Source organism: Labrys neptuniae, assembly GCF_040797145.1.
Taxonomy (GTDB): domain Bacteria; phylum Pseudomonadota; class Alphaproteobacteria; order Rhizobiales; family Labraceae; genus Labrys; species Labrys neptuniae.
This window is the reverse complement of record NZ_JBFNQD010000007.1, coordinates 111,410-166,427: the sequence shown is the minus strand read 5'-3', so window position 1 is coordinate 166,427 and position 55,018 is coordinate 111,410. Positions and strand designations below refer to the sequence as shown.

Here is a 55,018-nt window from a genome sequence, read left to right as displayed (position 1 = left end):
GCGGCCGACGAGATCGGCGGTCGTGACCAGCATGGCGCCGAGGAGGATGGTGAGCGGTATCACGGCGCCGCCATGCCGGCCCGCCAGCATGCGGGCGAGATGCGGCACCACCAGGCCGACGAAGACCAGCGGCCCGACCGCGCCCACTGCACTGGCGGCGAGGCCGCAGGCCAGCATCAGCACCAGGGTGAAGTGGCGCCTGTAGTCGAGGCCGAAGGAACGCGCCACCGGCGCCTCGAACCGTAGCATGCCGATCGAGCGCTGCAGGAAGGGCAGGGCGGCCAGGCCGACGATGGTGAAGGGCAACAGGAACAGCACATGCTCCCAGCTGCGGGCGTAGAGGCTGCCCGTGAGCCATTCCAGCAGGATCTCGATACGGGCGGAGCCCCAGCCGGTGATCAGGCCGATGGCCATGGCATGCAGCACGGCCCCGACGGCAATGCCGCAGAGCGTGATGCGCAGGGGTCCGAGATCGTGGCGCAGTGCCAGCAGATAGATGATGCCGCCGGCGACGAGGCCGCCGATCAGGCCGGCGGCGGGAAGCCAGGCGATGGGGAGCTGGTAGAGCATGTTGCTGCCGCCGGCGGAGCCATAGACGGTGGCGAACAGGAAGAGGGTGACGGCGAGTGTGGCGCCCTGCGAGACGCCCATCAGCGTCGGATCGGCGAGGGGATTGCGGGTGATGGTCTGCAGGAGCAGGCCCGCCAGCGCGAAATGAATCCCTGCCAGGATTCCTGTGATCACCCGCGGCACGCGGAAATCGCCGATGATGAGATTCGCCTGCCGGGATCCCTGTCCCGTCAGGGCGGCCAGCACATCGGCAGGTGCGACATGGCTGACGCCGAGAAAGATGGCGGCGATGGCAACCAGCACGGGGGCACCGAAAAGCAGGATGGTGAGCCGGCTTCGCGAGGCAGCGGTTCTCGAGGGCAATGGCCTTGCCATCTCAGCGCTCCCTGCCTGCGCCGAAGTTCGGCCTTTGCGTCAGATAGACGAAATAGGGGCCGCCGATCAGCGCGGTGATGATGCCGACCGGAATCTCGCGCGGAGCGGCGAGGCTGCGGGCCAGCACGTCGGCGGCCACCAGCAGCATGCCGCCGGCCGCCACGTTGAGCATGATGGCTGTCGCCGGGCCGGAAGGGCGCAACAGGCGGACGATATGCGGGACGGCGAGGCCGATGAAGGCGATCGGCCCCGCGACCGGCGTGATGCCGGCCACCGGCAGCGTCGCCAACACGAGCAGGACCGGCTTCCACAAAGCGAGATTGAGACCCATGCCGGCGGCGGCCTGGTCGCTGAGGGACAGCAGGGCGACGATGCGGTGGCCAAGCAGCGCCCCGATCAGGCTCGCCCCGATCCAGGGCAGCATGAAGACGACATGGCTCCAGGATCTTCCCTGCAGGCCGCCGGAGAGCCAGAACAGCACGGCCGGCGATTGCGGGCCGCCGAGCAGCAGCATGTAGGTGGTGAGGCCGCCCAGGAAGAGTGCGACGGTCACGCCGCCGAGAGCCAGGTGCAGCGGCGAGGTGCGGCCGCCGCGGGCGATCCAGAAGGTGGTTGCCGCCGCCCCGAGTCCGCCGACAAGGCCGATCGGCGCGTAATAGATCGAGGAGAGCCAGGGCAGGAAGACGAAGCAGCCGACGATCGACGCGACCGCGCCGGCAGTGACGCCGGTGAGATCGGGGGAGGCCAGGGGATTGCGGCTGAACGACTGCAGCAGATAGCCCGACAGGCCGAGGCCGCCGCCCGCCAGGAAGGCGGCGATGCTGCGCGGCAGGCGCAAGGTCCAGACGATGGTGCTGTCGATGTTCGCGGTAGGCGCAAAGATCGCGTTGAGCGCAGTGTCGAGGCGCATGGGCTTGGCACCAACCAGCAGCCCGCCGAAGCCGACCAGGATGGCGATCAGCAGGAACAGGCCGGCCAGGGCGACTGCGGACAGGTGCCCGCCGGCCGTCCCTGCTGCTTGCCTTGCCGCTATTCCTCTCATTTCGAGGCGGCGGGGATCAGTTTGGTTGCCTCCGCCGCGACGTCCGGCTTGGGGAAAACATCCGGATAGAGGTAATGCGCGGCCTCGCGCAGGACGATCTCGCGCGCGATCGGGCCATGCGCCTCCACCCATTGGTCGCCGACATAGTAGACCCGACCGTTCTTCACGGCGGACAGGCTGTTCCAGATCGGATTGTTCTCATTGGGACGATCGGGACCATAGTCATAGACGAAGATGACTTCGGGATCCTTCTCCAGCATGGTTTCGAGGCTCATCTCCACCCCGAAATTGTCGACCTTGTAGGTCGCGGGATTGTTGCCGGCAATGTTCTCGCCCCCCAGGGCCGTGAGGATCGCCGCGGTCATGTTCTCGTTGTAGAAGGTCCAGGGCGCATCGCCGGCCCACATCACCTGGAAGCGTGGATGCATGCCCTTGGGTGCCTTGGCGGCGAAGGCGGCCAGGTCCTGCTTGAACTGGGCATTGAGCTGTTCCGCCCGCTCCTTCTTTCCCAGAAGGGTGGCAAGCTGCGTGATGGTGCGGTCGCTATCGTCGTAGAGTTCGAGATTATAGGCAAGATAGGGGGCGATCTTCTGGTACTGCGCCGCATTGCCCTCGGTGTAGCGGCGCATGGCGACGATCAGGTCGGGCTTGGCCTCGGCAAGCAACTCCAGATTGGGCTTGGCGCGTTGGCCGATCTGGGGAATGTCCCTGGTCCGTCCGAGCAGGAAGTCGGGCTCCCGGCCCTTGACCATATAGGTGGTGGCTATCGGCTCGAGGCCGAGAGCGAGCATCAGGTCCACGCCGAAATAGGAGATCGCTGCCACGCGCTTCGGCGTGGCCGGCACATCGACCTTGATGCCGCGATCATCGGTGATTGCCGTGGGCTTGGCTTCCTCGGCCAGGACTGCGCTGCCAAAAAGCAGGGACAGGAGACTTGCTTTCAGTAGTGTCGTGATCGCTCTGAACAAGATATGCCCCGATTTTAATTATTCTAATTAAAACTATGTCGTCTCGACGCCTCGTCGGGCCGATTTACAAGGCAATATCTTTGCCTTCAAGAAAATTTACTTGAGAGCAGTGGGCGAAATCGGGAGGAGCGGATCAAACAAAAGCCCGCACCGGCGAATGCCGGCGCGGGCTGAAAGCGGAACGGGGAAACTGTGGACTGTGCGTTATGGCGCTCAGCGCCGGATCAGCGTACCCGCGCCGTGATTGGTGAGGAGTTCCAGCAGCACGGCATGCGGCACCTTGCCGTCCATGATCACCACGGCCTCGACGCCCTTTTCGAGGGCATAGATGCAGGTTTCCACCTTGGGGATCATGCCGCCGGTGATGGTGCCGTCGGCGATCAGGCGGCGGATGCCTTCCACGTCGATTTCCTCGATCAGGTTCTTGTCCTTGTCGAGGATGCCCGGCACGTCCGTCATCAGCAGGAGACGGGTGGCGCCGAGCGCCCCGGCGATGGCGCCTGCGAAAGTATCGGCATTGACGTTGAAGGTGCCGCCGTCATCCGATGCCGCCACCGGCGCCAGCACCGGGATGATCTGCGAATGGATGATCTGGTCGAGCACGGTGGTGTCGACCTTGTCGGGCTCGCCCACGAAGCCGAGATCGACCACCTTCTCGATGGCGGAATCCGGATCGTAGATCGTCCGCGTCGCTTTCTTGGCGGTGAGCATGCGGCCATCCTTGCCGGAGAGCCCGACCGCGCGGCCGCCGGCGGCGTTGATGAAGCCGACGAGCTGCTTGTTGATCGAGCCGGCCAGCACCATTTCCACCACCTCGACGCTGGCAGCGTCGGTGATACGGTGTCCGGCGGCAAATTCGGACTGGATGCCGAGGCGCTTCAGCATTTCCGAGATCTGCGGGCCGCCCCCATGCACCACCACCGGATTGAGGCCGGCCTGTTCGAGCAGCACGATGTCGCGCGCGAAATCGCGGGCGACCTGCTCGCTGCCCATGGCATGGCCGCCATATTTGACGACGATGGTGGCATCGTCATGCTGCTGCATGTAGGGAAGGGCTTCGGAGAGGATTTCAGCCTTGTCGTGGACGCTCAAATTAGGGCTCATGGCTACGGGATCCGAAAGAGACTGGAAGCGCTTTTACAGCATGTTGCGGGCATGAAAAGAGGCGATTGCGCCAAATCGCAAGATGCCCGGGCGGTCACTCCATCGCTACCGAGGCCGGCTCGACCTTGGTCCTGAGCGGCCGCTCTTCCATGCGCAACAGGGCGCAAAGCGTGGCGAGCGATCCGAAGGCAGCGGCCAGGAACACCCAGCGGAACACCGAACCGATGTCGCTGCCGGCGGCAGCGATCGATTTCGCCAAGGTCTCGATGGTGACGTTGGCAGCGAGGTCGGCCGGCAGGCCGCCCATCACGATGGCGCCGAACACCGCAACGATCAGGGCGCCGCCGAGCGAGCGAAAGAAATTCATGGCGCCGGTGGCCGTGCCCATCTGGTGCTGCAGGACGGCGTTCTGGATCGCCACCGTGGTGACCGGCAGCATGGTGCCGATGCCCAGGGATGCGGCCGTCAGCAGGACTTCGAGCACCACCAGAGGCAGGGCCTGCGGGTTGATCGAGATCAGGGCGAAGGCGAGGGTCGAGACGGCAAGGCCGATCAGGGGTGGGCGCTTATAGTGCGTGATGCGCGCCATCAGGCGGCCCGACAGTGTCGCCCCCGTGACGGTGCCGACCATCATCGGGATCAAGGCGAGGCCCGATTGGCTTGCCGTCAGGCCATAGACGCCTTCCAGCAGGATCGGCATGTAGATCGTCATGCCGATGAAGACGCCCATGCCGAAACAGGCGGCGATGGTGCCCGCCGCCACCACCGGATTGGCCAGGATCTCGGTGGGGATCAGCGGTTCGGGCGCGGTGCGCAGGCGGACGACGAAGCCGATCCAGAACAGGACGGACAGGCCGAACAGGCCGAGGATCGGTGCCGAGGTCCAGGCATAATGCGGCCCGCCCAGGCTGAGGGCGAGCAGCAGGGCGATGGTAGCCACGGCCATCAGCGCCGAGCCGAGAAAATCGAGCTTGTGCGGCCTTTCGTGGCGCGGCAGCTTCTTGAGCACCGAATTCGTCATCCAGAAGGCGAGCAGGCCGAGCGGCAGGTTGATCCAGAAGATCACCGACCAGTGGAGCTTCTCGGCCATGAAGCCGCCGAGTACCGGGCCGGCGATGCTGGAGGAGACGAAGACGGTGGCGAAATAGGCCTGATAGCGAGCACGTTCGCGTGGCGGAATGATATCGGCGATGATGGTCTGCGCCAGCGAGATCAACCCGCCGCCGCCGAGGCCCTGCAGAGCCCGCGCCAGGATCAGGGTCAGCATGGTCGGCGCGAGGGCGCACAGGATCGAGCCGGCCACGAAAGTGCCGATCGCCACCAGCAGCGTCACGCGCCGGCCGGCGATATCCGCCATCTTGCCATAGAGCGGCGTCACCGCCGTCGAGGTCAGCAGGTAGATGGTGACGACCCAGGGCAGATTCTCGAAATCGCCAAGCACGCGGCCGATCGTCGGCATTGCCGTGGCCACGATGGTCTGGTCGAGCGCCGCAAGGAACATCGCCACCAGCACGCCGATGATGATCGAGCGTATCTCCTGAGGGCTCAGCGCGGAACTGGCCGGTTCGGACTGGGTCATAACTGCTTTCCGGAAGCTCGGTCGCGGCTTCCTATTCTATGCAAAATATCTTGCACATTCCTCCGGATCGCGGCCTTGGACGACAAAGAGGGATGTGCCTGGAGCGGAAAGAAGAGGCGGGCCCGAAGACCCGCCTCTTCTTGGAAATGGCCGGAATGGCGTCCTTCAATGACCCGCCATCGATAATCGGCAAGCGCCTATTCGGCTGCCTCGCGGTTTGGCGCGGGGACCGGCTGCAGGTCGAGAGGCAGGCGCCGCTCGGCCTCGCCGATATAGTCGCGGGTCAGCGGTACGGCGTTGACCGACTTTGCCACCTGGATCTGGAAGACCATGTGGCCGCCCCAGCGGAAAGTGGCCTCGGAAGCGGCCAGATACATATCCCACATCCGGCAGAAGCGCTCGTCATAGAAGGAACGGATCTGGTCGCGATGATGATTGAAGCGCTCGCGCCAGTGCTTGAGTGTCTCCGCATAATGGATCCGGAGGATCTCGATGTCGGTGACGACCAACCCGGCCCGTTCGATCGCCGGCAGCACTTCCGAAAGCGCCGGCGAATAGCCACCGGGGAAGATATATTTCTGGATCCATGGATTGGTGGCGCCGGGCCCGTCGGAACGGCCAATGGCATGCACGAGGCCCACGCCGTCCTCGTTCAAAAGGGTGGCGATCTTGCGGAAATAGGCATCGTAGTGGTTGACGCCGACATGTTCGAACATGCCGACGGAGACGATGCGATCGAATTTCCGATCGAGGGCGCGGTAGTCGACCAGCTCGAAGCGCACGCGGTCGGCGATGCCGGCGGCCTGGGCCCGGGCATTGGAAACCCGGTGCTGCTCTTCCGACAGGGTGATGCCGGTGACATCCGCCTTGGTCACGTCGGAAATGTAGAGACCCATGCCGCCCCAGCCCGAGCCGATGTCGAGGACCTTCACGCCCGGCTTCAGCAGCAGTTTGGCGGCGATATGCCGCTTCTTATAGGCCTGCGCTTCTTCCAGCGTGACGTCGAGGCTGGGAAAATAGGCGCAGCTATACTGCCGGTCCGCATCCAGGAAGAGGTCGAACAATTCGTCCTTCAGGTCATAGTGATGGGCGACGTTGTTCTTCGACTTTCTGGCCGGATTGTACTGGGCGATGCGCCGGCTGATCTTGCGAGCCGTGGAAGCGATGTTGCTCAGCGGGCCGATCGAGGTAGACCAGCCGATATTCTGCATGAACACGGCGAGCATGTCGTAGACATCACCCTTTTCGATGACGAGGCGCCCGTCCATGAAGGCTTCGCCCACTTCCAGTTCCGGATTGGTGAGAAGCTTCCAGGCTGTTGCCTTGTCTACAATTCGAATGGTGCTCGAAAAACCCTGGCCGGATCCGTAGGTATGAACGTGGCCTTCGGGATCAATAACCGTAAGTGCACCCTTTTTAATCAGGCGCTTCAACATAGTATCGAGAATAAACATCTGCAAAAACCCCAGCGGTTTCGCATCGCGGGAGCCCTTTCGGTCGCCTGCCGCTCTCATCACGCAGGGAGGACCGCCACTTGCCGGCTGGCAGATTCGACACGAACCGTTCCCAAATTGAACGCAATTTGAGCAGGGATGCAATTGTTTTTCTGCCCACTCTAAACAAAATCAAAAAGCGCGACACGATGCCGCCTTCGAATATTTTCCCGGAATCAGAATTCGGCCTGTCGCCGCGGGCCGGCAATTGATGGCGGAGCGCATTTTACCGTTGCGCTCTGTCGAATGCTTTCTATGATGCGCGTCTGCTAATTTGTCTGAGGAATGCGCCGCGTGTCTCCTACTCCCCTCCGCCTAGCCCAATTGCGCCATCAGGGTCGGCGCGCCGTCGTCGCCACCAGCGAGGGCGTCTCGCGCCTCATTCGCGACACCGCGACGGTGCTGGACCTCGCCAATGCCGCGATCGTTTCAGGTCACAGCCTGAGGGCCGAGATCGAGAAGCGGGGCCTGGGTGAGACCGTCGACCTTGCGGCCGCGCTTGCCGCCGGCGAGGTGCTGGCGCCGATCGACCATCCGGACCCAAGCCATGTCATGGTTGCCGGCACCGGGCTGACCCATCTCGGCAGCGCCGAAGGGCGCGACAAGATGCATCAGGACCTTGCCGATCTGTCGAAGGCCACCGATTCCATGAAGATGTTCCGCATGGGGCTCGATGGCGGCCGGCCGGCGCCGGGCCGGGAGGGCGTGCAGCCCGAATGGTTCTACAAGGGCGATGGCTCGACGCTGATTGCTCCGCAGGGCGCCTTGCCGTCGCCATCCTTCGCCCTCGACGCCGGTGAGGAGCCGGAACTGGCCGGCATCTATGTCAACGGGCCCGACGGCACGCCCTGGCGTATTGGTTTTGCGCTCGGCAACGAGTTTTCCGATCACGTCACCGAACGGCAGAACTATCTCTATCTCGCCCATTCCAAGCTGCGCGTCTCAGCCATCGGGCCGGAGCTCCTGGTCGGCGAGGCGCCCGCCGATATCCGCGGCACCTCGCGCATCCTGCGCCAGGGCAAGGTAATCTGGGAAAAGCCCTTCCTCACTGGCGAGGCGAACATGTCGCACACCATCGCCAATCTCGAAGGCCATCACTTCAAGTACCAGCTGTTCCGCCAGCCGGGGCAGGTGAATGTGCACTATTACGGCACGGCGACGCTGAGCGTCTCCGACGGCGTGGTGACCGAGCCCGGCGACGTCTTCGAGATCTCGGCCGAGCCTTTCGGGCTGCCGCTCGCCAATCCGATCGGGCGCGTGGACGCGCCATGGCCGACGGTGAAGGCGCTGTGATCCTAGGACCGCCGGCCTCCTGGCCGGCTCTTGGGAACTTCTGTCGTGCGAAAGACAGGATGCCGGCCAGGAGGCCGGCGGTCCCAGGATCATCCGAAATACTGCCCGAGAATGCGCTGGTAGATCCGGGTCAGGCTTTCCAGGTCGAGGATGTCGACGCGCTCGTCGATCTGGTGCATCGTCTTGCCGACTAGGCCGAACTCCACCACCGGACAGACATTCTTGATGAAGCGGGCGTCCGAGGTGCCGCCCGAAGTCGACAGCACCGGGCGGCGGCCGGTTTCCGCCTCGATCGAGGAGACGATCGCATCGACGAAAGCGCCGGGCGGCGTGAAGAAGGATTCGGAAGCCGAGCGCTCGAAGACGAGGTCGTAGGCGACCTCGTTGCCGGCGGCGCCGTCGAGCTTGCCGCGCACCCATTCTTCCAGGCTTTGCCGGGTCCAGCGGTCGTTGAAGCGGATGTTGAAGGTCGCGCTGATGTCGGCGGGAATGACGTTGAAGGCCGGGTTGCCGACATCCACCGACACCACTTCGAGATTGGAAGCATCGAAGTGATCGCTGCCCTGGTCGAGTTCGCTCTGGGTGAGGGCGGCGAGCAGGCGCACCATCTGCGGCACGGGGTTCATGGCCAGGTGCGGATAGGCGACATGTCCCTGCTTGCCATGCACGGTGATGATGCCTGACAGCGAACCGCGCCGGCCGATCTTGACCATGTCGCCGAGGGCGTCGGGGTTGGTCGGCTCGCCGAGGATGCAATGGCCGATGCGGTCGCCCTTGGCCACGGCCCAGTCCAGCAGTTTCACGGTGCCATTGATGGCCGGGCCTTCCTCGTCGCCGGTGATCAGGAAGGCGATCGGCGCCTCGGGATTGGCATCGAGATGACGCAGGCTCGCCGCGACACTGGCGGCGACGCCGCCCTTCATGTCCACCGCGCCGCGTCCGTAGAGCTGTCCGTTGACGATGTCGCCGGAGAAGGGCTGATGGCGCCAGCGCGCCTCGTCGCCCGGCGGCACAACGTCGGTATGGCCGGCGAACATCAGGGCCGGCTTGTCCGGCGGCCCGATGCGCGCATAGAGATTGACGATATCCGGCGTGTCCTCGTCGCTGAACGGCACCAGATGGGCAGTGAAGCCGTTCGCCTGCAGCACCTCGGCCAGCAGCGTCAGGGCACCGCCTTCGGCCGGCGTGACGGAGGGGCAGCGGATCAGGGCCTGGGTGAGGGCGACGGGATCGCGGGGATCGAAGCTGAGATCAGTCATGGGGCGTTTGGGGGGGCGGGTCTTCAGACCCGCCTCTTTCTTGACAAATGATGCAGTTCCAGGCGGGTCTGAAGACCCGCCCCCCGATGCGGCTCAGTGGTTTCCGTCGCGCAGCAATTCGTTGATGCTGGTCTTGGAACGCGTCTGCGCATCGACCGTCTTGACGATCACGGCACAATAGAGCGAGGGGCCGGGACGACCGTCCGGCAGGGGCTTGCCGGGCAGGTTGCCGGAGACCACCACCGAATAGGGCGGCACATAGCCCTTGTAAGTCTGGCCGGTGGCCCGATCGATGATGGTGGTGGATGCGCCGATATAGACGCCCATCGAGATCACCGAACCTTCGCCGATGATGACGCCCTCGACCACTTCCGAACGGGCGCCGATGAAGCAGTCGTCCTCGATGATGGTCGGATTGGCCTGCAGCGGCTCGAGCACGCCGCCGATGCCGACGCCGCCGGACAGATGCACGTTCTTGCCGATCTGGGCGCAGGAGCCGACGGTCGACCAGGTGTCCACCATGGTGCCGGTGGAGACATAGGCGCCCAGATTGACGAAGGACGGCATCAGCACCACGCCGGGCGCGATATAGGCCGAATGGCGCACCACGCAATTCGGAACGGCGCGGAAGCCGGCCAGGCGGAATTCCGTCGTGCTCCAGCCCTCGAACTTGGAGGGAACCTTGTCCCACCACAGGGTGCCGCCCGGGCCGCCGGCAATGGTGGTCATGTCATTGAGGCGGAAGGACAGCAGCACCGCCTTCTTCAGCCATTGATGGGTGTGCCAAGATTCACGGCCGGTCGCGCCGGGCACCTTTTCGGCGACGCGCAGCTTGCCTTCGTCGAGCAGGCCGAGCGTATGGTTGACGGCTGCCCGGATCTCGCCCTTGGTCTCGAAATTGCACTGGGCCCGGTCTTCCCAGGCGGCGTCGATCACGGTCTGCAGGCGGGCGATTTCCATGGCGTCTCCTCACATAATCCCGCCGCAAATGCCGCGCGAAAGCCGGGCCTGTCAAGTTCCAGACCGTCCTGGACTGGCCTAATCTCCCTCTCTCGGCTGTTGTGCCGACAAAGGGCTTGACGGCGCAGGGCATCATTGCTGGTCTGCGCGCTCGATTGTTCCCTTTTGAGGTTTGCCATGTCCATTTCCTCCGAGAGCCATTCCAAACGTCTCGACAAGCTCGCCGAGACGGCCGTGAAGGTCGGCCTCGGCCTTGCGCCCGGCCAGGAATTGGTGATGACGGCCTCGATCGAGGCCTTGCCGCTGGTGCGCCGGATCACCGAGCATGCCTACAAGGCCGGAGCCAGCCTGGTCACCACGCTGTTTTCGGACGAGGAATCGACGCTGGCGCGCTATCGCTTCGCACCGGATGCCGCCTTCGACACCGCTTCGGGCTGGCTGTTCGACGGCATGGCCGCGGCCTTTGATCGCGGTGCCGCCCGCCTCGCCATCGCCGGCGAGGATCCCTCGCTGCTGGCTGGCCAGGACCCGGCCAGGATCGCGCGGGCCAATCAGGCGCGCTCGGCCGCCTACAAGCCGGCGCAGAAGCGCATCGTCGGCTTCGACATCAACTGGAACATCGTGTCCTACGCCTCCGCCGCCTGGGCCAAGGCCGTGTTCCCCAATGAGGCGGAGGAGGTTGCCGTCGCCAAGTTGTGGGATGCCATCTTCGCTGCTTCGCGCATCGATTCGAACGATCCGGTCGCGGCCTGGGCCGAGCATAACCGCAACCTGCATGCCCGTGCCGCCTACCTCAACGACAAGCGCTATGCCGCGCTGCATTACACCGGCCCGGGCACCGATCTCACCATCGGCCTCGCCGACGGGCATGAATGGCTCGGCGGCTCGTCCAAGGCCAGGAACGGCATCACCTGCAATCCCAACATCCCGACCGAGGAAGTCTTCACCACGCCGCATCGCGACCGGGTGAGCGGCTATGTCTCCGCCACCAAGCCCTTGTCCTATCAGGGCACGCTGATCGACAAGATCGCCGTGCGCTTCGAGGAGGGACGTATCGTCGAGGCCGATGCCGCTACCGGCAAGGACGTGCTCGCCAAGGTGCTGGATACCGATGCGGGGGCCCGGCATCTCGGCGAAGTCGCGCTGGTGCCGTTCTCCTCGCCGATCTCCCAGAGCGGCCTGCTGTTCTACAACACGCTGTTCGACGAAAATGCCGCCAGCCACATCGCGCTCGGCCAGTCCTACAGCCAGTGCTTCGTCAATGGCGGCTCGCTGAGCCCGGAAGAACTGGCGACGCGCGGCGCCAACAACAGCCTGATCCATATCGACTGGATGATCGGCTCGGGCGAGATCGACATCGACGGTATCGGCGCCGATGGCAAGGCCGAGCCGCTGATGCGCAAGGGCGAATGGGCGTAGCCGGTCTCGCCCTGGGTGGCCTCAGCTCTTGGTGTAGCCGAGGCTCGCCTCGAGGTTCTCGAACGTGTCGTCCATGGCGTAACTGCGCAGGAAGGGCAGCGAGAAATGGCCGAAGCGCAAGGACATCTGGCTTTCCGCCTGCGCTTCGCTCGTCTTGCTGATCGCCGCCAGATAGAGCGCGGCGGCAAGGCCACTGCGGTCCGCGCCGCCTTCGCAATGGATCAGGATGGGTTTTTCCGCATTGCGCAACAATTGTACCAGGGCGTCCGCCTGCAGGCCGCTCAGTTCACGTGACGCGGACATGGCGAAATCGACATGGGTGACGCCGAGCCGGGCCGCTTCGGCGATCTCGGCGTCGTACCAGGCGGCGCCGGTGTTCCTACCGCGCAGATTGATCACCGTGCGGATACCCGCCTCATGGACATAGTGCCTGAGCCGCCCGGGCGTGGGTTGGCCGGAGCGATAGAGTTCGCCGGCAACCACGGTGTGGAAATTGCCACCGAGATATTGCAGGCCCAGATAGGTTGCGCCGGCGGCCAGGACGGCGGCGCAGCCCAGGCCCGCCGCCAGGAGAACGCCCCTCAACCAGGCGGCAGTTCCTGCGCTGCGCCCGGTGGGGAATTTGTACGCTGAACCGCTACTCAACCTTCGCCTCCGACCACTTGTCGTCGGCGCGTTCTAGCCCAGCAGAATTAGGGCAGACTTAGAGGGGGCTGCCGAGCATGGCCGCCAGGGCCTGGTGCAGGCCGGTTTCGCCTCGCCGGACATTCCCGGTGACCTCCTCCACCTCGATGCGTCCGGCATTGTGGGCGTCGTACATCTCGGCGACGAGCTCGGCATAGCTCGCGCTCAGGCCGCCCTGAACCAAGGCGGGAAGCCACTGGGCGCGCGGCAGCTCCCGTGCCGCGATCTCCCGGCCGGTGAGGCTGGCCAGGGCCGAGGCGACATCCGCCGTGCTGTAGCGTTCCGGGCCTTCCGCGTGAAAGACGCGAAACCCGGCGCCGGAGCCGGTCGTCAGCAACTGGGCGGCAATTTCTCCGACGTCGGCAGCCGAAACCGTGGGAAACAGCTTGGTCACGGGATGATGCAGGCTGGGCAGGACACCGGTTTCGATCGCGCGCGGCAACAGCCGGGCCCAGTTCTGCATGTGCTCGGCCGACCTCAGCACCGACAGGGGCAGGCCAAGGCCGCGAAGGGCCTCCTCCAGATGGTGAAAGGTCAGGGCGATGCCGGTCTCGCTGGCATGGTGGGCGCCATAGTCCGAAATTGCCAGCACGGAAGCTGGTCGGGTTTCGGCCAAGGCGGTGACGATCGCCTCGATCGAGCTGCGCATTTGCGCGCCGGCGTCGTCGCTGCGCGGGCTGATGGGGCAGATGACCTGAACCGCCTGTGCGTCCCGCAGGGCGGGGCGCAGAGCCTGGCCGTCATGAATGTCGGCCATGGCAATGTCACAGCCAAGGATTTGCAAGGCCGCTGCATGGTCCGCGTTGCGGATGATGGCCCTCACAGGTGCGCCGAGCTGGCGGAGCGTTTGGATCGAATGGCGGCCGACTTTGCCGTTGGCGCCCAGAATGACGAACATCGTGTCTGTCCTCGCTTGCTGTCGAGGGCGATTGAAGACGTTCCGGCCGGCATCGTCGCACGCAAAAGGATGGCGCAAAGCAGAAAGGGATGAAAAAAAACGGGAGCTTTGGCGTCAGGCGGCCTGTTCCCGCCTCAGGCGGGCGAGACCGGCCGGCGTCATGCCCAGGATGCGCTTCATGGCATGGGCGAGATGGCTTTGGTGCGCAAAGCCCGCGCTCAAGGCAACCTGACTGATCGGCAGGTCGCCGTTCGCGAGCAGGCGCCTGGCATGTTCCACCCGGCGCCGGATGACATATTGGTGCACCGGCAGGTCGAACGAGCGCCGGAACAGGACCTTGAGATGCGGCACGCTGATGCCGGCAATCCGTGCCAGCACTGCAAGGGAAAGATCGTGATCGAGATGGCTTTCGATGAATTCGACCAGATCGTCGCGCTGTCTTGCCGAAAGGGTCTGCCTTGCCGAAATGGCGGCCAGCCTCGCATGTCCGTCGACGAGGCGCACAGCCAGGGCCGAACCGAGGCCTTCGGCAACCAGGCGGTCGGTCGGAGTCCGTCCCGCCGGCTCGGCCAGGGCTTTGGCGATATATTCGATCCTGGCGTCGCGGCATTGGAAACGCGGGATCAGCCTGACGCGGTCGGGGTCGATCTCTAGATCTTCGGCGGCCTTGCGCAGAAGGGCCGGGCTTACCCACAGGCGCAGGATGGTGCAATCGGCGTCGTCTTCCCATTCGCCATCCAACCCGGCCGGAACGATGTCGATGTCGCCATCGGACTGGATGCGGATGTAGCGTCGGCCGTCACAGCGGCAGGAGGCGTTGACAGGCCTGCCGACATGGACACCAAGCCGGTGGAAGGGCGAGGCGGGCACATGGGTAAGGCCGGCGGCAATGTCGCGTCGCTCGACCGCAACGCCGATGGTATCAAGCCAGTCTGCGCTCATGACCGCTCCAATTGCCCAACCGGATATAGCGACTATGTGGCCATGAAAATGGCGCGCGGCCAGCCCGGCCACGGCATTTTTCAGAATCCTGCCGGGGCATTCGCGATTTCGCCGTTCAAGCGAGCCGAAACCAGGAGTTCGGCTACCAGGCCGCTGCGATCCGCCCGATTGGCCAGGGTGAGGGCGATGCCGTGGCCGTCGGCGATGGACCTTGCGATCGCCAGCCCCAATCCGGTCCCCTCGACATGCTGCGGTGCGGCCCGGAAGAAGCGTTCGAAGACACGTTCGAGCAGGTCGGGATCGAGCCCCGGACCGCTATCCGTGATGCGGATGCCGTGCCTACCTTCCTCAAGGGTCTCGATCGTGATCTCGCCTCCGGAGGGGGTGTAGTGCAGCGCGTTTTCGATCAGATTGGTGAGCAGCGTCCGCAATTCCCTGGCGTCGCCGACAAGCGGAACCGCGCTGCGCCGCTGCATGCTCAGACGCAGTCCGCGGGCCTTGGCGATCGGTTCGAGTTCGGCAACGCAAGCCTGCGCCAGTACGCCGAGGTCCTGGGGCGTATGTTCCTGGCCACCGGTGCCGGCTTCCAGGCGGGCGAGCTGGAGCATCTGGTTGGTGAGGTGGGTGGCACGCCTGGCACCTGCCTCCAGGTCATCGAGCCTTGCATGCAGTGCCGCACCGCGGGAAAGGGGCCTGAGATTGCCGACCTGCAGGGTGAGCGCGGCGAGCGGGGTGCGTATCTCATGTGCGGCATCGGAGATGAAGCGGCGCTGGCGTTCCAGCGTCTGCTGCAAGCGGGACAACAGATGATTCATCGCAGCGACGAGTGGCAGGACCTCGGATGGCACTCCGGCAACGGGAATGGGCGTGGTGTCGGCGGCTGATCGCGCGGACAGGGTGGCGGCGATACGCCCAAGTGGCTTCATCACCAGATAGATGACCAGGCCAAGGAAAAGCCAGGCAACCGGGATGAGGATGATGATCGGCAGCACGGCGCCGAGGGCGGCATGCTCGGCCAGCTCCGTGCGCGCTTCGATCTGCTGGGCGATCTGGACGGTGCGTTCACCCTCGACCAGGGTGTAGACCCGCCAGTCGTGCCGGGCGACGGTCTCGTTCGAGAAGCCGGTACCGCTGCTGCGTGGAATGGCGATGGCGGGATTGGTCGAGCGCATCGGCGCGTCGGCGCTGTCCCAGACCTGAACGAGAAGATCGTCCTCTCGATTGCGCGTGCTTTTGATGGCGGGGCGCAGGCTGCGGGCATCGAGGGCGTAGACGGCGACCTGCTGCAGCTGCTTGTCGAGGAAGCGATGGGCCTCGCGCCGCACCGCGAAGTAGGAGACGAGGGCCGCGCCGATGCCGACCACCAGCAGCACGGCGGCGATGGCGATCAGGCTCGACCAGCGCAGCGACATCAGGGAGCGTCCTTTGCGACCATCCAGCCGGCTCCACGCGAATTGCGGATGATGTCCTTGCCGAATTTCTTGCGGATGGCGTGGATCAGCACCTCGACGGCGTTGCTTTCGACCTCCTCGCCCCAGCCATAGAGGCGTTCTTCCAGCTGGCTGCGCGAGACGATCGCGCCGGGTCGTTCCATCAGGACCAGCAGCAGGGAAAACACCCGTGCGGTCAGCACATGGCTTTGGCCGCGATAGGTGACGCGGTGGCTTTCGAGATCGAGCTCGAGGTCGCCATGGACCAGCGTGGAGACGGCCTGGCCGCCATGGCGGCGACGCAGCACGGCCCGGATCCGGGCCTGCAACTCGCGCATCTCGAAGGGCTTGACGATGTAGTCGTCGGCGCCGAGATCGAGGCCGTCGACGCGATGGTCGAGGTCGTCCCGGGCGGTGATGATCAGGACCGGCGTGGTGTCGCCGCCCCGCCTCAGATCGCGCAGCAGTTCAAAGCCGGTCTTGCCGGGCAGGCCGTTGTCGAGGAGCACGACGGAATAGCCGTGTTGCCACAAGGCCGCTTCACCGTCCGGGCCGTCGCGAACCCAGTCCACCGCCATGCCGGCATCGCCAAGCGCCTGCAGCAGCGCCTTTCCGATCATCGGGTCGTCCTCGATCAGAAGAATGCGCATGAGGCCGCCGCGGAAACAATGTGAACTCGGCGAGGATGGCAACCAATTAAGGGCTGATCAAGGAAGCGGCCCGCCTCACTTGGTTCCGTAGATGCGGTCACCGGCATCGCCCAGGCCTGGCACGATATAGCCGTGGTCGTTGAGGTGGCTGTCGATCGCCGCCGTCCAGATCGTCACGTCGGGATGGGCCTCGCGCAGATGCTTGATGCCTTCGGGCGCAGCGAGCAGGCAGACGAAGCGGATATCCTTGACGTCGCGCGCCTTCAGCCGCTCGATGGCGGCGACGGCGGAATTGGCCGTGGCCAGCATCGGGTCGAGTACGATCACCAGGCGCTCCGCCACATCGGGCGGTGCCTTGAAGTAGTACTCAACGGCCTTCAGTGTTTCGGGATCACGATAAAGCCCGATATGGGCGACACGAGCCGAGGGCACGAGGTCGAGCATGCCTTCGAGGAAGCCCTCGCCGGCGCGCAGGATCGGGGCCAGCACCAGCTTCTTGCCGGCCACGCGCGGCGCCTGCATCTTGGTCAGGGGCGTCTCGATCTCGACCATTTCCAGCGGCAGATCGCGGGTAACCTCGTAGCAGAGCAGGCGGCCGATCTCGTTGAGCAACTGCCGGAACCCCTTGGTCGAGCGATTCTTGTCGCGCATCAAAGTGAGCTTGTGCTGCACCAGCGGGTGATCGACGACGATGACGCCTTCCATCGGAGTTTCCCTTCTTCACATTCTCCCTTTACCTAGCCGATTTCTCGGCCGGGGTAAGGCATCATAGCGCGCCTTCCACGCCTTTCGTCGCGGCTTAGGCTTAAGGTTTTCCGTTTTTGCAAGCTTGCGCATCGAAAAATCTGGCGTGAAACTTGCTTCTGGCTGCGGTCCATGCAGGATGCTGCCCGCAACAAGACCAATAATCAGGATCGTGCGCGTTCATGGCGTTGTCGCAAAGGCTTGAGTTCCGCCAGACCCAGTCGCTGGTGATGACGCCGCAGCTGATGCAGGCGATCAAGCTTCTGCAACTATCCAACCTCGATCTCACCGCCTATGTCGAGGCGGAGCTGGAGCGCAATCCGATCCTGGACCGCGCCGATGGCGAGACCTCGCGTGAACCGGAGACACTTGCGCCAGCGCCCAGCGATCCTGCTGCGGGGGATTGGCTCAAGGACGACATGGCCCCCTCGCGCGAGGCGATGGAAGCGGGGCTCGGCACCGATCTCGACAACGTCTTTCCCGACGAGCGGCCCGCCGAAAGGCAGGAGGCGCCGGCGGCCATCGAGCAGTTGGCCGGCAGCGATCCTTATGTCTCGTCCTGGTCGAATGTCGGCGCGGGCGGGCATGGCGGCGATGAGGACGTCAATTACGAGGGCATGGCTGCGGCTGATCTTTCGCTGGCCGATCATCTGGAGACGCAGCTCAACCTGGCGACCCGCGATCCCGGGCGCCGGCTGATCGGCCATTTCATCATCGATATGATCGACGAGGCCGGCTATCTCGTCGGCGATCTCGCGGAACTCGCCGAACGCCTGGGGGCGCCGCTGCAGGAGGTGGAGGCCGTACTTGCCATCGTGCAGGGTTTCGAACCGAGCGGCATCGGCGCCCGTTCGCTGAAGGAGTGCCTGGCGCTCCAGCTCAAGGAGCGCAACCGGCTCGACCCGGCGATGGCGACGCTGCTCGACAATCTGGAATTGGTGGCCAAGCGCAACATTCCGGCCCTTCGGCGCCTGTGCGGTGTCGACGAGGACGACGTGGCGGAGATGATCGCCGAATTGCGCGGCCTCACGCCCAAGCCGGGCCTGGCCTTCGGCTCCACGCCGGTTCAGCCGGTGGTGCCCGACGTCCTCCTGCGCGCCGCGCCGGACGGGACTTGGATGGTGGAGCTCAACCCCGACACCTTGCCGCGCGTGCTGGTCAATCAGAACTACTATGCCCGGGTGGCGCGCACGGCCCGCAGCGAGGCAGACAAGACCTTCCTGACCGAGGCGCTGCAGACGGCGAACTGGCTGACCCGCAGTCTGGAGCAACGCGCGCGCACCATCCTCAAGGTCGCTACCGAGATCGTGCGCCAGCAGGACACCTTCTTTGCCCTCGGCGTGCAATATCTACGTCCGCTCAATCTCAAGACCGTGGCCGATGCCATCGGCATGCATGAATCCACAGTGTCGCGTGTTACCGCCAACAAGTTCATCGCCTCGGCCCGCGGGCTGTTCGAGCTCAAATATTTCTTCACCGCCTCGATCTCGAACGCGGAAGGGGGCGAAGCGCATTCGGCCGAGGCCGTCCGCCACCGCATCCGCCAGATGATCGACGCCGAAGCACCCGATGCCATCCTGTCCGACGACACCATCGTCGCGCTGCTGCGCAAGGACGGCATCGACATCGCCCGGCGCACCGTGGCCAAATATCGCGAATCCATGCGGATCGCCTCCTCGGTGGAAAGGCGGCGGGAGAAGGCGGGGCGATGACGAGCGGTTTGCCGGTCCTGCCCATTGATGGCCGCCAGTCCGCGATGGCCCTGACGATCCAGCGCGGCGCCAGCCGGCTGCTGCGCCAATACGGCCTGACGCCGGTGCCGGAGGTGACGCTGCCCAATGGCCGCCGTGCCGATCTCCTGGCGGTCGGGCGCAAGGGCGAGATCTGGATCGTGGAAATCAAGTCCTCGGTGACGGATTTCCAGGTCGATCAGAAATGGCCGGAGTATCTCGCCTATTGCGACCGGCTGTTCTTCGCCGTCGGCCCGGATTTTCCGCTGGCCCTGCTTCCCGAGGCAGCCGGCCACATCGTGGCCGACGCCTATGGCGGCACGCTGCTGCGGGACGCTCCCGAGCAGCGCCTTGCCGCGCCGACGCGCAAGATCCTCACCCTGCTGCTCGCCCGCCTCGCAGCGGGACGGCTGCACCAGGCCATGGATCCCGAAGGCGCCTTCGGCTTCGGCGAGTGATGCCCCGAAGGCGTTATTGCCCGGCGAATGAGGTGACGAGCGAGACCAGTTCCGCATCCTGGCCGTTGAAGCCGTGATGCGCGCGGGACCGGCAGGGATTGCCGGTTTGCAGGCCGCCCTCCAGCCATTTCACCGTGACCCGCTCCCCGGCCCAGGCCTGGAAGGGCGCGACGCCTGCCGGTTTGGTGAAGCGGCAGCCATCCTGGCGGTGATGCACGACGAGCGTGGGCGGCAGCAGCCTGGGGGAACCGAGCATCGCCATGACGCTCCTGGACGGCCCTGAGCCCTGGCTGAGGAAGCCGGAGGTCAGCACCAGCCGGTCGGGCCTGGCGCCCTTCAGGAGGCCCTCGGCCGCTCGCGGCGTGCCGGCGGAGGTGGCCACGATCGTGACGGGCCGCTTCAGGCCCGCCATGGTATCGACTGCGGTGGCGAGGCTGGTGCCCTTGTCGACCAGCAGGACGTTATAGCCCTTGGCGGCAAAAGCATCGCGGTTGCGGATGAGGACATTGTCGGCACCGCTGCGAAACTGGCCGTTGGGGCCGACATCGAGCCTGCCGTCACCGCCGGTGAGCAGGATGAGGCTGCCTTTGGCATGGGGATGCCGGATCAGGATGTTATCGATGCCGGCGACGGTTACGGTCTCGCCACCGCTGGCGATCGCAGCTGTCTGGGCGAGGGCTGGCCCGCTTAGGGGGAAAAGGCCGAGGAAACAGAGCGCGAAGGCCCCGCGTCTGCAAGGCGATGTGTTCCAGCTCATGATTCGAACGGCTCCTGTTTCCTCCCTCGATAGGAAGCAAGGGTTGCGGCTGGATTACGGGCAGGGCCTAGCGGCAGTGGACGGCATCAAATTTACATCCTTGTCTTGCTCCCCTGCGGCCGGTCATGATCTATGAAGCGAAAGGGCATATGGCCCGGGAGGAGCAGTTCCATGGATATGAGCGGTTCGCAGCGCATCGAGGCTTCGCGCGAGAAGGTCTGGGAAGGCCTGAACAATCCCGAAATCCTCAAGCAATGCATTCCGGGCTGCGAGTCGATCGAGCTGGTTTCGCCGACGGAGATGACCGCCAAGGCCGTGCTGAAGATCGGGCCGGTCAAGGCCTCCTTCAACGGCAAGGTCACGCTGTCCGACCTCGATCCGCCCAATGGCTACACGATTTCCGGCGAGGGGCAGGGCGGTGTCGCCGGCTTTGCCAAGGGCGGAGCGACGGTGCGCCTCGAGGCTGATGGCGAGGATGCCACCATCCTCCACTACGACGCCAAGGCCGATGTCGGCGGCAAGATCGCCCAGCTCGGGGCGCGCCTGATCGACGGCACCGCCAAGAAGCTGGCCGGCGACTTCTTCGAGAAGTTCGGGCAGGCGATCTCGCCCAGGCCGGAAGGCGAGGAGGCTCCGGCCGAGCCGGAAAAGAAGGGCTGGTTCGGCCGCAAGAAGTGAGCCGGTCGCCTGTCCTCACGCGGGTATGAAGGGAATGCCGCGCAAGGCCTGGATGAAGACGAAGAGGGTGGCCGCACCATAGGCGAACGCAACTGCGCTGACGATGAAGATGGCTGTGCGGCCGCTCACCCAGCGTTCCGCGGCCAGGCCCAGCACGGGCAGGATCTGCAGGACGTGCAGGCCCAGGAAATGGGCCACCCTGAGGTCACCGCCCGTGCGTGACCAGCCGAAGATCGGCACGCCCGCTGCATCGCTGCGAATGCCGCCGATCCAGTGGCCATTGCCGGCGGAAAGGACGCTGCCCGAGCCTGCGCCCAGCACGAAAGTAAGCGTCAGACCGAGCAGGACCGACAGCCAGAAGGCGGTCGACCAGGCCTGCGGGCGGTGTCGCAGCAGCAAGACCGCCAAGGCAGGGCTCAGGGCCGTGAGCGTCATCGCGCCGATGCCCATCAATGTGTACATCAGCCGATGGAACGGATCGGCCACGTTGTAATGCGAAGCAAGACCCCTGGCGGCCTGGAGGCTGATGTAGCCGATCTCGAAGGTGCTCGCGGCAAGGCCGAGGGTGACGAGGATCCTGATTGCCCGCCCGCGGCGCGTCTCTTCGGGCAAGGCGCCGATGAACCAGGCCAGCGTCAGGAGATAGAGGCCGACCGAGAGCTGGAACTTCAGCGGCTTCACCCAGACCGAGATGCCATTGAGCGTCCTGCCGTCGATCGCCAGGGCCATGAGGGTCGGGACCATCAGCGCCAGGATGATGAAGCCGCCTTGTGCCAGCAGGCGCTCGCGTCGCAGCAACTCATCCATCACTCGCCAGGCAAACGCATGCGGGCGGCAGGCAAGGCGAAGGCTGGGCGTGTTCGTCGTCATGCGGGTTCTCCTTGACGGCGCGAGAGGCCCCGCAGCCAGACGCTGCGCAGGGCCAGGAACGTCAGGAAGCCGATGGGGCCGAACAGGAAGGTGAGCGCGAGACAGGGCAGGACGGCCAGATGCGGCAATCCGGACCGTCTCGCCTCGCGCACCTCCCAGGCTCCGACCAACAGGTCGAAGGCGAGGTAATGCAGCCAGCCGGCCAGGAGCAGGCCGCGATGGCTGAACAACGCGCCGACATCGCCGAGAGAGCCGAAGCCGCCTGCGGCTTCGCCCCAGAAGCGAAAGAGCAGGGCGGCATAGGCAAGACCGAGCATGATCGGAACGAATCTGGCGGCGATCAGCTGGGCGAGGGCCGGACGCAAGGGAGACAGGGCAAGCGCGATCCAGCCGCAGAGAGCAAGCATCCCGGCACCGGAGAAGATCTGATCGAGCGTGAACGCCTGGTCGAGAGCCATGTCGGTATCCTCAACTTGACAGTGTCAAGATAAGGATGGCAGCTATTTTGACATTGTCAAGATCGTGGCGGATAGTGACGCTCGCGCCGCGCAATGGCGCGGTGGCACCGGTGGTATGGAGCGGGTAGGAAGTGGAGCAACAGGGATCGACGGCGCATAAGGCCGGCTATCATCACGGTGACCTGCGGGCCGCGCTGCTGGCGGCCGCTGAACTCGTCCTGGCCGAACGCGGTGTCGAGGGTTTCACGCTTCGGGAGTGTGCCCGCCGCGCGGGGGTCTCCCACGCCGCGCCCGCGCATCATTTCGGCGACGTAGCCGGCCTCCTGACCGCGGTGGCGGCGCTGGGATTCGAGACGCTCACGCTCTTCATGCGTCGAGCCCGCGCCGGCATCGACGAGCCGGAGGCCCGATTGCGGGCGATCGGGCGCGGCTATGTCACATTCGCTCGCCAATATCCGGAGAGATTCCGGCTCACTTTCAACCGGCATCGCCTCAATATCGCGGACCCGGCCCTGAGGGCTGCCGGGCAGGAGGCTTTCGCCGAGCTCGAGACCGCCATTCGCCTGGTGACCAAGGCCGGCGACGGCCCGCTCGAGCGTGACCAGCTCGACGTCTTGCTGCAGACTTGGTCGGTCGTGCACGGCTATGCCCATCTCCTGCTGGCGGGGCAGCTCGACGGGCCCCTCAAGGGCGGAGGCGAGGCTGCGGCGGATGCCGCCCTGGAAGGCGTGCTGGCCCGCCTCACAGCGCGATAGGCAGTCCGCCTGCGCGATCCCAGGAGAACCTAGATCCTCCTGAAAGTGAAATAGGCGCCCCGCCGACCTTCCCGGAGCGCCTTGGCTTCGTAGCGGGTGGAGCGCCAGCCCTCCCACGGCGTCAGCCAGTCGGCCTGGCGCTCGGCCGTCCATTCGAACTCGGACGAGCGCGCCACGCGCGCCAGGGCATAGGCGGCATAGTCGTCGATGTCGGTGGCAAAGCGCAGCTCTCCGCCCGGCTTGAGAATACGAGCCAGGCGCGTCAGCATCTCCTCGCCCAGGAAGCGGCGCTTGCGGTGGCGCCGCTTGGGCCAGGGGTCGGGATAGAGCAGATAGATGCGTGCGATCGAGCCGGCCGGCAGCCAGTCCACCACCGCCTTGGCGTCGTCGTCCCACAGGCGGATATTGGCGAGCCCGTTCTGCTCGATCTGCGCCAGCATCTTGGCGGTGCCGTTGACATAGGCCTCGCAGCCGATGAAGCCGATTTGCGGATTCTCGCCAGCGCGCTGGGTGAGGTGCTCGCCGCCGCCAAAGCCGATTTCGAGCCAGACCTCGCCGACAGGCTCCGGGAAGAGGCCAGCAAGATCGGCGGGAGGCGGCGCGGTCAGGTCGAGACGCAATTGCGGCAGCGAAGCGGACATCAGGTCGGCATGCCCCGGCCGCAGGGTCTTGCCCTTGCGGCGGCCGAAGAAGGCGCCGTGGCCGCGAGGCGGGGCATCCGTGCCCTCGCCGAATTTGTCCTTGTCGTCTTCAGTCACGGCCCACATCCACCAGAGGAAAGCGCGTTTGGACGCAATCTACTCCAACATTTTGGTCGGAAGCGTCATTGCGATTCCGGATGATGCCGTCAAATCGCAAAATGCTATGAAAAAAGCCTCTCCCGGCGGGCGGGAAAGGCTTTGCGTTGACGGCTCGCGGCAGATCAGGCGCGCACGGCCTTCTTGATCGCGTCGGCGAGATCGGTCTTCTCCCAGGAGAAACCGCCGTCGCGGGCCGACTTGCGGCCGAAATGGCCATAGGCGGAGGTGCGGGCGTAGATCGGCTTGTTGAGGTTGAGATGCTCGCGGATGCCGCGGGGCGTCAGGCTCATCACGTCACGCAGGGCCTTCTCGACCTTCTCCTCGGAGACGTTGCCGGTGCCGTGCAGGTCGACATAGATCGCCAGCGGCTCGGAAACGCCGATGGCGTAGGCGAGCTGGATGGTGCAGCGATCGGCCAGCTTGGCCGCTACCACGTTCTTGGCGAGGTAGCGCGCCGCATAGGCGGCCGAGCGGTCGACCTTGGTCGGGTCCTTGCCGGAGAAGGCGCCGCCACCATGGGGGGCCGCGCCGCCATAGGTGTCGACGATGATCTTGCGGCCGGTCAGGCCGCAATCGCCGTCCGGGCCGCCGACCACGAACTTGCCGGTGGGATTGACGTGCCAGACCGTGTCCTTGGTGACCCAGCCTTCCGGCAGAGTCTTGAGGATATGGGGCTCGACCAGCTTCTTGATGTCGCCGGAGGTGAGCTTCTCGTCGAGATGCTGGGTGGAGAGCACGATCTGCGTCACGCCGACCGGCTTGCCGTTCTCATACTTCACCGTGACCTGGCTCTTGGCGTCGGGGCCGAGCATGCCAAGTTCGCCCGATTTGCGGGCCTTGGTGATGTCCTCGAGGATCTTGTGGGCGTAATAGATCGGAGCCGGCATCAGCTCCGGCGTCTCGCGGCAGGCATAGCCGAACATGATGCCCTGGTCGCCTGCGCCTTCGTCCTTGTTGCCGGAAATATCGACGCCCTGGGCGATGTCGGGGGACTGGCCGTGCAGCAGGACCTCGATCTTGGCCTTCTTCCAGTGGAAGCCGTCCTGCTCATAGCCGATCGCCTTGACGGCGCGGCGGGCGGCACTCTTGATCTTGCCCTTGGTGACGGTCTCGGGACCACGATATTCGCCGGCGATCACCAGGCGGTTGGTGGTGGCGAGGGTTTCGCAGGCGACGCGCACCTGGGAGGGGTCCATTCCGGTCTTGGCGGCCTCGCGATAGAACAGGTCGACGATTTCGTCGGAGATGCGATCGCAGACCTTGTCGGGGTGGCCTTCAGCGACCGACTCGCTGGTAAACAAATAGTCGGAACGGGACACGAATGTTTCTCCACGCCAAAATGGAACTCGGTATTGTCCCGTTTTGGCGAGGGGAAGCTTCGTCGTCAAGCGGCAAATCGTACGTTTTGTTCGTTTAAAGGAACGCGGCGCGATTTTCCATCACACTTCCTGGCTTGGCGGCATCGCCAAGCCCGACAAAGGCACATCGAAGTCACAGGGGCGCTTTATTGGCCCGTTCCGTGGCTCAGGCTGCGTGTTCCTGGCTGAGCGTGGAGACGAGATCGACGACCCGGCGGCGCACCTTCGGATCCTTGATGCGGGCAAAGGCCTTGTTCAGCTGCAGGCCCTCGGTGGTCGACAGGAATTCGATGACGTGCGAGGTATCGCTCTCGTCGGCATGTTCAGCCGTGTGCACGGCGCCGGTTTCGGGCGGCAGGCCCTCGAAGAAGAAGGAAATGGTGACGCCCAGGATCGAGGCGATCTGCTGCAGCCGGCTCGCACCAATGCGATTGGTGCCCTTTTCATATTTCTGTACCTGCTGAAAAGTAAGGCCAAGTGCCTCGCCGAGCTTCTCCTGGCTCATGCCTACCAGGACACGCCGGATACGGACGCGGCTGCCAACGTGCTGATCAATGGGATTGGGTACTTTCTTGATCATAATATTAACTCCAGGTCACTAGCAAATATTTGAAAATACAGCGACGAATTTGAAAATGAATTGCGGCCGCAACGTGGCGGAAGCACGGCATGCCAGAGATACAATTACGGCAGCGCAATCTGAAGTAGTTCAAATGCATCCTGCAACCAACAGGGTGACTATACCTCCTTATGCGGGAAAATCCAGTCAGTCTCGCGCTTTCCGCTTGGCGCGGTTGTAACAAATATGTGTTATCGCAGCTGTCGGCGATGGTTTCGACAACCAAGGCCGGCGCCGATTAAGGCAATCAGAAACAATCCGGCAATAATGCTGGTGCCGGCCGTGGCAAATAGCGGTGGTGGCAAGGTGGTGGGAAGGCGCGAATCGAGCACGCCGCTGGTGCCGAGCGGCAGGCTGGCGACGATGCGCCCCACCGGGTCGATTACGGCCGAAATGCCGTTGTTGCCGGCGCGGACCACGGGCAGGCCTTCCTCGATCGCGCGCGCCCTTACCTCGGTGAAATGCTGGTAGGGCCCCGGGGTGATGCCGAACCAGGCGTCGTTGGTGACGTTGAGCAGCCAGCCCGGACGGTTGGCCGGATCGATCACCTCGCCCGGAAAGATCGCCTCGTAGCAGATCAGGATGCCGGCGGGCGGCGCGTTGGGAATGTCGAGCGTGCGCAGGCCGGGGCCGGTCGAAAAGCCGCCACGCTGCTTGGTCAATTGCTCGAAGCCGAGGGATTCGAGCACGGATTGATAGGGCAGATATTCGCCGAAGGGGACGAGGTGCACCTTGTCATAATTGCCGATAATGGTGCCGGTGGCGTCGATGACGTGCAGGGAATTGAAGAAGCGCCAGCTGCCGTCGTCGAGATTTTCCTCTGCCCGGCCGGCACCCGTCAGCAGCACGGCCTTGGGCGCCACCAGGTCGCCGAGCACCTTGAGGGCCTCGGGATCCTGCGCCACCAGGAAGGGAAAGGCCGATTCCGGCCAGATCAGATGGGTTGTTTTGGCAAGGCCGTCGCTGCCGTCGGCGGCCGGCTGGCGCGACAGCGCGAGATAGCGCGTCAGCACTTCGTTGCGCAGGGCCGGATTGAACTTGGCATCCTGCGGCAGGTCGGGCTGCATGATGCGCAGTTGCACCCCGTCGACGAAGCTGGTGGGATGTTGGCCGAGGCGCCATACGCCGAAGGCCGCCATCGCGACCAGGGCAGCGACGGACAGGGCCGGCCAGCGCCAGCCGCCTCGCCGCACCAAGGCGACAGGCGTGGAGAACAGGACGAGTGCGACGAGAGTGAGCCCATAGGCCCCGATCAGGGACAGGCTCTGCGCCAGATGAAGTTCCTCGGCGAGCGCATAGCCGAACAGGTTCCAGGGAAAGCCGGTCAGGATATGGCCGCGCAGCCATTCGACAGCGGCCATGGCGACGGCAAAGGCGAGGATGCGGGCAATTCCCCGTGACCATAGCAACCGCGCCAGCGCAAACCCGGCGGCGTGGAAGAAAGCAAGGCCGGCAGGCAGGAGTACCACTGCGAAGGGCAGCAACCAGGCGAATTGGTCGGCATCGACGAGGAAGGCATTGCCGATCCACCACAGCCCGGCCAGGAAATAGCCGAAGCCGTAGCACCAGCCGAGCCGAGCCGCCGAGCCGATGCTGCGCCAGAAACGGCGGGGCGGGTTCTCCGGCGCAGGGAAGGCGACGCCGTCCAGCAGCCAGATTGCCACCGGAAAGCTGACGGCCAGAACCGGAAAGGCATTGAACGGGGCCATGGCCAGCGCCGCGAGGGCACCTGCCAGGAAGGCGACGGCCATGCGTCGCCAACCCCTCAGCCCGGCCAGACGGGACGCAAGTGCAGCGATCACGTGGCGCCGTCGCCGCTGGTTTCGTTCGCCGGGGCCCTCTCGCCATCGGCGGCTGCGGCCGCTTCATCGGCAGGGGACACCGTCTTCTTCTCGCGCTTGCGCCCGTCGCGCGGCCGGGTGATGCCGCTGCCGGCCGTGTGGATGCGGACCCGCTTCACCCGGCGCGGATCGGCATCGAGGATCTCGAATTCGAGCTGGCCCGGTCCCTGCACGATCTCGCCGCGCACCGGTACGCGGCCGGCCAGTGTCACCAGCCAGCCTCCGAGCGTATCGACATCGGCCTCGATCTCGTCCTCATGCATCTCCAGGCCGATGGCGGCTGCGACGTCTTCGAGATCGGCGCGGGCATCGGCAGTGAAGATGCCTTCGCCGGAGGCGACGATCATGTCGCCGTCATCCTCGTCATGCTCATCCTCGATGTCGCCGAGCACGATTTCGACGATGTCCTCCATCGAGACCAGACCGTCCGTGCCGCCATATTCGTCGATCACCAAAGCAAGCTGGGTGCGGGTGGCCTGCATCTTGGCGAGCAGGTCGATCGGCGGCATCGAAGGGGGAACGAACAGCACGTTTCGGGTCAGGGACTTCACCGAACTGAGCGGCGTCGACAGGGTGATGTTGCCCAGGGCGAGGGCCGCTTCCTTGGGCGAGGGCTTGACGGCCTCGCCGTCCCTGGCGGTTTCGCTCTCGCGGACCTTGCGGCTGCGACGGGCGGCAATGGCGGCCCGCGACGCCAACCAGGCCACGAAATCGCGGATGTGCACCATGCCCCGCGGATCGTCCAGCGTTTCGTTGTAGACGGGCAGGCGCGAATGGCCCGCTGTCTGGAACACCTTGAGCAGGTCACCCAGGGAAATGTCGAGTGGCACGGCCACGATATCCGCCCGGGGTACCATGACGTCATCGACGCGCTTGCCGCGCAGGCCGAGGATGTTCTTGAGCATGGCCCGCTCCTCCGGAGAGAAGCTGGAATCCTCGCCGGCGCGCGTATTCTCGAGCGCGTCGGCCAGGTCCTCGCGGATGGAGGGGGCCGATTTCAGCCCGAGCGCGGACTTGATCCGCCCGAACAGGCCCTCATGCTGGGTGTCCTGGGTGGTGCCGGCTTGGCTGCTACTTCGATCGTTGCTGTCGGACATGGCTCTGGATGTTAGCTCGCTTCGCGCAACAAGGGCGCGTCGGCATAGGGATTGGCGATGCCGAGCTCGGCGAGAATGCGCACTTCCAGCGCTTCCATCACCTCGGCTTCGGCATCGTTCAAATGGTCATGGCCGAACAGATGCAGGAGGCCATGCACGGTGAGGTGGCTGAGATGGTCGGCAAAGCTCACGGAAGTTTCCTCGGCTTCCCGCGCGATCGTCTCATGGGCAAAGATGATATCGCCCAGCATCGGCGCCGTCGCGATGGCTTCTCCCACCGCCTGCGGGAAGGACAAAACATTGGTGGGCTTGTCCTTGCCACGCCATTCGGCGTTGATTTCGCGGATGGAGGCATCGTCGGTCAGGACGATCGAAAGTTCGGCTCCCGGTGCATGGGCAAGCGCCGCGACATCGATGGCCCTGGCCACGGCGCGCGTGATCAGGGCCTCGATGGCATCGAGGTCCTGCCAGAGCTCGCTCTCCTGAGCGATCTCGATGGTAATGGCATCGGTCATGACTTGGTGTCGCCCGAGGGCTTGCTGGAATCCTTGGCTTCATAGGCCCGCACGATCTTGGCAACCAGTTCATGGCGCACGACATCGGCGGCGTTGAATCGGCAGATGGCGATTTCCGGGATGTCTTTCAACAGGTCGATCGCCTCGATCAGGCCCGATTTCTGGCCGGGCGGCAGGTCGATCTGGGTCGGATCGCCGGTGATGATCATGCGCGAGCCTTCGCCCAGGCGCGTCAGGAACATCTTCATCTGCATCGAGGTGCAGTTCTGGGCCTCGTCCAGCAGCACGACCGAATTGGCGAGCGTGCGCCCACGCATGAACGCCAGCGGCGCCACCTCGATCATGCCCGAGGTCAGGCCGCGCTCGACGCGTTCCGGCGGCATCATGTCGTAGAGCGCGTCATAGAGCGGGCGCAGATAGGGGTCGACCTTCTCGCGCATGTCGCCGGGCAGGAAGCCGAGCCTCTCGCCCGCCTCGACGGCGGGGCGGGACAGGATCAGCCGGTCGGCCTCGCCCTTCTCGATCAGCGCCGCGGCGTGGGCGACCGCAAGATAGGTCTTGCCGGTACCCGCCGGGCCGGTGGCAAAGACGAGCTCGTGCTTCTGCAACGCCCTGATATAGGCGTCCTGCGCCGGGGTACGGGCGGCAATCGTCTTCTTGCGTGTACCGACGGAGGCTGCACCGCCGGTCGTCGCTACTTTCGGCTTGCCTTCCGGCGTGAACAGCACGCCTTGCGAGGCGGCCATGCGCAACGCGCCGTCGACATCGCCCAGCGCCACCTGCTGGCCGGAGCGCAGGCGCTGATACAGGCTCTCCAGCACGCGCTTGGCCTGTTCCACGCTGTCCTTGGCGCCGCGCAGGGCAACGTGGTTGCCGCGGGCCGTCGCCTCGATGCCGAGCTTGCGCTCGATGAAGGCGAGGTTCTGGTCGTGCTGGCCGAAGAGCAGCGTGGCCAGGCGATTATCCTCGAAGGCCGTGACGATTTCCGCGGGAGCTTCTGTCGTCGGCAGGGGTGGGGTTTGCGTTGTCATGCGTGTCCGTCGTTCCTCGTCCACTTTCAAGCAACGGCCTCCCGGAAATCGGCGCCGGCCAGCACGCCATGCAGCGACCAGGCACCCGTGGCCGTGATCTCGACGGGAGCCACCGTACCGATCAGGCTGTCGTCCGCCTCGATCTGCACGGCCTGGAGATAGGGAGTGCGGCCGGCGATCTGGCCCGGGCGCTTGCCCTTGCGATCGAACAGCACATCCATGGTGCGCCCGATGCTGGCCTGATTGAAGGCCTTCTGCTGGCTTTCGGTCAGGGTCTGCAGCCGTGCCAGGCGCGCGGCCTTCACCGCTTCGTCAACCTGATCCGCCATGCCGGCCCCCGGCGTGCCCGGACGCGGGGAATATTTGAACGAATAGGCCGACACATAAGTGACCTCTTCGATCAGCCGCAGGGTCGCCTCGAAATCGGCGTCGGTCTCGCCGGGGAAACCGACGATGAAGTCGGAAGAAAATGCCATGTCGGACCGGGCCTGCCGAATCTTCTCGATGAGCTTGAGATAATCGACTGCTGTATGCTTGCGATTCATGACATCCAGAATGCGATCGGAGCCCGACTGCACCGGAAGATGCAGGAAGGGCATCAGGGCCGGCAGATCGCGATGGGCCTCGATAAGGCTGTCATCCATGTCGCGGGGATGGGAGGTGGTGTAGCGCAGGCGCACCACCGGCTCGATGCGGGCGAGGCGATGCACGAGCTGGCCCAGCGTCCAGGCGCGACCGTCCGGGCCTTCGCCATGATAGGCGTTGACGTTCTGGCCGAGCAGGCTGATCTCGCGCACGCCGGCATCGGCCAGGCGCTCGACCTCGGCCACGATAGCGGCAACCGGCCGCGACGTCTCGGCGCCGCGCGTATAGGGCACCACGCAGAAGGTGCAGAACTTGTCGCAGCCTTCCTGCACGGTGACGAAGGCGGAGGGGCCGCGGGCCAGGGTTTTCTCCCGCCGCGGCGCCGGCAGGATGGCGAACTTGTCCTCGACCGGAAAGTCGGTATCAACCGGCTTGGCCGTGCCATCCGCTTTGGCGAGCAGCTCCGGCAGGCGATGATAGGCCTGCGGGCCCACCACGAGATCGACGGCGGGGGCACGCCTGAGGATCTCCTGGCCTTCGGCCTGGGCGACGCAGCCGGCGACGGCGATCTTCATGTCACCGCCCTGGCGGCGGCGCTCGTCGCGCGCCACGCGCAGGCGGCCAATCTCCGAATAGACCTTCTCGGCCGCCTTTTCCCGAATATGGCAGGTGTTGAGGATGACGAGGTCAGCCTCGTCGGGATTGGCCGTTTCCACATAGCCCGTCGGCGCCAGCGTGTCGGCCATGCGCTGGCTGTCATAGACGTTCATCTGACAGCCATAGGACTTGATGAAGACGGTTTTGGCGCGAGTATCCCCGGAGCCGGCATCACCGTGCGGGTTATGCGGGCGTTCGATCTCGGTCTCGTCAGGAATCATGGGTCTCGCTATTGCCACCTTTCAAGGTGCTAGGGATAGCGGTTTTCCGGTCCGATGAGAAGGGTTGAGTTGCCGCGCCCGGGTCCTTCCTGTTGCGAAAGGCTGCGCGAGGGGTGGGGTGAAGCGGCGGGCCTTGCCGACCTTGCCGGTTCCCGGCACTGTGCGCCATCCCATCAAGGCGATTCAAGCTCATGCCCTCTGTCGACCCCGCCGTATTTGCTTCCGATGCCGTGGCCGAGACCACGGCGGCGCTCAATGCCGACATCATCGCCAAGATGAGCGCTTTGCCGGATCTGTGGTCCTTCCCGCCCGAACTGATCCGCGAGACCCGGCGCCAGGGCAAGGGGATCTTTCCGCTGCAGGGCAAGAGTTCCCGGGCCGAAGTGCTGGAGATCGACGGCAAGCAGGGAAGGGTGCCGATCCGCATCATCGCACCGGAAGCACCGACCGGGGTTTACATGCACATCCATGGCGGCGGCTGGATGTTCAACCAGTCCGACTTCCAGGACGAAAGTCTGGAGAAGATTGTCGCGGCCACCGGCATGGCCTGCATTTCGGTGGAATATCGCCTGGCGCCGGAACATCCCTTTCCCGCCGGACCGGACGATTGCGAGGCCGCGGCGCTGTGGTTGGCGTCGGAAGGCAGCAAACGTTTCCGCACCAAGCGCTTCTTCATCGGCGGCGAGAGCGCCGGCGCCCATCTCTCCGCGCTGACGCTGCAGCGCCTGCGCGACCGGCACGGCCTCACGCCCTTCGCGGGGGCCAATCTCATCGCCGGCTGCTACGATCTCGGCATGACCCCGAGTGCGCGCAGCTTCGATCGCGGCAAGCTGATCCTGACGCCGCGCGACATCGCGCTGTTCGTGCGGGCCTGCGTGCCCGATGGCGTCGATCTGCGCTCGCCCGATGTTTCCCCGCTCTATGGCGATCTCAACGGCATGCCGCCGGCCCTGTTCTCCGTCGGAACCTATGACGCCCTGCTTGACGATAGCATGTTCATGGCGGGACGCTGGGAGGCGGCTGGCAATGCCACGACGCTCAGGCTGTGGCCGGGCGGCTGCCATGTCTTCCAGGGCTTCGACTTTCCGATGGCGCAGGAGGCCTTCGCCGAGGAGATCGCCTTCTTCAACGCGCATTGAGGGCACGGGCCATGCCTGACAAGGGCCAGATTTCGGTTTTCGACGATCCCGCTCCTGCAGATCTCCAGCGGCTCGACGATCTGCTCGACCAGGACAATATCGAGCGCACCGGTATCCGCGATGCACGGCTGCTGGCCATCCTGCTGCGCTCTGCAGAAGGCGAGCTTTATGCCGGCTTGCACGGGCATAGTTGGGGCGGTTGCTGCGAGATCAAGACGCTCTGGGTCGCCGAAGAGCGTCGTCGGCAAGGCCTTGGCGCGCGCCTCCTGGCGGCGGCCGAGGAAGAGGCGCTCCGTCGGGGCTGCTGCCAGATCGTACTGACGACCCACTCCTTCCAGGCGCCCGCCTTCTACGAGAAGTGCGGGTTCCGGCGGTTGGCATCGATCGAGGATTATCCGCGGGGATATGCCAACATCGTAATGGTGAAACCATTGAAGCGGTGATGCAGCCTGCGTGCCGGCACCTTGTCCGTCTTTCTCGCGCGGTAAAGGCATGGGGCAGGAACGGGCGAGATGCCGGCAGGTTCGCGGTTCATCTCCGCTTCTTGCGCCAGGGTGCGTCCTGCCCCCAGTCGCCGGCCATGATCGAGCCATAGGGGATGACCTCGTCGATCACCTCGGCGAGGCCGTATTTGTCGATCTGGGCCCGGACCGCGGCAGCATTCTTGTAGGCCTGCGGCAATTCGGACAGGTCCGCCTTGCCACAATAGAAGCGCACGTCGATACCCTCGGGCAGGCCCGGCTTTTCCTGGCGCAGAAAGGCCGAGCGGCTGAGATTGCGGCCGGCCCCGTGCGGGGCGAAGCCGAGGGCCTGCTTGCGGTCGCGATGCGCCGTGATCAGGATCGGTTCGGCCATGTTGAGCGGGATCAACGTGCGGCCGTCGTCATCCGGCGAGAAGCCGGCCCAGGAGGGCGTGGCTCCCTTGCCATGATAATAGAGCCCGTCATCGCGCCGGAATACGAAATTGTGCTCGTTCCAGAACCGGTCGGCCACGGCATTGCCCAGCGATCGGGCGGCAAGGTCGTGAATGGCGAAATGGCTTGCCTTGGTCCAGCTCCGCGCGAATTGCAGAGCCTGCCAATAGGCCTGCCCCTCTTCGCTCGAAGCCTGCAGCCAGGCATTGTGGGCCGGCACCCGCGGCGCCACGATCTGGGTGTGCCTGCGGGCGGCTGCCATGCCGCGCTTGTAGAGCTGGGCACCGAGCCCGCGCGAACCGTGATGGGTCACCAGCGCCGGCTGGCCGCTGGAGCTGAGGTGGCCGACATAGGCAAAGTGATTGCCATCGCCCTGCGAGCCGAAATGGCCTGTTACGATGTTGCCGAGCCCGTGCAGGAAGGGATTGGCCTGCAGCGTGGCATCGATGTCGGGCGCGAAATCCGGGACGATCATCGCCTTGCGTCCGCCGGGGCCGAAATGAGTCACGGCCTGGACCGCATCGAGGATGCGCCTGGGATCATCCTTGCGTGCAAACACGGTGATCGCCACCGAGCAGCAGATGTCGGCGGAATGAAAGCCGGGATGGATGGCGTCCTCGCAGGCGACCGCGCCGCCGACCGGGATCGTCCCGAGAGCGGTGCCGGAAGGGCAGGCGTCCGGCATCACGGCGCCGGCGACGATGGTCGGCACCCGCATGAGAGCGTCCATATGCGCGGTCACGGCCGCGAGGTTGGCCCGTTCGAGTTCGCCTTCGGCGTCGAGGAAGACGCCATAGGGCAGGCCATTGGTGCGCAGCAGGGTCTCGACCGGCTGCAAGGCCTGCAGGGCGATGAAGATGGCATCGTCATCCGCGCCGGCCTGGCGCAGGCGATTGGCCTCGGCCAGGGCCCGCCCGAACCACTTGCCGGGCTGAAAGCCCCAGGCAATCAGCGTCGTGCCATCGATGGTGCCAGTGGTTGCGGTCATGTCGGGAGATGCCCCGTCCACATTCCGTGTCATTGCTCTGGTTCCGGTGTGTTGTCTTGCAACGCCGCGCAACAAGAGTTTGGGGCGGCCCGGCGTTTAAGCCGATGCGCCGCTAAAAGCAAGCGGATTTCCCTTTGGGAAAGGTACCGGTACGCCGCAAAGAAAAAGGCAGGGAAATCCCTGCCTTTGAATGGATCGGATGGAAGGCTGCGATCAGGCGCGGGCGGCACGACGCTCCTTGTCGCGCTCACGCCGACGGTCGAGCACCGGCTGGTAGGCGATCGAGGCATGATGGGGGCAGTAGGGGCCAGAGGGGCCGACGCGGCTGCCGCAGAAACGGAAGTCCTCACGCCCGGGATCGCCTAGCGGCCAGCGGCACATATGCTCGCGCAGTTCCATGATGGTGACACGCTCGGACATCGGGATGACGACTTCCTCGACCGGACGCAAGGCGGGTTCGGGGCGTTCTTCAATGGCGACGAGCGGCATGATCTGCGGAGCGAGGGCGGTATTGCCCCGCACCACGGGCGCGGAGGTCTGGGTGCGGAGCGGATGCGAGGGAGCCCGCGTGGGCTTGATGCGACGCTGTGGTGCCGGCGCGGGCGCCTTGGCCCGGCCAGACAAACCGAGTCTATGCACCTTGCCGATCACGGCGTTGCGTGTGACGCCGCCAAGTTCTGTGGCAATGGCGCTAGCAGACAGACCTTCTGACCACAGCTTTTTCAGAAGTTCTACCCGCTCGTCTGTCCAGTGCATCAGCCTCTCCTGCCTTCCGCCTTGTTTTCGCCCGAATTCGCTACGCCGAATCCTTTCCCATCAGCCACGATGTCGACAGAACATCGTTGCGCATGCACGCCATGAGCTGACAGGAGTTACGAGACGCCGCACGAGATGTCGTGCTTAACGAAGCCTTAACTACAATAGGCAGTGACTCTCGCGCAAGAGTCCTGCTGGCGCGGGGTGCGTTTTCCCCAGCTTCGGCGACAAAGTGAGTCTTTTCGGTAACAGCGGAGGGCGTGCAAGTTTCCGTTTACGTCACGGAAGGCCTGCAAAGGGATCGACAGGAAACCAGCGGCGCACGAGATCGGCATAGATGCCCTGTTCCCAGATCTGGAAAAGGGCATAGTCGATGGCCTGCTTGAGATCCCCGTCCTCGCGGCGCATGGCCATGCCGATGCCGTCACCGAAGAAGTGGCCGTCGAGATAGGGCGCGCCCGCAAAGCTGCAGCAATTGCCGGCCTCCGAGCCGTTGAGCCAGAGCGACAGGCCGATGCCGTCGGCGAAGACCAGGTCGATTTCTCCGCGCTTGAGCGCCTCGCGCAGCGCAGCGTCATTGGCGAAGGATACCAGGTTGGCGGTCTTGAGATAGGCCTTGGCGTAGGCGGCATGCGCCGTGTCGGCGACGACGCCGATGCGGCGGCCGGCCAGTCCCTCCGGCGTCAGGGCCGGTGGCGGGTCCTGGCCCCGCATGGCGAAGCGGGCGGGGCGCATGTAATAGGGGCGGGAGAACTGCAGTCTTTCGCGGGCTTCCTTGCTCGGCACGAGCGAGGCAGCGATCACATCCGCCTGCCCCTCTTCCAGGGCTGCGACGATGGTGTCCCAGCGCCGGGCCTGGATGGTGCAGGGGACCTTCAGCTGCCGGCAGACCGCGCGGGCGAGGTCGACATTGAAGCCTTCCAGGGCGCCGCTGGATCCCTGGAAGTCGAAAGGCGGAAAATCGTCCTCCGTCAGGAAGCGGATCCGGCGCACGGATTTCAGATCCGGCCGCTCCGGGCGCCGGTGCGGATCCCACAGGCCGTAGGGGCCGGTGCTGGTCGGGGCTGCCGTGCCGTTGCCATGGGCGGGGATGGCGAGCATCAATCCGAGGAGGAGCGTCCAGAGGGCACCGAATTTCAACAGGCCATATTCCTATTGCAGCGGGGCCGGGCAGGGTTTCCCGGCGGGGTCCATGGATGTGTCCTGGAGTTGGCTGCTGCCCTGGCAGGGAGTGCCCGATCCTTTCCTGGATGCCGGTTGCAAGGCCAACCCTCGATGTCGCACTTTATCGAGCCTGCATGACAGTTTCCAGAAGAGCAACCACTTCGTCCGAAGAGGCGTGCAGGTCGAAGCTCGATTGTACGCGGCCATTCTTGTCGAGTACAAATACGGTGTCGGTGTGGTCGATATTGTAGTTCTTGCCTGTCCCAGGCAAGATATTTGCCTCTATACCGTAGATGTCGCGTATCGAGGCGAGTTGTGCGGGGTCGCCGGTCAGGCCGCGCAGGTGAGGGTCATAGGCGGCGAGGCTGGTCTTCAATTGCTCGGGCGTGTCCCGGTCGGGATCGACAGTGATGAAGAGGGCGTTGATCCGCGAGGCGTCCGGCCCGAGTTTCTTCAGCGCCTGCGCGAGCAGGAACAAGGTCGTCGGGCAAATGTCGGGGCAGTGGGTGAAGCCGAAATAGACCAGGCTCGGCTTGCCCTGCAATTCCTTGGAGTCAAACACGCGGCCTTCAGCGTCCGTCAACTTGAACGGCCTGTCGATCACGCCGATGGGCTTGTGCAGGAAAAGGAAGAGGGCCCATAGACCAAGGCCGGCAAACACAAGGAACGCTGCGCTGCCGATCAGGTATTTTCGACGCAGGCATACGGCCACTTAACGCGGCAGGGCGTTGGCCAATCCCTCGTAGCTGCGGCGCAATTCGACCAGGGCTTCATCGATCTCGCGGCGCTGACGCTCCAGATGTTCGATCTGCTCGCGGACGGTGCTGGCGCTGATATCGAGACTCGCCGTCTTGCCTTCACCGTGATGGGCGATCATCTCGCCGATTTCTACCAGGGTAAAACCCAGCCGCTTACCCTTAAGGATAAGTTGCAGATGCTCACGATCGCGTGCACTATAGAGCCGAGTCAGGTTGTCGCGCGTAGGATTGAGGAGACCCTTGTCCTCGTAGAAGCGCAAGGTTCGCAAAGTAACGCCAAATTCTCGCGCAAGGTCACCTATTGTATAGGTGGTCGTGCTATTCGTAGCGTTTTCTGTCTCTGCTACGAATACCGTCACCGGTTGGCCTTTTGTGTTTGTTGCCGACCTGGCTTCCAACTTTGACATGGTCTCTCTCTCGCGCCCGTTACAGGCTAGCAGCGCCGCTACTCATTCGTTGCAACAGGTACCATAATACGAAATCCGGGGGGCGTCAGCAATTAATATATTACCAAGCGAACGCCCAAATCTCCAGCAGGGAGATCATAGCCCTCGCTCTGCTTCCTTTCAAGGGTAACGTATTAAATTAGGGCGCGTTGAGCGTTTCGAACAACACGAGCATCAACAGAATTCTGACCTTGTTGCAAAGTCTAATGTCGGTTCTTGCAAGGTATCCCACTTTCCCGTCTGCTCTGCAGTTCGGGTCGGAAGGTTTTTAGTAAAAAAAGCGCTTTGGATGCTCTGCAATGTTGTTGCCATCGGGAAGAGCGCTAGGGCAGTGAGGGTTAACAGGATATTTACCCTGTTGCGCGAAACCTGCTGTTGCGGGCACTGCGTGCCGCCCTCTCCACGCGTTCCCGGCCCGGTTTTCCGGGGCGGAGGCTGGGAGAGGCGTGAGAATCAGGCCGTTCGTCGGCACGGGAAGCCAAATGAGCCAAGCAGCGTCATGGAGTGTCGAGGGCGTCGATTCCCAGACGCGCGAGGCTGCCGCCGTTCTGGCCCGCCGCTCGGGCATGACGCTTGCACAATGGCTCAAATCCACTGTTGCCGAGCAGAAATTGCATGAACCGTCGCTTTTTGAGACGCAGAGCGACCTGCCGGAATCGCCCTTGGCCGCGATTGCTCGGAAGCTGGCTGCGACCCGGGAGAGGTATGTCGGTAGTGGTTCCGATGACCCGAAACGAAAGATCCAGACGGTAGAAGTCAGTGCGGCAGTGCTCGCGCGCCATATCCGTGCGAGTGAAGCCAGAATGGCGGGGCTGATCGAGCAACTTATCCACAGGCAGGAGCAGAGCGAGGTGCAGATGGCTGCCCTGGTCGATGCCCTGGTCGATGGTTTTGCGTCCCGGCCCGCCCCTGCGGCGTCGGGCGGCGAAGTCGATGCCCTCGACGATCTGGCGCGGGATCTGGAGCAGCGCATCGCCGGCATGGCCGACAAGATCGGTTCGTCCGCATCCGTACCTTCGGTCCAGCCTGCGCCTCGCGATGATCTGAGCGAGCAGATTGCGGCGCTGACGCGGGAGGTCGCCGAACTCAGGCGCAGCCATCCCCCGGCCGCATCCGGCCAGGAGGATCTCGCCGGCCTGCGTGCGGAGATGGCGGATCTCAGCCGGCACGTGGCCGGCATCCGTTCCCCCGAACAATTTGCGCGCCTCGACAAGAAACTCGATCTGTTGGCACGCCAGGCCCAGGATCCGGCCGTGCTGGCCACACTCCAGCGGGAGACGGCCGATATTCGCGCCCGCATCGGCGATCTCGTCCGCCAGCCCGAGAGCACACACGAGCTTCATGAGAAGATCGATGCCCTGCGCCAGGCCGTCGACGAGGCGCAGTCCTCGACCAATGCCTCGCTTACGGGGTTGATGGCCCGGCTCGAAGGCCTGGATGGGCGTGTCGTCGACGAGGCGGCTCTTTCCGCCTTGGAGCGGCAGATCGCGGCCATGGCCGGCAGCATCGAGGGGCTCGCCAGCGGCGGGCCTGGCGCTGCGCAGCTGCGGGCGGCTTTCGGCGAGACATTGGCCGGATCGGCGCTGGCCGCCTTGCCGGAGGAATTGCAGCGGATCTTTCGTGAACTGCGCCAATACCAGCAGGACGACGTCCGTGACACCAGAAAGGCTCTCGACGCCTTGCAATCGCTGCTGCACCAGCTCGGCAACCGCCTTGCCGCCGTCGAGGAGGTGGTCAGGAGCCGTGGCGGAGCGGTCGTTGCCGGACCGCCGGATCTGGCGGGGGTTCCGCCCTTGTTCGGCCGCGAGCGACCCGACGACATCGCCTGGTCGGATGACCTGCCGCGATCCCTTGCGGGTGACGGCCCCCGCAGTTCTGTCACCGACACACCGCACAATACGGGCCGTCCCAGCCAGGTTTCCGCACTCGGGGCGGGCGGCTCGCCGCCACCGAGCGGAACGCGCAGCGCCTTCATCGCCGCGGCGCGGCGGGCGGCGCGTGCCGCAAACGAGGCCGAGGGGGCTATCACGCGCGAGGAGAACGATCCCGTGACCGGAGGTGAACCTTTCTACAAACGGCACAAGCGCCCGATCCTGCTGGGACTGGCGGCCGTGACCATGATGCTGGGCGCGCTGCAGGGCGGCAAGGCCGGCGCCGCACCCAGCAGCCGGCCCATGACGCGCCTGAGCACGTCGGCAACGCCCCAGATGCGGCCGGAGATCGCCATACCCAAGCCCGAGCAGGCCGGCCAGGCCCTGGTTTGGTTCGAGGAGGCACGCCGGCTCGATCGGCCCGATGCCTCCACCCAGGATCTTGCCAAGGCGGCCGGGCTGTATCGCCAGGCGGCCCAGATGGGCTATACCCCGGCCTTGTTCCTGCTGGGGCTGGCCTATGACAAGGGCAGGGGAGTCGGCCAGGATGCCGTGCTGGCGGGGCTGTGGTATCAGCGCGCGGCCGAGCATGGTTCCGTGAACGCGATGTACAATCTGGCCGTGCTTTATGCCAATGGCGCCGTCATGGGCGCTCCCGACTACGAACAGGCGGCTCGCTGGTTCCATCAGGCCGCCGAGAAGGGCCATGTCGCCAGCCAGTATAACTACGCCCTGCTGGCGGCTCGGGGGCTCGGCACGCCGCGTGATCTCGCCGTTTCCTACCGCTTCCTCGCACTGGCCGCCGCGGCGGGCGATGCCGACGCCCTGATGAAGCTGGCGGAGATCGAGCCGCGCCTGACGCCGTCGCAACGCGCGGCGCTCGATGGCGGCAAGGCTGGGCACCATCCCTGCTGAGGGGAGCGTTGTTCCAGCAAGATGAGGAGTAACCAGCCTGCTCCCACGAGGGGAGAAGGAAGTGGCACTCCCTCACCCGCCCAGGCAGCGTGCGCGCGGGAAGGCAAAGACGCGTTCATCGCCCATCAGATGGGCGGTGAAGCCGTCGGGAAAAAGTGGCGCGAAGGCAGCGTCGCGCACGTTCAGCCCGCCGGCATAGGCGCCGAAGGCCGGCAGGATGGCGCGCCGGCCGTCGCCGGCAAAGCATCGCCGCCTGAGCGACCTGCCGCGCGTCGCCACCCGGGCGACCGGATGCAGGTGGCCGGCGATCTCGCCCGGCTCGGCCCTTGCCGATGGCTCATGACGGAACAGCATCGGCCCGATGGCGAGTTCCGGCGTTGCGGTGCCGCCAAGGCCCGTGGGCGGATCCGGATCATGGTTGCCGGCGATCCAGAATATCTCGCGCCCGTGAATGCAGCGTTGCAGCGCCTCGCGATCGCTGGTGGCGAGACGGGTATCGGCGCGGCGGTCGTGGAAACTGTCGCCGAGGAAGACCAGTCGCTTCGCGCCGAAGCGGGACAGGAGCCGCGCCAGGCGCTTCAAGGTCTCGGCGGTATCATAGGGCGGCAGAAGCACACGGCGTTGGGCGAAGGAGGAGCCCTTTTCCAGATGCAGGTCCGAAACGACGACCAGGCTTTCCTCGAGCCAGACCAGCGCGCCGTCGGCGGTGGCGAGGAATTCGACGCCCGCGACCGCCAGCACGGCTTCATCCCGCCGGATCATCTCAGGCGCTTTCTCTGTCGTCGGGTCGATCCTGCCGTCCAACCATGGCCTCCGCGATCAAATCATCCGCTGCCTCGGCGAGGACGCTGTCCGTCGCCTCGCCATAGACCGGCTCGCGGCCGATCTCCAGCATGATCGGCACCGCCAAGGGCGAGATGCGATCCAGCCTCTTATGGATGATTCGGCCCCTGATGCGCGAGAGCATGCCGGACAGGCGCTGGAGGTCGAGCAGGCCGGTACGCGCATCCTCCCAGGCGGCGCGCATCAGGATGTGATGGGGTTCGTGCTGGCGCAGCACGTCATAGACGAGGTCCGTCGAGACCGAGATCTGGCGCCCGGTCTTCTCCTTGCCGGGAGCCCGGCGCTCGATCAGGCCCGAGATGATGGCGCAGGTGCGGAACATGCGCTTCATCAGGGCGGACTCCGCCAGCCATTCCTCGAGATCGTCGCCGAGCATGTCCTGGTCGAAGAGCTGGTCCATCGCGGCCCGGTGCATGTCGGAGACGCCCCAGACCGCGAGCGCATAGTCGTTGGCGACGAAACCCATCGGCTTCAGCTTGGCTCGTTCCAGCCGGCGCGTCAGCAGCATGCCCAGCGTCTGATGGGCGAGGCGGCCCTCGAAGGGATAGCAGACCAGGTAATGGCGATTGCCGCGCGGAAAGGTCTCGACCAGGAGGTCGCCGGCCGGCGGCATCCGGGAGATGTCGCGCTGCAGGCGCAGCCAGTCCGCCACCTGGTCCGGCAATCCGCCCCAGCTGTCGGGATCGGCCAGCATCGAGCGCACCCGGCTGGCGAGATGCGTGGAAAGCGGGAACTTGCCGCCGGCGAAGGAGGGGATCTTCGGATCGCGCCCGGGCGGGGCGCGGGTGACCAGCACGTCCTCTTCCTGGATGCCTTCGAAGCGCAGGATCTCCCCGGCGAACAGGAAGGTATCGCCCACCGAAAGTCCTTCGGCGAAATATTCCTCGACCTCGCCCAGCACCCGGCCGAAGCCGCGCCGGGCCGTGGTCTCGCCCGGTTTGCGTTTGGGCGGGCCGGAGGCCTTGGGGTCCATGAACCAGGGCAGATAGGGCGTCGGCTTGTCGGCGGCCATGCGGCTCGGCTCGCGCGGGCCGCGATTGGAAAGGCGGACCTTGAGCAGGGCTTCCTCGACGATGGTGCCGACATTGAGCCGATAGGCCTGCGCCACCATCGGATTGGCGACGCGCCACAGGCCGTCCTTGCCCTGCCGGATCTTGGCGAAGCGGTCATAGGTCTTCAGGGCGTAGCCGCCGGTGGCCACGAAGGCGAGGACGTCGTCGAACGTCGCACGATCGAGCCCGGCATAGGCCTCGGCGGAGGCTATTTCCCGGTAGAGCGCATCGGCGTCGAAGGGGGCCCCGCAGGCGACGCCGAGCACATGCTGGGCCAGCACGTCGAGGGCGCCGGTGCGGGCGATCGGCGTGTCCTGCTCGCCGGCCTTGGCCGCATCGACGGCCGCCTTGCATTCCAGCACCTCGAAACGGTTGGTCGGCACCAGGATCGCCTGCGAGGGCTCGTCCAGCCGGTGATTGGCACGGCCGATGCGCTGCAGCAGGCGGGAAGCCCCCTTGGGCGCACCGACATTGATGACGAGATCGACGTCGCCCCAGTCGATGCCGAGGTCGAGGGTGGAGGTACAGACCACCGCCTTGAGCCGGCCGGCCGCCATGGCCTCCTCGACCCGGCGGCGCTGGCCGACTTCCAGCGAGCCGTGATGGAGCGCGATGGCCAGATTCTCCTCGTTCACCCGCCAGAGTTCCTGGAACACGAACTCGGCCTGCATGCGGGTGTTGACGAAGACGAGCGTGGTCTTGTGAGCCTTGATCAGGGCGTAGAGCTCGGCCATGGCGTGGCGCGCCGTATGCCCGGCCCAGGGTAGCCGCTCGGCGGTTTCGAGGATGTCGAGCACCGGCGCCGCGCCGCCCTCGGCGATCACCAGGTCGGCCATGGCAGGGTGACCCGGGGATTGGGGCACGATCCAGCGCCGCAGTTCGTCCGGATCGCGCACCGTGGCCGAGAGGCCGACGACTTCGAGATCCGGCACGAAATGCCGCAGACGCGCCAGGCCGAGGGCAAGCAGGTCGCCGCGCTTGGAGGTGACGATGGAATGGAGTTCGTCCAGCACCACCCGCTTGAGACCGCCGAACAGGTCGGTGGCCTCCCGGCTCGCCAGCAGCAGAGCGAGCTGCTCGGGCGTGGTGAGCAATATGTCGGGCGGGTCGCGCTTCTGGCGCTGGCGCTTGGCCTGGGGCGTGTCTCCCGTGCGGGTTTCGATGCGGATGGGCAGGCCCATCTCGCCGGCCGGGCGTTCCAGGTTGCGGGCGACGTCGACGGCCAGCGCCTTCAGCGGCGAGATATAGAGGGTGTGGAGACTGGCGGGCGCATTCGCCCGGCGGTGCTCCAGGTCGATCAGGCTCGGCAGGAAGCCCGCCAGGGTCTTGCCGGCACCGGTAGGAGCGATCAGCAGGGCCGAACGCCCATTGCGCGCCTTCTCGACGAGCTGGAGCTGATGCGGCCGCGGTGTCCAGCCGCGCGCAGCGAACCAGTTTGCGAAGACCGCCGGAAGTGTTGGGAGCGGGGCTGTGGAGATTGGATCTCCGTTCTCCCGCCTCCCGCTTTGCTCATTCATGCCGCTATCGCCAATGCCTGCGGAGATATTGGCGTGCCGCGGTCAGATGTCCACTGCCGAGCTGAAGTGTCCAAAGCAAAGCGCGTTTTCGCGAAAACGCCTTCTTGCTTTAGCTCCTTGTTTTTGACGCGTCTTTGCGATCGTCGGCAATAGCGCCAAATCGCAAAACGCTCTAGCGGCAATCATAGATCGCCATGATGGTATAGGCCGAGACATAATTGCCCCAGCGCCCCGTGAGACTGTGGCGCATCGGCGGCAGGCCTCCGGCGCAGCCTTCACGGCGGGCGCGTGCATCGAAATCCCGCAGGATGGCCGGAGTGATCGGCTGCGACCGGCGCCAGTAGTAGAAATTGGAGACCATGAGGCCGCCGGCAAAAGGGCCCCCGTCAATGCGCGAGATACGCTTGACCACTTCGCCCCGTGCGGTGTCCTGCGAGGTGCGGGTGATCAGGTTCAGGTCGCTGCGGCCGGCGCAACTGGCAAGACTGAGGCCCGCGGCAGCCACGATGAGAAGTTTCGAGTCCATGGTCTTTCCTCCGGGAAAGGCTGTGTCTTGGTTGAAAGCTGTTCGCGGGGCGTCCTGCGCCGCCGGGGCGTTCAGTCGCAGTCGTAATGGCCGATGATGCGATAGGCCGAGGTGTAGGTACCCCAGCGGGCGCTGACGCTGCTGCGTGTCGGGGCATTGCCGTCGAGGCAGCCGGCGCGGCGGGCCCGGATGTCCATGTCGCGCAGGATTGGCGCCGTTACCGGTTGCGGCCGATTCCAGTAGTAGAAATTCGACACCATCAGATTGCCGGCGAGGATGCCGTTGGTGATGCGGGTGGTGTTCTTGATGACCCGGCCGCGCGGCGTCTGGTCAGCCGTCCGCGTCAGGGTCTGCAATCCGTCGCTGGTGGCGCAGCTCGCGCAGGCGAGACCGGCCAGGACGACCGCGGAAATTCTCGAAAACATGATGCCCCCTTCAAGCGCATGACTCTCCTCTGGCTGGCAAGCAGCCAAGTCCCCCAGGCCATCCTTACGTTTGGGAAGTCATTTTGCCAAGGCGCACGGCGTACCGGGAGCTGCGCCCGGTCTTTCTCTCCGGGGGCGGCTATCGCTCGAGTACGACGACCTGGCCCGGTACCGGCATGCCCCGATCGGTGCGAGCCCAGGCATCGTCGAGATGGCGCAGGTGCAGGCCGGCCCCGGTCACCCAGTTCTCGATGCCGCCCCGTGAATGAGCGTAACGCAGATCGTGGTTCAGGATGAAGGCGGCCGGCTCGCTGTGGCTTTGGATCGTAAAGACGAACAGGCCGCCCGACACCAAGATACGGGCGGCCTGATGAAAGATGTTATCGAGATCGCCGAGATAGATGAAGACGTCGGCTGCCAGGATCAGGTCGGCGCTATCCGCGGCCTGCCGGAGAAGAAAATCGGCGATCTCGGCCTGCTCCAGCTGCCGATAGACCTGCTTGGCCCGCGCCTTGGCGAGCATGGCGGCGGAAAGATCGACCCCAACGATGTCCTGGCAGAGCGGGCGGAAGGCTTCGCCGACAAGGCCGGTGCCGCAGCCCAGATCGAGGGCGCGTTGGAACGGTCCGTTTCGGCCGATCCCCTCCAGGGCCATGCGCAGCAGGGCAGGCCCGCGATAGGAGAGATCGTCGACCAGGGAACGCTCGAAGCGCGGCGCGTATTCGTCGAACAAGGCGGCGATATGGGCCGGCGTCATGGCGCCGTCGGGCGGCATCTCGCCGAGCCGCGCCAGGCGTGCGCCGGCGCCGGCTTCGTCGGCCGGGTCGAGACGAAGGGCCTGGCGATAAGTATCGATGGCTTCGCGCCGGCGGCCGAGCGTCTCGTTGAGATCGCCGAGGGCCAGCCAGCCGGCAGCCCAATCCGGCGCTTCGTCGAGGGCCTGCACCACCAGCTCTGCAGCCGAAGCAGGATCGCCCCCCGCCTTGTAGGCCATGGCATAGGCGAAGCGGCGGTCGGCAACGGCGTTGCCGGAGGAACGGGCTTTGAGCATGGCACGCCTATAGGCCAGGACCTGCGGCAAGAGAATAGCAAGAGAACAGGCGGCACTCGCAGGGGCGGTTCAATCCGCGGCCTCGATCGCATTGCTGTTGCCACCCGGATCCATTGGCGCTCGATCGCAGGCTGCATTGTGCGTGCTCTGCCAGGCCCCGAATGGGTCTTCTTCCGCCTGGGGCGACCTGAGATGATGGCAGCAATCGGCGAAGCGTTCCGCTCGGATTTTCGCGCCGACGCGGAACAGGCCGATGTCCCGGAGACCACGGTCGTTCAGTGCCTCCAGCGTGCGGGCGTGGCAGATTCGTTCGCGATGGCGAGAGACCGCAGCAGCGCCGAGGCGGGCGAATGCGCGGATCCTGGACGCAAGCCATCTCAGGGCTGCCGGTTGAGCGCCCATGCGAGACCTCCGGTGAGGTTGAGGATGCCTAGAGCAAAGCGCGTTCAGGCGTGAACGCTCATTTGCTCGAACTCCTTGTTTCCAAGCCAACCCGAAGGATTGGCTAAGGCGTCTTTGCGGTTCTTGGTGATTCCGCCAGATCGCAAAACGCTCTAGGCCCTGTGGCCGGCGACCAATTCGCTGCGGTCGAAATTCATATGGGCGAAGCGTCGTCGATACTCCGCCGGGGTCATGCCGGTGTGGCGCTTGAACAGGCTCCTGAAGAACACGATGTCGGCATAACCCGTCTTGGCGCAGACCGCCTGAATGGACGTCGCCCCGGCTTCCAGCAGTTCCTTTGCCGCCGACATGCGCAGCATCTGGACATAGGCACCGGGCAGGGAACCGGTCGCAGCCTTGAAGCGGCGGATGAAATTGCGCGGACTCATGCCGCTGCGCCCCGCCAGCGCATCGAGCGACACGTCCTTGTCGAAATGCATGCGCAGATACTCCTCGGCCTCGCGAACCCGGCCGTCCGCATGCGGACGCGAGAGGGGAAGCACGGCGTAGCCGGATTGGCGGCCGCGCGGCATGCTGACGAGAAGGGACCTGGCGCATTGCAGGGCGACCTCATGGCCGCAGAACTTCTCCACCAGATAGAGACTGAGGTCGATCGAGGCATAGACGCCACCGCTGCACAGGATATGACCGTCCTCGGTGACGAATTGCTCGGTCTGCCAATGAACCTGCGGGTAGCGCCGGCGCAGGATGTCGGCAACGCCCCAATGCGTCGTTGCGATCCGCCCGTCGAGCAGCCCGGCCTCGGCCAGGAAGATCACGCCCGTACAGATGCCAGCGATGTAGGCACCCCGCTTATGCCACTTGCGCAGCCAGGAGAGGAAGGCCTCATCGCCGATGAAGCGATCCTGGATGTCCCAGCCGGAGGCCGGCACGATGACGATGTCCGCGTGCTCGACGTCGTCGATCGACAATGTCGGCACCAGGCCCAGTGCGCACAGGCTGGTCACGCCCTGGCCGTCGATGGAGACGGTCCGAACCCGGAATGGCGGCCTCGGGGTCTCACCATGAAGCCAATTCCACAGAGAACCGGCCGAGTGAAAAACCTCGAGCGGGCCAATGGCGGTCGAGGCATAGCCGCCATCCAGCAGCACGATCGTGACCTCGATCGGCTTGGTTCCCAGTTTGGCCGATGCCGAGTCGCTCGAGGCTTCAGCCTGCGCCAGCATCGGAGCTCTCCGTGAAGCCTGCGCCGGGCAGCTCCCACAATCCGACCAGTGCACCGACCGGATCGAGGATGAGGGCGATCCGTGCCAAACCCGGTGCGTTGGCCGAGTGGACGACCACCTCGCCGCCGAGAGAGATGGCGCGTGCGAGGGCCTCCTCGAGATCGCCCACCTCGAAATAGGGCGTCCAATGCGAAGGTACGCCCTGTGCGCGATGAGCATGGCTGAGCTGGTAGGCAGAGCCGAAATCCATGCCGGACACATTGAATCGGGTAAATTGACCGCCGTTCATCGCTTCATCACTCGATCTCCAACCGAACATGCCGGCATAGAACACCTTGGCGCTCGCAATATTCGTTGCCGCGAGATCGACCCAGCGCAGGAGGCCACGGCACGGACGACCGGGGTCTGGAAATTGCGGATTTCGCATCGGCCTCATCCAACCAGGAACGGACGCCGCCTGGAGGAGGCGGCGTCCCGGCGTCAGGAATTGGCCGTCATCGGCTCGACCACGCTGCGGACTTCGGTGATCTTGGTCGCCGGAAAGCCGCTGAGCTTTGCATGCTCGCGGACAGCGTCCTCGTTCTCAGCCAGGTAGACGCAGAAGGTCTTGTCATCGACCACATAGGACTGCAGCCATTGGGCCCGACCCTCGAGCTTGGCCAAGGCGGCATTCGAGGTGCGGGCGACATCCTTGAGCTGGTCCCGGTTCAGGCCGCCGACCCCAGGAATGTCACGTTCGATCACATAGCGCTTCATCTCTTCGCTCCGTTTGCGGGTGAGGAAGGCGAGGATCGTCCGGTTCCCATCGGCAGGACAGGCGGCAGTTTCGACAATGTCGGATGGTGATCGTGACAATCGGACGAGCTGTCCTCAGCCCTGCGCATCCTAGCCGGCCGGCAGGGAACGCGGGTGACGAAGTCCCCACCAATCGCGCCAATCGGGCGCCGGCCCCAGGCAGGAAGCAGCCGGCGCGCCGAGACGGCCCCAGCCGTTTCGAGCTTTTGCGCTCGGGGATTTCAGGCAAAAGCGCAGCAGATCTCGGCGCTCCTGCCCACAGGAGCCGTGCGAGGATGATCCAGCGAAGCGTTTATTGGACGCCGGCCGACCAGTCCGGCCAATCCTTGATGATGGCATCGGCAAAGGCCGAGCCGACGCGATAGGCATTGGCGACGGACGGGCCGAAGCCGCCGGACTTAGCCGAGAGCGATTCCGCCGCGCTCTGGCCGGGTGCCTCGCGATCGAAATTGGAGGCGGTGCGCAGCACGGCGATACGCTCGAAATCGAGCAGGCCGGCATCGGCGCCGCGCTTGAGGGCGGTCAGCGTGGCATTGTCTTCCATCTGGGTGGTGCAGTAATTCGCCTTGCCGTCGGTGGCATGCCTGGCCCAGCGCTCCATGGCATCGCCGATCCTGGAGCCGTGCCAATAGGTATCGATCGAGACGGTGTCGCACAGCTTCACCGCCGGCTTGGCGCGGGCGGCCTCGTCCTGGTAGCGGGCGCGATAAGCCTCGGCATCCTTGCCGTCGGCGAGCTCGACCGAGCGGGTCAGCGCGAAGGCCTTTTCCGCCAGTTTGGCGTTGAGGGCATAGACCTCGGTACCGGCGCTCCAGCCTGCCTTGTCGCTCGGCTTGGCGGCGCCGAGAGGCAGCATGCCGTCGGGCCAGTCGGACGGGATCTGGCGTGGGTCGATATCGTGGCGCAGCCCGCCATCGATGACATAGCGTGCCCACAGCGCCGATCCCAGCGTGCCATCCTTGGGGTCGATGCCGGCGATGCCGTCGATCAGGAAATAGGTCTGCTTCAGGTCGAATTGGCCGCCGAGCACAAGGGCTGCCGTCGAACTGGCCGCATTGGCATAGCCCATGGCGGTCGTCATCACGCATAGGCCCTCGGAATCGCAGGCGACGTCGGGATAGTCCTTCGACAGGCCGGGAACCTTGATTTTCGTCGTCAGCTTGCGAGCCTCGAGCCAGGGCTTGGTTTCCTCGCCGAACATGGTGATCACCATCACCTTGGGGGCAATCCGCTCGGCAGCGCTGACATGAGCGCTGCCGATGAGGGCGAAAGCCGCCGCAAGGCCGGCGCCGACGAGATGTTTGCCGGTGGATGTTACCCGCGATCGGGCATTGGTCAGCGTCGGCGTCCGGGTGAACAGCATCGGGATTGGATCTCCAGGGTGGCTTCTTCCGGTATCGCATGGATGCGGCGCTGTCATCCTGTCCGCGTCGCCGATACCCTGTAAAGATCGAGGCTGCCCGAAGCGGGGTTGCCGGCGACACCTTGGCCCCATGCCGCTTTCACCCTATGTTCTCGCCATGCGGCCTTCGGACTTGCTGATTCCGACGCCGTCGGGGCTGTACTGCCCACCGGCGGACGTCCATGTCGATCCCATCAAGCCAGTCGGGCGGGCGCTGATCACCCATGCCCATTCCGATCATGCCCGCGCCGGACATCGCCAGGTGCTGGCCACCGCCGAGACGCTGGCGATCATGGCGGCGCGCTATGGCGAGGATTTTTGCGAGACCCGTCAGACCGCCATCCTCGGGCAGACGATCGATCTCGGCGGTGTGAGCGCGACCTTCCATCCCGCCGGCCATGTGCTGGGCTCGGCGCAGATCGCCTTCGAGGCGAAGGGCCTGCGCATCGTCGCCTCGGGCGATTACAAGCGCCAGGCAGATCCGACCTGCCTGCCCTTCGAGCCGGTGCCCTGCGACGTCTTCATCTCGGAAGCCACCTTCGCTTTGCCGGTGTTCCACCATCCCGATCCCCGGCATGAGATCGGCAAGCTCATGGATTCGCTGGCCTTGTTTCCCGAGCGGGCCCATCTCGTCGGCGCCTATTCCCTCGGCAAGGCGCAGCGCATCATCGCCATGGCCCGCCATGCCGGGCATCAGGCGCCGATCTATCTGCATGGCGCCATGGAGAAAGTGACGCGCCTCTATCAGGATTTCGGCATCGAACTCGGGGCGCTGCAGCTGGTGCGCGACGTCAAGCCGGCCGAACTGGCCGGTGCCATCGTGCTCTGCCCGCCCAGCGCAGCCCAGGAAGTCTGGTCGCGCAAGATGCCGGATCCCCTCAGCGTCTACGCTTCGGGCTGGATGCGCATCCGGGCGCGGGCGCGCCAGAGTGGTGCCGAGCTGCCGTTGGTGATCTCCGACCACGCCGATTGGCCCGATCTGCAGCGCTCGATCCTGGAAACGGGCTGTTCGGAGCTGTGGGTCACCCATGGCCAGGAGGACGCGCTGGTGCATTGGGCCCGCAGCCAGGGGCTTAAGGCCCAGCCCCTGCACATGATCGGCTATGGCGACGAGGAGACCGAGGAGGCATGAACCGCTTCGCCGAACTGCTCGACCGCCTTGCCTATGAGCCGGGCCGCAACGCCAAGCTGCGCCTGCTGACCAGCTATTTCCGCGAGACCCCCGATCCGGACCGCGGCTATGCGCTGGCGGCGATCACCGGGGCGCTGTCCTTCCGCAACGCCAAGCCGGCCCTGCTGCGCGAGTTGATCGGTGAACGTGCCGATCCCGAGCTCTTCGCGCTGTCCTACGACTATGTCGGCGACCTGTCCGAAACCATCGCACTGATGTGGCCGGTCCGGCCGGGCATGAACCATGCGCCCAGCCTGTCGGAGGTGGTGGAGGCCTTGAGCCAGGCCGGCCGTTCGGAGATGCCGGCCCTGATCGCCCGCCATCTCGACGCGCTGGATGAGAAAGGACGGTGGGCCTTCCTCAAGCTGATCACGGGTGCGCTCAGGATCGGCGCTTCCGCCCGTCTCGCCAAGAGCGCCGTGGCCGCGCTGGGCTCCCTGTCCCCTGATGATATCGAGCTCGCCTGGCCTGGCCTGCAGCCGCCCTATGAGAGCCTGTTTGCCTGGGCGCAAGGCAAGGGCGAGCGGCCCGAGAGCGGCAATCCGGCACCCTTCCGGCCGGTGATGCTGGCCCATGCCCTGGAGGAGGGCGATCTTGCGGCCATCCTGCCGGACAGCCATGTGGCGGAATGGAAATGGGACGGCATTCGCGTCCAGGCCGTCGGCGCGCGCACCGCGAACGGGCCGATGCTGCGCCTTTATTCGCGCACCGGCGAGGATATCGCCCCGGCCTTTCCCGATCTCGTCGAGGCCCTCGATTTCGAGGGCGCCATCGACGGTGAATTGCTGGTGCGGCGGCTCGGCGAGGATGGCGAAGGCCGCATCGAGAATTTCAACGCTCTCCAGCAGCGGCTCAACCGCAAGAGTGTGACGCCGAGGCTCATCGCCGACTATCCCGCTCATATCAGGGCCTATGATTTGCTGGCCGAAGGGGAGGAGGACCTGCGTGACCGTCCCTTCATCGAAAGGCGTGCGCGGCTGGAAGCCTTCGTGGCACGCCTGGCTTGCCCGCGTCTCGACCTTTCGCCATTGGTCGCCTTCGCCGCACCGGATGCCCTGGCGCTGGCCCGGGAGAATCCCGCCAACGCCGGGGCCGGTCCTGATGCCGAGGCGGTCGAGGGGCTGATGCTGAAGCGGCGCGACAGCCTCTATGTGCCGGGCCGGCCGAAGGGGCTGTGGTTCAAATGGAAGCGTGAGCCGTTCCGCATCGACGCGGTGCTGATGTATGCCCAGCGCGGGCATGGCAAGCGCTCCTCCTTCTATTCCGACTACACCTTCGGCGTGTGGAAGGGCGAGGAGCTGGTGCCGGTCGGCAAGGCCTATTTCGGCTTCACCGACGAGGAACTGCGCGACATCGACCGTTTCGTCCGCAACAACACGGTGAACCGCTTCGGCCCGGTGCGGGAAGTTGTCCACACCGCAGACAAAGGCCTGGTGGTGGAAGTCGCCTTCGAGGGACTGGCGCGCTCCAGTCGCCACAAATCCGGCGTCGCCATGCGCTTTCCTCGGCTGGCGCGCTTGCGCTGGGACAAGCCGCCCGGCGAGGCCGACAGGCTGGAAAGCCTCACTGCCCTGCTTGACCGCACGGCCGTCACGCCCGAAATAGGGGCTGGTACGACAGGAGATTAGCTATGGCTGGGCTGGAGAAGTTCATGGGCGGCTCGGTGATGGGCACGATTATCAAGCTGGTGGTGGTTTCTGTTGCCGTGGGCCTCGTGCTGGCCTGGCTCGACCTCACCCCCTGGGAACTCCTTGCCAGGCTTCGGCACTTCCTCGAGCGCCTCTCGGCGCAGGGTTTCGGCATGATCAAGGACCTGTTCGGCTATTTCCTGCTCGGCGCGGTGATCGTGGTACCGATCTGGCTCGTGCTGCGCCTGTTGAAATCCGCCCCCTCCGGCGGGCGCAAATAGAACGGCACACCCCTGTCGCCGGGTGTCGCTACGCGGCGAATTCCTTGGCAAAGCTGCCCAGGCTTTCGGCCGCCGCCCTGCGCATGAAGGCCTGGTCCGAGGCCACGATGAAGGTAGAGGCGCCGATTGTATGGTAGCGCTTCGCTTCGGCGGCGTTGGCCACCATCATGCAGACTGGCTTGCCCGCCCGTTCGGCCGCGGCGCAGATCGTCTCGACGGCAGCCTGTACCGGCGGCGCCTCGGGGCTCTCGGCCTGCAGGGCTACCGTAAGATCGCCCCGCCCGATGAAGACGGCATCGAGGCCCTCGGTTGCCAGGATGGTATCGATCTCCGCCAGCGCTTCAGGATCCTCGATCATCGCGATGAGGCTGACATGGGCGTCCTGCCGGTCGACATGCGGCCAGATGCCGAGGCCGCCATAGCGCCCGGCGCGCGGCGAATTGGAAAAGCCCCGTCGGCCGCCGCGATAGCGGCAGGCCGCGGCGGCCTCGCGGGCCCTCGCCGCGGAGGAGATATGCGGAACCAGGACGCCCGCGGCTCCATCGTCGAGGGCACCGAGGATGCGGGCGATCTCGGGCACGCGGACGATCGCGGCGGTGCCCGCTGCGCGTGCGGCCAGCATTATCAGTTCGGTCTGGCCGCGATCGAAGGGAGCATGTTCCTCGTCCACGACAACGAAGTCGAAACCGAGATCGCCGAGGATTTCGGTCGCGTGGACGGTGGGTGTCTTGATGAACGATCCGAGCAGGGGCTTTCGCGACAGCAGGCGCTGGCGGAAGGCGTCGGCCGGGCGTGCGGGGGCATTGTCGTGCATGGCGATGATTTTCTATTGTTTCGATAGTCGAAACATTGTTTCTATGATTAGGTTCAACCTAAAGGGCGCCCGTGTCAATGGCCGGGCCTGCCCTGCCTCGTGAGGAACTGAAGAATGCCTCGTGTTAGCGGCCCGGGCGGTGACGGCGTGCAGGCGGTGGTTCTGGCCATGCGCATCCTGGAACTGCTGGCGGAGGAGGGGCGGCCCATGGGCGTGTCGGCGATGGCCGTCGCCCTGGAGACCACCAAGAGCCGGATCTGGCGCTATCTGCAGACGCTGGTGCAGCATGGCTACATCGTCCAGCTGCCGGAGACGGAGCGCTATCAGCTCGGCAGCCGCCTGATCAAGCTGGGGCAGGCCGTGGGGGAGGGGCGCGACATCGTCTCGGCCAGCGCCCGGGCCCTGCGGGAATTGCGCGACAGCCTGGGCCATTCGGCGGTGATCGCCCAGCTGGAAGCGGAGGGGGTGCGCGTGCTCACCACCGTCCCGGGTAAATCCACCGTCGAGATTGGCGTCCGGCCGGGGTCCCTGCTCGAGTTTCACAGTTCAGCCCAGGGCAAGATCGCCCTTGCCTTCGGCAATGACGCCTTGCGGGCCACCGTGTTCGGCATGCGCCTGGAGCGCCGCACCCAGGCGACGATCGTCACGCCCGGCGGCTTGCGCAAGGAGATCGAGCGCGTGCGCCAGGCCGGCTGGGCAATTGCGCCGAACGAGATCCTGATCGGCCTCAATGCGCTGGCAGCCCCGGTCTTCGATGCCGCCGGCTCCCTGGTCGGGACGCTGGCGATCGTCGATTCCGTGCAGTTCATCACCGAGACGCCCACCGCCGAGCAGATCGAGCGGACGGTCAGGGCTGCAAAGCAGGTTTCCGAAGCGCTGGGCTACGTGCTCGATTGACGGCCGCTGGTGGCCCTCTTGACAAGGGAGGACTTTGCTTCAAAAATAAATAGAACATCGTTTCGACTAACGAAACAAAAGCGAAGTGGCTGATTGGGTGTGACCTGCGCCGGGCCGCTGGGAGGTTGCCATGTATGATGCTTCGGATCCGCGTTCGACGCTGGCGTCGGTCCAGGCCGGGCCAATGGCGACCGCCT

54 protein-coding genes (2 of these 54 cut by a window edge) are annotated in these 55,018 nt (G+C 65.1%); 14 read left to right on the top strand and 40 right to left on the bottom strand.

Going from position 1 to position 55,018, the window contains the following annotated elements; genetic code table 11:
* The 6 genes from ABXS05_RS20555 to ABXS05_RS20530 form a co-directional block, all read right to left on the bottom strand.
* Nucleotides 1-945, bottom strand: partial view of a FecCD family ABC transporter permease gene (locus tag ABXS05_RS20555; RefSeq protein ID WP_367625223.1) — the 5' portion only. 93 nt of this gene lie to the left of the window's left edge; only the first 945 of its 1,038 coding nucleotides appear in the window; the start codon lies at nucleotides 943-945; its stop codon lies beyond the left edge, outside the window.
* Nucleotide 946: 1 nt separating this feature from the next.
* Nucleotides 947-1,987 carry a FecCD family ABC transporter permease gene (locus ABXS05_RS20550; RefSeq protein ID WP_367625222.1) on the bottom strand — a complete coding sequence of 347 codons (1,041 nt, stop codon included), beginning with the start codon at nucleotides 1,985-1,987 and terminating at the stop codon, nucleotides 947-949.
* The gene (locus ABXS05_RS20545) at nucleotides 1,984-2,955 is read right to left on the bottom strand and encodes an ABC transporter substrate-binding protein (RefSeq protein ID WP_437178684.1); all 972 of its coding nucleotides are present in this window, start codon (nucleotides 2,953-2,955) and stop codon (nucleotides 1,984-1,986) included. The genes ABXS05_RS20550 and ABXS05_RS20545 overlap by 4 nt, the downstream gene beginning before the upstream one ends.
* A 213-nt stretch (nucleotides 2,956-3,168) precedes the next feature.
* Entirely contained in the window at nucleotides 3,169-4,059 is an 891-nt protein-coding gene (gene argB / locus ABXS05_RS20540) for an acetylglutamate kinase (RefSeq protein WP_311942971.1), read from the bottom strand.
* 94 nt (nucleotides 4,060-4,153) lie between these two features.
* Nucleotides 4,154-5,638 carry an MDR family MFS transporter gene (locus tag ABXS05_RS20535; RefSeq protein ID WP_311942968.1) on the bottom strand — a complete coding sequence of 495 codons (1,485 nt, stop codon included), beginning with the start codon at nucleotides 5,636-5,638 and terminating at the stop codon, nucleotides 4,154-4,156.
* 197 nt (nucleotides 5,639-5,835) lie between these two features.
* Complete coding sequence (locus ABXS05_RS20530; protein WP_437178683.1) at nucleotides 5,836-7,092, bottom strand: cyclopropane fatty acid synthase; 1,257 nt, start codon at nucleotides 7,090-7,092, stop codon at nucleotides 5,836-5,838.
* A gap of 333 nt (nucleotides 7,093-7,425) precedes the next feature.
* Between ABXS05_RS20530 and araD1 the strand changes: the two genes are divergently transcribed.
* Nucleotides 7,426-8,424, top strand: a complete 999-nt coding sequence (araD1, locus tag ABXS05_RS20525; RefSeq protein ID WP_437178682.1) for an AraD1 family protein — start codon at nucleotides 7,426-7,428, stop codon at nucleotides 8,422-8,424.
* Nucleotides 8,425-8,513: 89 nt separating this feature from the next.
* Here the strand turns inward: araD1 and dapE are convergent, their stop codons facing one another.
* On the bottom strand, nucleotides 8,514-9,683 hold the full coding sequence (dapE, locus tag ABXS05_RS20520) for a succinyl-diaminopimelate desuccinylase (RefSeq protein WP_311942961.1): 1,170 nt from the start codon (nucleotides 9,681-9,683) through the stop codon (nucleotides 8,514-8,516).
* Between the two features lie 93 nt (nucleotides 9,684-9,776).
* A complete protein-coding gene (gene dapD, locus ABXS05_RS20515) occupies nucleotides 9,777-10,643 on the bottom strand; it encodes a 2,3,4,5-tetrahydropyridine-2,6-dicarboxylate N-succinyltransferase (protein ID WP_311942958.1) in 867 nt (288 codons plus the stop codon).
* Nucleotides 10,644-10,820: 177 nt separating this feature from the next.
* Between dapD and ABXS05_RS20510 the strand changes: the two genes are divergently transcribed.
* Nucleotides 10,821-12,062 (top strand): aminopeptidase, encoded by a 1,242-nt coding sequence (locus ABXS05_RS20510; RefSeq protein WP_311942956.1) that lies wholly within the window; start codon nucleotides 10,821-10,823, stop codon nucleotides 12,060-12,062.
* A 21-nt stretch (nucleotides 12,063-12,083) separates the two neighbouring features.
* Here the strand turns inward: ABXS05_RS20510 and ABXS05_RS20505 are convergent, their stop codons facing one another.
* From ABXS05_RS20505 to upp, 6 genes are all read right to left on the bottom strand, one after another.
* Entirely contained in the window at nucleotides 12,084-12,647 is a 564-nt protein-coding gene (locus ABXS05_RS20505) for a phosphatase domain-containing protein (protein ID WP_376717753.1), read from the bottom strand.
* A gap of 118 nt (nucleotides 12,648-12,765) precedes the next feature.
* The gene (locus tag ABXS05_RS20500; protein ID WP_367625220.1) at nucleotides 12,766-13,644 is read right to left on the bottom strand and encodes an NmrA family NAD(P)-binding protein; all 879 of its coding nucleotides are present in this window, start codon (nucleotides 13,642-13,644) and stop codon (nucleotides 12,766-12,768) included.
* A 114-nt stretch (nucleotides 13,645-13,758) separates the two neighbouring features.
* Nucleotides 13,759-14,586, bottom strand: coding sequence for a helix-turn-helix domain-containing protein (locus ABXS05_RS20495; protein ID WP_311942947.1), 828 nt, complete (start codon nucleotides 14,584-14,586; stop codon nucleotides 13,759-13,761).
* 80 nt (nucleotides 14,587-14,666) lie between these two features.
* Nucleotides 14,667-15,998 (bottom strand): ATP-binding protein, encoded by a 1,332-nt coding sequence (locus ABXS05_RS20490; protein ID WP_367625219.1) that lies wholly within the window; start codon nucleotides 15,996-15,998, stop codon nucleotides 14,667-14,669.
* Complete coding sequence (locus ABXS05_RS20485) at nucleotides 15,998-16,666, bottom strand: response regulator (RefSeq protein ID WP_367625218.1); 669 nt, start codon at nucleotides 16,664-16,666, stop codon at nucleotides 15,998-16,000. Before ABXS05_RS20485 ends, ABXS05_RS20490 begins: the two co-directional genes overlap by 1 nt.
* A gap of 75 nt (nucleotides 16,667-16,741) precedes the next feature.
* Nucleotides 16,742-17,371: a uracil phosphoribosyltransferase gene (gene upp, locus ABXS05_RS20480; RefSeq protein WP_068288071.1), complete on the bottom strand. Its 630-nt coding sequence runs from the start codon at nucleotides 17,369-17,371 to the stop codon at nucleotides 16,742-16,744.
* Nucleotides 17,372-17,592: 221 nt separating this feature from the next.
* On the opposite strand from upp, the gene rpoN reads away from it, so the two are divergent.
* Entirely contained in the window at nucleotides 17,593-19,122 is a 1,530-nt protein-coding gene (gene rpoN, locus ABXS05_RS20475; RefSeq protein ID WP_367625217.1) for an RNA polymerase factor sigma-54, read from the top strand.
* The gene (locus ABXS05_RS20470; RefSeq protein ID WP_367625216.1) at nucleotides 19,119-19,598 is read left to right on the top strand and encodes an MmcB family DNA repair protein; all 480 of its coding nucleotides are present in this window, start codon (nucleotides 19,119-19,121) and stop codon (nucleotides 19,596-19,598) included. The genes rpoN and ABXS05_RS20470 overlap by 4 nt, the downstream gene beginning before the upstream one ends.
* Before the next feature lie 13 nt (nucleotides 19,599-19,611).
* On the opposite strand, the gene ABXS05_RS20465 is transcribed toward ABXS05_RS20470, so the two are convergent.
* The gene (locus ABXS05_RS20465) at nucleotides 19,612-20,355 is read right to left on the bottom strand and encodes an alpha/beta hydrolase (RefSeq protein ID WP_367625215.1); all 744 of its coding nucleotides are present in this window, start codon (nucleotides 20,353-20,355) and stop codon (nucleotides 19,612-19,614) included.
* 171 nt (nucleotides 20,356-20,526) lie between these two features.
* On the opposite strand from ABXS05_RS20465, the gene ABXS05_RS20460 reads away from it, so the two are divergent.
* Entirely contained in the window at nucleotides 20,527-21,033 is a 507-nt protein-coding gene (locus ABXS05_RS20460; protein ID WP_149253855.1) for an SRPBCC family protein, read from the top strand.
* A gap of 15 nt (nucleotides 21,034-21,048) precedes the next feature.
* Here the strand turns inward: ABXS05_RS20460 and ABXS05_RS20455 are convergent, their stop codons facing one another.
* Nucleotides 21,049-21,903 (bottom strand): hypothetical protein, encoded by an 855-nt coding sequence (locus tag ABXS05_RS20455; protein ID WP_311942925.1) that lies wholly within the window; start codon nucleotides 21,901-21,903, stop codon nucleotides 21,049-21,051.
* Nucleotides 21,900-22,361 carry an ABA4-like family protein gene (locus ABXS05_RS20450; protein ID WP_311942922.1) on the bottom strand — a complete coding sequence of 154 codons (462 nt, stop codon included), beginning with the start codon at nucleotides 22,359-22,361 and terminating at the stop codon, nucleotides 21,900-21,902. Before ABXS05_RS20450 ends, ABXS05_RS20455 begins: the two co-directional genes overlap by 4 nt.
* A gap of 131 nt (nucleotides 22,362-22,492) precedes the next feature.
* Between ABXS05_RS20450 and ABXS05_RS20445 the strand changes: the two genes are divergently transcribed.
* Complete coding sequence (locus ABXS05_RS20445) at nucleotides 22,493-23,116, top strand: TetR/AcrR family transcriptional regulator (RefSeq protein WP_367625214.1); 624 nt, start codon at nucleotides 22,493-22,495, stop codon at nucleotides 23,114-23,116.
* Between the two features lie 29 nt (nucleotides 23,117-23,145).
* Here the strand turns inward: ABXS05_RS20445 and trmB are convergent, their stop codons facing one another.
* From trmB to miaB, 8 genes are all read right to left on the bottom strand, one after another.
* Entirely contained in the window at nucleotides 23,146-23,883 is a 738-nt protein-coding gene (gene trmB, locus ABXS05_RS20440; protein WP_311942916.1) for a tRNA (guanosine(46)-N7)-methyltransferase TrmB, read from the bottom strand.
* Nucleotides 23,884-24,038: 155 nt separating this feature from the next.
* On the bottom strand, nucleotides 24,039-25,235 hold the full coding sequence (gene metK / locus ABXS05_RS20435; RefSeq protein ID WP_068288087.1) for a methionine adenosyltransferase: 1,197 nt from the start codon (nucleotides 25,233-25,235) through the stop codon (nucleotides 24,039-24,041).
* Nucleotides 25,236-25,440: 205 nt separating this feature from the next.
* Nucleotides 25,441-25,854: a helix-turn-helix domain-containing protein gene (locus ABXS05_RS20430; RefSeq protein ID WP_068288091.1), complete on the bottom strand. Its 414-nt coding sequence runs from the start codon at nucleotides 25,852-25,854 to the stop codon at nucleotides 25,441-25,443.
* Between the two features lie 230 nt (nucleotides 25,855-26,084).
* Nucleotides 26,085-27,644, bottom strand: coding sequence for an apolipoprotein N-acyltransferase (gene lnt / locus ABXS05_RS20425; RefSeq protein WP_367625213.1), 1,560 nt, complete (start codon nucleotides 27,642-27,644; stop codon nucleotides 26,085-26,087).
* Nucleotides 27,645-27,691: 47 nt separating this feature from the next.
* Entirely contained in the window at nucleotides 27,692-28,831 is a 1,140-nt protein-coding gene (locus ABXS05_RS20420; RefSeq protein WP_311942908.1) for a transporter associated domain-containing protein, read from the bottom strand.
* Nucleotides 28,832-28,842: 11 nt separating this feature from the next.
* The gene (gene ybeY, locus ABXS05_RS20415; protein ID WP_367625212.1) at nucleotides 28,843-29,346 is read right to left on the bottom strand and encodes an rRNA maturation RNase YbeY; all 504 of its coding nucleotides are present in this window, start codon (nucleotides 29,344-29,346) and stop codon (nucleotides 28,843-28,845) included.
* Nucleotides 29,343-30,377: a PhoH family protein gene (locus ABXS05_RS20410; protein WP_311942903.1), complete on the bottom strand. Its 1,035-nt coding sequence runs from the start codon at nucleotides 30,375-30,377 to the stop codon at nucleotides 29,343-29,345. Before ABXS05_RS20410 ends, ybeY begins: the two co-directional genes overlap by 4 nt.
* A 26-nt stretch (nucleotides 30,378-30,403) precedes the next feature.
* Entirely contained in the window at nucleotides 30,404-31,840 is a 1,437-nt protein-coding gene (gene miaB / locus ABXS05_RS20405) for a tRNA (N6-isopentenyl adenosine(37)-C2)-methylthiotransferase MiaB (protein WP_367625211.1), read from the bottom strand.
* Between the two features lie 191 nt (nucleotides 31,841-32,031).
* On the opposite strand from miaB, the gene ABXS05_RS20400 reads away from it, so the two are divergent.
* Nucleotides 32,032-32,979 (top strand): alpha/beta hydrolase, encoded by a 948-nt coding sequence (locus ABXS05_RS20400; protein WP_367625210.1) that lies wholly within the window; start codon nucleotides 32,032-32,034, stop codon nucleotides 32,977-32,979.
* Nucleotides 32,980-32,990: 11 nt separating this feature from the next.
* On the top strand, nucleotides 32,991-33,422 hold the full coding sequence (locus ABXS05_RS20395) for a GNAT family N-acetyltransferase (protein WP_367625209.1): 432 nt from the start codon (nucleotides 32,991-32,993) through the stop codon (nucleotides 33,420-33,422).
* A gap of 88 nt (nucleotides 33,423-33,510) precedes the next feature.
* Here the strand turns inward: ABXS05_RS20395 and ABXS05_RS20390 are convergent, their stop codons facing one another.
* The 5 genes from ABXS05_RS20390 to ABXS05_RS20370 form a co-directional block, all read right to left on the bottom strand.
* Complete coding sequence (locus tag ABXS05_RS20390; protein ID WP_367625208.1) at nucleotides 33,511-34,881, bottom strand: RtcB family protein; 1,371 nt, start codon at nucleotides 34,879-34,881, stop codon at nucleotides 33,511-33,513.
* A gap of 213 nt (nucleotides 34,882-35,094) precedes the next feature.
* A complete protein-coding gene (locus ABXS05_RS20385; RefSeq protein ID WP_311942886.1) occupies nucleotides 35,095-35,637 on the bottom strand; it encodes a GcrA family cell cycle regulator in 543 nt (180 codons plus the stop codon).
* Nucleotides 35,638-35,916: 279 nt separating this feature from the next.
* Nucleotides 35,917-36,777: a transporter substrate-binding domain-containing protein gene (locus ABXS05_RS20380; RefSeq protein ID WP_367625207.1), complete on the bottom strand. Its 861-nt coding sequence runs from the start codon at nucleotides 36,775-36,777 to the stop codon at nucleotides 35,917-35,919.
* 145 nt (nucleotides 36,778-36,922) lie between these two features.
* On the bottom strand, nucleotides 36,923-37,513 hold the full coding sequence (locus ABXS05_RS20375) for an SCO family protein (protein ID WP_367625206.1): 591 nt from the start codon (nucleotides 37,511-37,513) through the stop codon (nucleotides 36,923-36,925).
* The gene (locus ABXS05_RS20370) at nucleotides 37,514-37,966 is read right to left on the bottom strand and encodes a MerR family transcriptional regulator (RefSeq protein ID WP_082979729.1); all 453 of its coding nucleotides are present in this window, start codon (nucleotides 37,964-37,966) and stop codon (nucleotides 37,514-37,516) included.
* Nucleotides 37,967-38,487: 521 nt separating this feature from the next.
* Here ABXS05_RS20370 and ABXS05_RS20365 point away from each other — a divergent pair.
* Nucleotides 38,488-40,791 carry a tetratricopeptide repeat protein gene (locus ABXS05_RS20365; RefSeq protein WP_367625205.1) on the top strand — a complete coding sequence of 768 codons (2,304 nt, stop codon included), beginning with the start codon at nucleotides 38,488-38,490 and terminating at the stop codon, nucleotides 40,789-40,791.
* A 72-nt stretch (nucleotides 40,792-40,863) separates the two neighbouring features.
* Here the strand turns inward: ABXS05_RS20365 and pdeM are convergent, their stop codons facing one another.
* The 9 genes from pdeM to ABXS05_RS20315 form a co-directional block, all read right to left on the bottom strand.
* Complete coding sequence (gene pdeM, locus ABXS05_RS20360; RefSeq protein ID WP_367625204.1) at nucleotides 40,864-41,553, bottom strand: ligase-associated DNA damage response endonuclease PdeM; 690 nt, start codon at nucleotides 41,551-41,553, stop codon at nucleotides 40,864-40,866.
* 1 nt (nucleotide 41,554) lies between these two features.
* Nucleotides 41,555-44,203, bottom strand: a complete 2,649-nt coding sequence (locus ABXS05_RS20355; RefSeq protein ID WP_367625203.1) for a ligase-associated DNA damage response DEXH box helicase — start codon at nucleotides 44,201-44,203, stop codon at nucleotides 41,555-41,557.
* A 172-nt stretch (nucleotides 44,204-44,375) separates the two neighbouring features.
* Nucleotides 44,376-44,729, bottom strand: coding sequence for a hypothetical protein (locus ABXS05_RS20350; protein ID WP_311942866.1), 354 nt, complete (start codon nucleotides 44,727-44,729; stop codon nucleotides 44,376-44,378).
* Between the two features lie 71 nt (nucleotides 44,730-44,800).
* Nucleotides 44,801-45,154 (bottom strand): hypothetical protein, encoded by a 354-nt coding sequence (locus ABXS05_RS20345; protein ID WP_311942864.1) that lies wholly within the window; start codon nucleotides 45,152-45,154, stop codon nucleotides 44,801-44,803.
* A 139-nt stretch (nucleotides 45,155-45,293) separates the two neighbouring features.
* The gene (locus tag ABXS05_RS20340) at nucleotides 45,294-46,205 is read right to left on the bottom strand and encodes a class I SAM-dependent DNA methyltransferase (RefSeq protein ID WP_367625202.1); all 912 of its coding nucleotides are present in this window, start codon (nucleotides 46,203-46,205) and stop codon (nucleotides 45,294-45,296) included.
* A gap of 554 nt (nucleotides 46,206-46,759) precedes the next feature.
* Nucleotides 46,760-47,833 (bottom strand): GlxA family transcriptional regulator, encoded by a 1,074-nt coding sequence (locus ABXS05_RS20330; RefSeq protein WP_367625200.1) that lies wholly within the window; start codon nucleotides 47,831-47,833, stop codon nucleotides 46,760-46,762.
* Nucleotides 47,817-48,260 carry a VOC family protein gene (locus tag ABXS05_RS20325; protein WP_367625199.1) on the bottom strand — a complete coding sequence of 148 codons (444 nt, stop codon included), beginning with the start codon at nucleotides 48,258-48,260 and terminating at the stop codon, nucleotides 47,817-47,819. The genes ABXS05_RS20330 and ABXS05_RS20325 overlap by 17 nt, the downstream gene beginning before the upstream one ends.
* A 53-nt stretch (nucleotides 48,261-48,313) precedes the next feature.
* Nucleotides 48,314-48,589: a DUF4242 domain-containing protein gene (locus ABXS05_RS20320; RefSeq protein ID WP_311942855.1), complete on the bottom strand. Its 276-nt coding sequence runs from the start codon at nucleotides 48,587-48,589 to the stop codon at nucleotides 48,314-48,316.
* A gap of 331 nt (nucleotides 48,590-48,920) precedes the next feature.
* Nucleotides 48,921-49,991 carry a purine-nucleoside phosphorylase gene (locus tag ABXS05_RS20315; protein WP_367625198.1) on the bottom strand — a complete coding sequence of 357 codons (1,071 nt, stop codon included), beginning with the start codon at nucleotides 49,989-49,991 and terminating at the stop codon, nucleotides 48,921-48,923.
* Between the two features lie 130 nt (nucleotides 49,992-50,121).
* Between ABXS05_RS20315 and ABXS05_RS20310 the strand changes: the two genes are divergently transcribed.
* Genes ABXS05_RS20310 through ABXS05_RS20300 form a run of 3 tightly spaced genes read left to right on the top strand, consistent with a single transcriptional unit; the run spans nucleotide 50,122 to nucleotide 53,110 of the window.
* Nucleotides 50,122-51,162, top strand: coding sequence for a ligase-associated DNA damage response exonuclease (locus ABXS05_RS20310; protein WP_367625197.1), 1,041 nt, complete (start codon nucleotides 50,122-50,124; stop codon nucleotides 51,160-51,162).
* Nucleotides 51,159-52,829: a cisplatin damage response ATP-dependent DNA ligase gene (locus ABXS05_RS20305; RefSeq protein WP_367625196.1), complete on the top strand. Its 1,671-nt coding sequence runs from the start codon at nucleotides 51,159-51,161 to the stop codon at nucleotides 52,827-52,829. The genes ABXS05_RS20310 and ABXS05_RS20305 overlap by 4 nt, the downstream gene beginning before the upstream one ends.
* Nucleotides 52,830-52,831: 2 nt before the next feature.
* Nucleotides 52,832-53,110: a DUF6460 domain-containing protein gene (locus ABXS05_RS20300; RefSeq protein WP_149253881.1), complete on the top strand. Its 279-nt coding sequence runs from the start codon at nucleotides 52,832-52,834 to the stop codon at nucleotides 53,108-53,110.
* Between the two features lie 28 nt (nucleotides 53,111-53,138).
* Here the strand turns inward: ABXS05_RS20300 and ABXS05_RS20295 are convergent, their stop codons facing one another.
* On the bottom strand, nucleotides 53,139-53,924 hold the full coding sequence (locus tag ABXS05_RS20295; RefSeq protein WP_367625195.1) for an HpcH/HpaI aldolase family protein: 786 nt from the start codon (nucleotides 53,922-53,924) through the stop codon (nucleotides 53,139-53,141).
* A 114-nt stretch (nucleotides 53,925-54,038) separates the two neighbouring features.
* Here ABXS05_RS20295 and ABXS05_RS20290 point away from each other — a divergent pair, with 114 nt between their 5' ends.
* Nucleotides 54,039-54,821: an IclR family transcriptional regulator gene (locus tag ABXS05_RS20290; protein ID WP_149253883.1), complete on the top strand. Its 783-nt coding sequence runs from the start codon at nucleotides 54,039-54,041 to the stop codon at nucleotides 54,819-54,821.
* Between the two features lie 130 nt (nucleotides 54,822-54,951).
* A protein-coding gene (locus ABXS05_RS20285) for a cupin domain-containing protein (protein WP_367625194.1) crosses the window boundary here: on the top strand, nucleotides 54,952-55,018 show its start. Its footprint extends 854 nt past the window's final position; the window shows 67 of its 921 coding nt (coding positions 1-67); its start codon is at nucleotides 54,952-54,954; its stop codon lies beyond the right edge, outside the window.

What these genes read in the sequence shown, in the direction of transcription:
- ABXS05_RS20390 (WP_367625208.1), bottom strand. Translation starts at nt 34,881, where the DNA reads ATGACCGCAACCACTGGCACCATCGATGGCACGACGCTGATTGCCTGG.
- ABXS05_RS20300 (WP_149253881.1), top strand. Translation starts at nt 52,832, where the DNA reads ATGGCTGGGCTGGAGAAGTTCATGGGCGGCTCGGTGATGGGCACGATT.
- ABXS05_RS20370 (WP_082979729.1), bottom strand. Translation starts at nt 37,966, where the DNA reads ATGTCAAAGTTGGAAGCCAGGTCGGCAACAAACACAAAAGGCCAACCG.
- ABXS05_RS20420 (WP_311942908.1), bottom strand. Translation starts at nt 28,831, where the DNA reads ATGTCCGACAGCAACGATCGAAGTAGCAGCCAAGCCGGCACCACCCAG.
- ABXS05_RS20295 (WP_367625195.1), bottom strand. Translation starts at nt 53,924, where the DNA reads ATGCACGACAATGCCCCCGCACGCCCGGCCGACGCCTTCCGCCAGCGC.
- ABXS05_RS20340 (WP_367625202.1), bottom strand. Translation starts at nt 46,205, where the DNA reads ATGCTCAAAGCCCGTTCCTCCGGCAACGCCGTTGCCGACCGCCGCTTC.
- ABXS05_RS20460 (WP_149253855.1), top strand. Translation starts at nt 20,527, where the DNA reads ATGGATATGAGCGGTTCGCAGCGCATCGAGGCTTCGCGCGAGAAGGTC.
- ABXS05_RS20500 (WP_367625220.1), bottom strand. Translation starts at nt 13,644, where the DNA reads ATGTTCGTCATTCTGGGCGCCAACGGCAAAGTCGGCCGCCATTCGATC.
- ABXS05_RS20290 (WP_149253883.1), top strand. Translation starts at nt 54,039, where the DNA reads ATGCCTCGTGTTAGCGGCCCGGGCGGTGACGGCGTGCAGGCGGTGGTT.
- ABXS05_RS20395 (WP_367625209.1), top strand. Translation starts at nt 32,991, where the DNA reads ATGCCTGACAAGGGCCAGATTTCGGTTTTCGACGATCCCGCTCCTGCA.
- miaB (WP_367625211.1), bottom strand. Translation starts at nt 31,840, where the DNA reads ATGATTCCTGACGAGACCGAGATCGAACGCCCGCATAACCCGCACGGT.
- ABXS05_RS20535 (WP_311942968.1), bottom strand. Translation starts at nt 5,638, where the DNA reads ATGACCCAGTCCGAACCGGCCAGTTCCGCGCTGAGCCCTCAGGAGATA.
- ABXS05_RS20400 (WP_367625210.1), top strand. Translation starts at nt 32,032, where the DNA reads ATGCCCTCTGTCGACCCCGCCGTATTTGCTTCCGATGCCGTGGCCGAG.
- ABXS05_RS20330 (WP_367625200.1), bottom strand. Translation starts at nt 47,833, where the DNA reads ATGCTGGCGCAGGCTGAAGCCTCGAGCGACTCGGCATCGGCCAAACTG.
- upp (WP_068288071.1), bottom strand. Translation starts at nt 17,371, where the DNA reads ATGGAAGGCGTCATCGTCGTCGATCACCCGCTGGTGCAGCACAAGCTC.
- ABXS05_RS20350 (WP_311942866.1), bottom strand. Translation starts at nt 44,729, where the DNA reads ATGGACTCGAAACTTCTCATCGTGGCTGCCGCGGGCCTCAGTCTTGCC.
- ABXS05_RS20470 (WP_367625216.1), top strand. Translation starts at nt 19,119, where the DNA reads ATGACGAGCGGTTTGCCGGTCCTGCCCATTGATGGCCGCCAGTCCGCG.
- ABXS05_RS20320 (WP_311942855.1), bottom strand. Translation starts at nt 48,589, where the DNA reads ATGAAGCGCTATGTGATCGAACGTGACATTCCTGGGGTCGGCGGCCTG.
- ABXS05_RS20550 (WP_367625222.1), bottom strand. Translation starts at nt 1,987, where the DNA reads ATGAGAGGAATAGCGGCAAGGCAAGCAGCAGGGACGGCCGGCGGGCAC.
- ABXS05_RS20310 (WP_367625197.1), top strand. Translation starts at nt 50,122, where the DNA reads ATGCCGCTTTCACCCTATGTTCTCGCCATGCGGCCTTCGGACTTGCTG.
- ABXS05_RS20485 (WP_367625218.1), bottom strand. Translation starts at nt 16,666, where the DNA reads ATGCGCATTCTTCTGATCGAGGACGACCCGATGATCGGAAAGGCGCTG.
- trmB (WP_311942916.1), bottom strand. Translation starts at nt 23,883, where the DNA reads ATGTGGGCCGTGACTGAAGACGACAAGGACAAATTCGGCGAGGGCACG.
- rpoN (WP_367625217.1), top strand. Translation starts at nt 17,593, where the DNA reads ATGGCGTTGTCGCAAAGGCTTGAGTTCCGCCAGACCCAGTCGCTGGTG.
- argB (WP_311942971.1), bottom strand. Translation starts at nt 4,059, where the DNA reads ATGAGCCCTAATTTGAGCGTCCACGACAAGGCTGAAATCCTCTCCGAA.
- pdeM (WP_367625204.1), bottom strand. Translation starts at nt 41,553, where the DNA reads ATGATCCGGCGGGATGAAGCCGTGCTGGCGGTCGCGGGCGTCGAATTC.
- ABXS05_RS20355 (WP_367625203.1), bottom strand. Translation starts at nt 44,203, where the DNA reads ATGAATGAGCAAAGCGGGAGGCGGGAGAACGGAGATCCAATCTCCACA.
- lnt (WP_367625213.1), bottom strand. Translation starts at nt 27,644, where the DNA reads ATGGCCGTCGCCTTCCTGGCAGGTGCCCTCGCGGCGCTGGCCATGGCC.
- ABXS05_RS20430 (WP_068288091.1), bottom strand. Translation starts at nt 25,854, where the DNA reads ATGATCAAGAAAGTACCCAATCCCATTGATCAGCACGTTGGCAGCCGC.
- dapD (WP_311942958.1), bottom strand. Translation starts at nt 10,643, where the DNA reads ATGGAAATCGCCCGCCTGCAGACCGTGATCGACGCCGCCTGGGAAGAC.
- ABXS05_RS20385 (WP_311942886.1), bottom strand. Translation starts at nt 35,637, where the DNA reads ATGCACTGGACAGACGAGCGGGTAGAACTTCTGAAAAAGCTGTGGTCA.
- ABXS05_RS20455 (WP_311942925.1), bottom strand. Translation starts at nt 21,903, where the DNA reads ATGACGACGAACACGCCCAGCCTTCGCCTTGCCTGCCGCCCGCATGCG.
- dapE (WP_311942961.1), bottom strand. Translation starts at nt 9,683, where the DNA reads ATGACTGATCTCAGCTTCGATCCCCGCGATCCCGTCGCCCTCACCCAG.
- ABXS05_RS20490 (WP_367625219.1), bottom strand. Translation starts at nt 15,998, where the DNA reads ATGTCGCTGCGCTGGTCGAGCCTGATCGCCATCGCCGCCGTGCTGCTG.
- ABXS05_RS20495 (WP_311942947.1), bottom strand. Translation starts at nt 14,586, where the DNA reads ATGAGCGCAGACTGGCTTGATACCATCGGCGTTGCGGTCGAGCGACGC.
- ABXS05_RS20530 (WP_437178683.1), bottom strand. Translation starts at nt 7,092, where the DNA reads ATGTTTATTCTCGATACTATGTTGAAGCGCCTGATTAAAAAGGGTGCA.
- ABXS05_RS20465 (WP_367625215.1), bottom strand. Translation starts at nt 20,355, where the DNA reads ATGAGCTGGAACACATCGCCTTGCAGACGCGGGGCCTTCGCGCTCTGT.
- ybeY (WP_367625212.1), bottom strand. Translation starts at nt 29,346, where the DNA reads ATGACCGATGCCATTACCATCGAGATCGCTCAGGAGAGCGAGCTCTGG.
- ABXS05_RS20305 (WP_367625196.1), top strand. Translation starts at nt 51,159, where the DNA reads ATGAACCGCTTCGCCGAACTGCTCGACCGCCTTGCCTATGAGCCGGGC.
- ABXS05_RS20450 (WP_311942922.1), bottom strand. Translation starts at nt 22,361, where the DNA reads ATGGCTCTCGACCAGGCGTTCACGCTCGATCAGATCTTCTCCGGTGCC.
- ABXS05_RS20345 (WP_311942864.1), bottom strand. Translation starts at nt 45,154, where the DNA reads ATGTTTTCGAGAATTTCCGCGGTCGTCCTGGCCGGTCTCGCCTGCGCG.
- ABXS05_RS20325 (WP_367625199.1), bottom strand. Translation starts at nt 48,260, where the DNA reads ATGCGAAATCCGCAATTTCCAGACCCCGGTCGTCCGTGCCGTGGCCTC.
- ABXS05_RS20510 (WP_311942956.1), top strand. Translation starts at nt 10,821, where the DNA reads ATGTCCATTTCCTCCGAGAGCCATTCCAAACGTCTCGACAAGCTCGCC.
- ABXS05_RS20365 (WP_367625205.1), top strand. Translation starts at nt 38,488, where the DNA reads ATGAGCCAAGCAGCGTCATGGAGTGTCGAGGGCGTCGATTCCCAGACG.
- ABXS05_RS20315 (WP_367625198.1), bottom strand. Translation starts at nt 49,991, where the DNA reads ATGCTGTTCACCCGGACGCCGACGCTGACCAATGCCCGATCGCGGGTA.
- ABXS05_RS20410 (WP_311942903.1), bottom strand. Translation starts at nt 30,377, where the DNA reads ATGACAACGCAAACCCCACCCCTGCCGACGACAGAAGCTCCCGCGGAA.